Here is a 57,671-nt window from a genome sequence, read left to right as displayed (position 1 = left end):
GGCGCAATCGCATAAAGCAAACATCTGGATTGTGCATGTGGTAGCTCCAGAACCAGATTTTGTGGGGTACGAAGTAGGTCCTCAGTATATTAGAGATATGAGAGCTGCTGAATTAAAAATGGAACATCGTAAATTGATGGATTTAGCCAATGAAGTATCCTATAAAGGTCTCGCTGCCGAAGGAATTATGATACATGGGGCAACCATTGAAATACTTACTGCGGAAATTGAAAAACTAAATATAGACCTGGTAGTGATTGGACATCATAAACACGGTTTTGTACATAAGGCATTTTTCGGACGTACAGATGTGTCGCTCATAGAGCACGTTAATATTCCTGTATTAGTAGTTCCTACAGATGTTTAATGCCAATCTAAAACAATGTTTTACTGTGCTCTTTTGGTACCTATAGCTTTACCGTCTTGTAAAGTAGTAATTGAAATGAGCTTGTTATTCTCGTCGTAATTATATCTTTCACCATTCAGTAAATCACCTTTTACGAAAAAACCTTTCTCATCAATATCACCTCTTAGGTTCATGATAGTGTGAAAACCAGTGCCAGAAAATTTAGCGGACGAACTATCTTGCTTAACAGGAGTTTTAGCTTGTTCAAATTTACCATTGTTAAATAGTTTCTCCTGCACAAGCATACCTTGGTCGTTGTATACTTTTAATACGCCTTCTGTTTTTCCATTCTCCCACTGACCTTCGTACATTTTTTCACCATTTTCATAGAAGTAGCGTTGTTCACCTTGCCTTTTGCCATTACTATTGTAAAACCAATCGTAAGATATTTTGCCACTTTCGAAAAAGTATTTATAGCTTCCTTCCCAATGATCTACTTGCCAGTTGCCTTCTTCTCTTAATTTTCCATTTTCATAAAAGAATTTTGCATGCCCTTTGGCTTCTCCATTAATAAAAGTTATTTCAGTTTTAATGTTACCATTTTCGAAATAGTTTAACCAGACACCTTCTTTTCTGTTGTTTTTGTATTTGCCTTTTTCAAGAATACGACCATCTTTTTTAACAATCCACAAACCTTGTTTTAGTCCACTATTGTCCTCCAGATTAATATTGTTTGTATCGTTTTGAGCATGGATAGGAAGAGCTAAAAAATAGCCAATAAATGCAATGCATATCAATAGTGGGAATATGTGTTGTGTTGTTTTTTTCATGATTAATTCTGCACAATTTTTTTAGCAGGTTTCGGTGAACAAGTATTTATACTAAAATATACGCTCAAGGTTATTGATATTTATATTTTTATTAAACTTATTTGTTCTATGTTAATTCATCTTTTAATTAGTTACTTTGCAGTAATCAATTAAATATTATACCCATGGGTGGTAAAAAGAAGGCTAAAAAGCCAAATAAGAGAAGTAAAGGATTAAAGAAAAATCAGATAATAGCATTAACGCAAGGGGTTTTCACTAACAATCCAAAGAAGACCTATAATTATAAGCAAATTTCCGAAGTATTAGGGTTAAAAAAGATGGCACTCAAACAGACTGTGGTTGAAGTGTTGTACGAATTGCTCGAAAGCGGATTTGTAACAGAAACATCTAAAGGAAAATTTAAACTATTATCACGAGGCGCTTTTATGGTGGGAACCGTGGATGCAACAACTTCAGGAGCTGCCTATATTGTTCCTCAGGATGGAAATGGTGATGATATTTTTGTTGGGCAACAAAACCTGCGGAATGCTTTAAATGGAGACTTGGTGAAAGTTCAGGTATTCGCTAAAAAACGAAGAAAGTCCTTGGAGGGTGAAATTGTTGAGGTGATAGAGAGAAAGCGTGAAACCTTTGTTGGAACCATTGAGATATCAAAAAGCTTTGCATTTTTAGTAACGGATAAAAAGGTCATGTTTAAAGATTTATTTATTCCGATGAATAAATTGAATGGAGCTAAACATGGTCAATTAGCTATTGGTAAAATTACAGATTGGGACGATTACACTAAAAATCCTTTTGGAGAAATTGTTGACGTACTTGGAGATGTTGGAGAAAACAATGCCGAGATTCATGCTATACTAGCAGAGTTTGATTTACCTTATGACTATCCTGCTAACGTAATTGAAGCAGCGGAAAAAATCGATGAAAAAATTCCGCAGGAAGAAATAAATAATAGAAAAGATTTTAGAGAGATAACAACCTTTACAATTGACCCGAAGGATGCGAAGGATTTTGATGATGCATTGTCCTTACAGAAGCTTCCTAATGGTAATTGGCAGGTAGGTGTGCATATTGCTGACGTTACACATTACGTTACTCCAAAATCGGTGATAGATAATGAGGGTTACGAACGTGCTACCTCCGTTTATTTAGTGGATAGAGTAGTGCCTATGTTGCCTGAAAGATTAAGTAATGGTATCTGTTCGTTAAGGCCCAAAGAGGAGAAATTATGTTTTTCGGTGGTATTTGAATTAGATGACGAGGCTAGCTTATTAGATACCTGGTACGGAAAGACTGTTATTTATAGTGATAGGCGTTTTACTTACGAAGAGGCGCAAGATATTATTGAAACTGGAGAAGGAGACTTTAAAGAAGAAGTACTCACGTTAGATAAATTAGCTAAAGGGCTAAGGAAACAACGATTTGCCAATGGTGCAATTTCTTTTGAGCGTGTTGAAGTTAAGTTTGATATTGACAAAAAAGGTAAACCTTTAAGTGTATTCTTTAAAGAATCTAAGGATGCTAATAAGTTAATTGAGGAGTTTATGCTTTTGGCAAATAAGCGCGTGGCCGAATATATAGGTAAAAAGGAAATTAGTAAAGGCAGAGGAGATAAGGCCAAAACATTTGTGTATCGAGTACATGATAATCCTGATCCTGATAAATTTGAAAATTTTGCACGATTTGTCCGTAAGTTTGGATATGAAGCTATGCCATTGGGGGAGGAGCGAATCAGTAGTTCTATCAATAGGCTATTGGGTCAGGTAGAAGGAAAAAAGGAGCAAAATATTATTGAGACCCTAGCTATCAGAACAATGGCTAAGGCTTCTTACTCAACTAAAAATGCAGGGCATTATGGATTAGCATTTAAGCATTATTCGCATTTTACATCTCCAATTCGACGTTATCCTGATATGATTGTTCATCGTTTATTACAATCGTATTTAGAAGGCGGAAGGTCTGCTAATGCAGAAAAAACTGAAGAGCATTGTAAGCATTGTTCTAAGATGGAAATTACAGCATCTGAAGCAGAAAGAGCATCCATAAAGTTCAAACAGGTTGAATTTATGAAAGAACATGTGGGAACTGAGTTTACGGGTGTTATTTCTGGAGTAACCGAATGGGGTTTTTATGTGGAGTTAGACGAGAATAAATGTGAAGGAATGGTGTCCATTAGAAACCTAGATGATGACTTTTATCGTTTTGATGAGGATAACTATTGTATTGTTGGGCGCAAGTTCAATAAAAAGTATCAATTAGGAGACCCTGTTAAAGTATTGGTAGCGAAAGCTAATTTAATTAAAAAGCAATTAGATTTTGAACTGATTTCTGAATAATATTTTTGTCATATGAATTATTGACTTTTTTTGTCGTTGAACATTATATTGCTGTTATTATTGAGGTTTCAATCGAATTTATATAAATAATGTGCTTTAATGAGGTGTATTAAGAGCTTAAAGTCTTTTATCTAAAGCGGTAAATTCATACATTTGTATATGTTATAATCCCAATAAATCATATGACAACAGAAAATCTTAATTACAACGAATCTGTAAAGGTTTCAATACTTGAAGCAGCGCAGAGCTTGTTTGCTAAGTTTGGCTACAAGAAAACAACAATGGAAGACATCGCCCTTGAATTGCATAAGGGTAAAAGTTCATTGTATTACTATTTTAAGAATAAAGAGGAAATATTTCAAGCTGTTATCGATAAGGAACAGGGTGAATTAATTTCAAATCTTAAAATAGTAGTTGAGTCTACTAAAAATCCTCAGGACAAATTAAATGAGTATGTACTGGTAAGGATGAAGACTATTAGCGAGCAAGATAACTACTTTAAAGCTTTAACGGATGAGCGATTCGGAGGGATTGAATTTGTAAAAGCTGTAAAGGAAAGTATGGAGAAAGCGGAGGTTGATATGATTGAAACAATCATTAACGAAGGTGTTTCAGCTGATGTTTTCCAAATAAAAAACATTCACATGGGTGCAGTAGCTATTGCACTTGCATTAAAAGGTTTAGAAATACCAATGTTTCAAGCAGCAAACAAGTTTGAAGGTATGGAAGAACAAGTGCAAAATATCCTGAATATATTGTTTTTTGGTCTGATAAAACGGTAAAATGTCATTGTAAATAAAAAAATAAGGCCGTATTTTTACGGCCTTTGTTATTTTAAAAAGCATCAATATGCCTATAAGAATCCCAGATAAGTTGCCAGCACGTAATGTACTTGAAAGTGAGAATGTATTCGTGATGAACGAATCTCGCGCTAACCATCAGGACATACGACCGCTTAAAATAGTTGTTTTTAATTTAATGCCATTAAAAATCACAACTGAGGCACAAATAATGAGAGTGTTATCCAATACCCCTTTGCAGGTTGAAGTTGATTTGTTAATGACTAGAACGCACTCGCCAAAATGTACGCCTAAAGAGCATCTATTAAATTTTTATAAAACCTTTGAAGAGGTTCAAGCCAAGAAATATGACGGTATGATCATTACAGGAGCTCCTGTTGAGCATCTTGAATTTGATGAAGTTACCTATTGGGAAGAATTGAAGGAAATAATGGAGTGGGGCAGACGTAACGTTACTAGTACATTACATATTTGCTGGGGTGCACAAGCTGGTTTGTATTATCATTACGGTATTCCAAAACATCATCTAAACGAAAAACTATTTGGTGTTTTTAACCATACTGTAACGGATAGAAAGGAACCTTTAATGAGAGGTTTTGATGATAGCTTTTTCGCTCCACATTCTCGCTTTACTGGTGTGCGTGCAAAAGATATTGATAAGGTTTCTGAGCTTAAAATATTGGCTCAATCAGAAGATGCTGGCGTTCATATTGTGATGTCACCTGATAAAAGGTTAATCTTTGTTACAGGTCATTCAGAATACGACCCATTTACATTAAGGGAGGAGTATTTTAGGGATTTAGAAAAAGGGGAAGATATTGCTATTCCTAAGAATTATTTTCCGAATGATGATACTTCGAATGATCCTGTTGTTTTATGGCGAAGTCATGCAAGCTTGATGTTTACTAATTGGTTAAACTATTACGTATATCAAGAAACGCCATATAATTTTGATGAGATACACTAGAAGGTAATGAATGGTGGATGGAGTAGCTTTAAAAGTTATAACATGACATATACCATAATTTGCCAGATGATTTTGTTTTAATTTTGATACACATTAATTAAAAAATAGCATTCAAATGAATATTCCTGAAAATTTAAAGTATACAAAAGATCACGAATGGATTTTAGTAGAGGGAGATGTAGTTACAGTTGGTATTACAGAGTTTGCTCAAGGTGAATTAGGTGATATAGTATTTGTTGAGATAGAAACTGAAGGAGAAGATTTAGATAAAGAAGAAGTATTTGGTACTATTGAGGCTGTTAAAACAGTTTCTGATTTATATATGCCTGTTAAGGGTAAAGTACTTGAAGTAAACGATGATTTAGAGGATCAACCTGAATTAGTGAACAAAGAGCCTTACGAAGGTGGATGGATGGTTAAAATTCAAGCGGAAGATGTTGCTGAGTTTGATGCTTTATTAACTGCCGAACAATATAAAGAGTTAATAGGATAATTTATCTAGAACCATATATAGAGCTCGAAGAATTTTCTTCGGGCTTTTTTTGTGCCTAATAATTAAGCAAAAAAAATCCCTGCTCAATAAATTGAACAGGGATTGTATATCTAAAATCACTAAGCTACATTATAGCTTACGCGATACTTCCACTTCTTCAAATGACTCAATAAAGTCACCTTCCTTAATGTCGTTGTAGTTAGCAATACTTGCACCACACTCATATCCAGAAGCTACTTCTTTAGCATCATCTTTATAACGTTTAAGAGCAGCTAATTCACCAGTGTAAATCACAATACCTTCACGTATTAAACGTACTCTAGAGTTACGCTTGATTTTACCCTCTTTAACCATACAACCTGCAATCGTTCCAACTTTAGTAATTTTAAAGGTTTCACGAACTTCAAGTGTAGAAGTAACTTGCTCCTTAATTTCTGGAGAAAGCATACCTTCCATAGCCGATTTAAGCTCTTCGATTGCATCGTAAATGATAGAGTAAAGACGTATGTCGATTTCCTCTTTCTCTGCAATCTTTCTTGCTGCTAAAGATGGACGAACTTGGAAACCAATAACAATGGCATTGGATGCAGTTGCTAGCATGATATCCGATTCCGAAATCTGACCTACTGCTTTGTGAATCACATTTACTTGAATTTCGTCTGTCGAAAGCTTGATTAATGAATCGGAAAGTGCTTCAATAGATCCATCCACATCACCTTTCACAATAACATTTAACTCTTGGAAGTTTCCAATTGCTATACGACGACCAATTTCGTCAAGTGTAATATGTTTCTTCGTTCTCATACCTTGCTCACGCTGTAGCTGAGTACGCTTGTTAGTAATCTCTTTGGCTTCGCGTTCGCTCTCCATTACGTTGAACTTTTCACCAGCCTGCGCAGCTCCGTTAAAACCAAGTATTAATACAGGTTCTGCTGGGCCAGCAGTAGTTACTTTTTGGTTACGCTCGTTAAACATGGCTTTTACGTGTCCCATGTAACTACCAGCAAGAATAATATCTCCTACTTTAAGTGTACCCGATTGAACAAGCACTGTAGTAACGTAACCACGTCCTTTATCTAATGAAGATTCAATTACTGAGCCAACAGCTCTTTTATCTTTAATGGCTTTAAGCTCTAATAAATCTGCTTCAAGTAATACTTTTTCAAGCAGTTCTTCAATGTTGAGTCCGTTCTTAGCCGAAATTTCTTGACACTGATATTTACCTCCCCAGTCTTCAACTAGGTAGTTCATTTGAGCTAATTCTTCTTTAATTTTATCCGGGTTTGCTCCTGGCTTATCAATTTTGTTGATTGCAAAAACAATTGGTACCCCTGCAGCAGATGCATGGTTGATGGCCTCAATAGTCTGTGGCATCACATTATCATCAGCCGCTACAATAATAATAGCAATATCTGTTACTTGCGCACCACGAGCACGCATCGCAGTAAAGGCCTCGTGACCTGGAGTATCTAAGAAAGTAATTTTTCTTCCAGAATCTAAGGATACAGAGTACGCACCAATATGCTGTGTAATACCCCCAGCTTCACCTTGAATAACGTTCGCTTTACGAATGTGGTCAAGTAAAGATGTTTTACCGTGGTCAACGTGTCCCATTACTGTAACAATAGGAGAACGTTCTTCCATTAACGTTTCATCTTCTTCTTCCTCTTCATCAATTGCGGCTGCAACTTCAACACTAATGAATTCTACTTTATGTTCAAATTCCTCAGCAACTAACGAAATGGTTTCTGCATCTAAACGCTGGTTGATAGAAACAAATAAACCAAGGCTCATACATGATGCAATAATTTGGTTTACCTGAACACTCATCATGGAAGCTAATTCAGCCACAGTAACGAACTCAGTTACCTGAATTACATTCTTTTCTAAGTGAGCTAATTCTTCCTCAGCAATTTGTTTTTGGCTAATCGCTTCACGTTTATCACGACGGTGACGAGACGCTTTCGATTTACCTTTATTAGCTGTTAATCTAGCTAATGTATCTTTAATTTGCTTTTGTACATCTTCTTCGGTAATCTCAGCTTTAACAGGACGTCTGTTTTGTCCAGGCTTACCTCTGCGAGGCCCCTTGTTAGCTTGATTACGATTATCACCAGGTCTTTGTCCGCCTGGTCCACCAGGTCTAGGACCTCTTTGACCGCCAGGACCGTTGTTAGGTCTAGGACCTCTTTGAGCACCTTGTTGATTAGACTTTTCGTTAACGTTTACGCGCTCTTTATCCTTGCGAATTCGTTTACGTTTTTTCTTTTTCTTATCTGCACTGTCTTCCGACTTAGTTGGTTTAGTTGGAAGTACAATTTTGCCTACTACTGTAGGACCAGAAAGTTTTTTAACCTGCGTTGGTTTAAATACATCGCTACCTTCAGCTTTTTCTGTATTTGTTTCCTTCGCTTCTGTTTTTTCCGTTGGTTTACTCTCTGTAACCTTTGGAGTATCTTGTTTTTTCTCAGCCGCAGGAGTTTCTGCTGCAACTGGTTTTGGTGTTTCTTTTTTCTTCACGTTTGCTTTAGGCTGTGCTTTTTTCTCTTGCTTAGGAGTATCAGCTTGCTTTTTAGGCTTTTTGTACGCGTCAACGTCAATTTTTCCTACCACCTTAGGTTCCTCAATATTTTGTTTGGCAGTTGGTATATGAGGAGTTTCTTTAGGCTTTTTAACTTCTTTAGGCTTTTCCTCCTTAGGCTTCTCAGCTACCTTTTCTGCTTTTTCAACAGGAGCTGAAGCTGCAGGTTTAGGTGTTTCAACCTTAGGCTCTTCCTTTTTAGGTTCCTCTTTTTTCGGCTCTTCAACTTTTGCCTTAGCAACAGGCTTTTTGCTGAACTTATCTAAATCAACTTTACCAACTACTTTTGGCTCTTCCGATTTAGGAGCTTCTATTTTTTCAACCTCAGGCTCTTTTTTAGCTTTTTCCTTTTCAGGCTCTGGCGCTAAATCTTTTCTCACATCTTCTATCGAGATGGTTTCTTTTTGAGGCTTTTGCTTGCTAAGCGCCTCTGATTTCTTACGAACGTTAAGGTCGGTGCTGTACTCATTTTCTAAATGCTGGTACATTTGTGCCGATACCTTCGTGTTAGGATTCGTTTCAACTTCGAATCCTTTTTTCTGAAGAAATTCAACAATAGTATGTATCCCTACGTTAAATTCGCGGGCTACTTTACTTAGTCTATTTGTTTTACCAACTGCCATATTGGGAATTAATGATTATCTCTTAAATTCTTTGTGTAACTATTGATTATCGCATACTGTCAGATTTTATTCAAACTCGGCGCTCAATATCTTAATAACTTCATTGATGGTTTCCTCTTCAAGGTCGGTTCTTTTTACTAAATCTTCGATTGTTAAGTCGAGTACTGATTTAGCCGTATCGCAACCAATGGCCTTAATTTCATCTAAAATCCATCCTTCTATTTCATCCGTAAACTCATCTAAGCTTACATCTTCGTCATCTACTTCCATCTCACGATAAACATCAATTTCGTAACCTGCTAATTGACTGGCTAACTTAATGTTTAATCCACCTTTACCAATGGCAAGGCTTACTTCGTCAGGACGTAAATACACCTGGGCTCTTTTATCGTCTTCAAATAACTTAATGCTGTTTATTTTAGCAGGATTAAGCGCTCTTTGAATAAATAACTGTACATTATTGGTGAAGTTAATTACATCGATATTTTCGTTACGCAACTCTCGAACAATACCGTGAATTCTTGAACCTTTCATTCCAACACATGCACCTACCGGATCAATTCTTTCATCATAAGATTCAACCGCTACCTTAGCTCTTTCACCAGGTACACGAACAATCTTTTTAATGGTGATTAATCCGTCAAATATTTCGGGTACTTCTAATTCAAATAATCTTTCTAAGAATACTGGAGAAGTACGTGAAATAATAATAAGCGGGTTATTGTTTCTAATTTCTACTTTAACAACAACAGCTCTTACATTATCTCCTTTACGGAAGAAGTCAGATGGAATTTGTTCTGCTTTTGGCAGAATTAACTCATTACCTTCATCATCTTGTATCAGGATTTCTCTTTTCCATATTTGATATACCTCACCAGTAATGATATCACCAATGCGGTCTTTATATTTATGGTAAATATTATCCTTTTCTAACTCTAAAATACGTGCAGATAAATTTTGGCGAAGGCTTAAAATGGCTCTTCTACCAAAGTCAAGAAAACGAACTTCATCAGTTACCTCTTCTCCAACCTCATAATCATCGTCGATTTTTTTAGCATCAGTCAATGAAATCTGCAGGTTATCATCCTCCAATTCGTCATCGGCTACAATTTCACGATTGCGCCAAATTTCAAAGTCTCCTTTATCGGTGTTAATAATAACATCGAAATTATCGTCTGTTCCAAAGCGTTTAATTAAGACACTCCTAAATGAATCTTCGAGCACTCTGATCATAGTGGCTCTATCAATGCTTTTAAGTTCCTTAAACTCTGAAAAAGTATCTATTAAATTAATGTTCTCCATGACTTTATGTTTGCCGGCTTGTTAAAACGATACAATTACTTTGACTGCTTTAACCTCGTCGAACTTATAGTTATGATTAATTACTTGCAATTCCTTTTTTTTCTTTCCTTCGATTTTAACCTTTTTCATTTCTTCCACTACAAAGTTATCTTCGTTTACCTCTGTCAGCTTTCCTTTAAATGGTGCTGTTTCAAAAGGTGTAACTTCAATATCTTTACCAATATTTTTTTCGTATTGGTTTAATACTTTTAGTGGTTGACCTAATCCTGGTGTAGAAACTTCCAACTCAAAGTCTTCTATATCTCTATCAAATGATCCTTCAATTAAGCGACTAATTTGTATGCAGTAGTCAATTCCTATACCGTTCATACTATCAATAGTAACTATAATCTTATTACTGGCAGAAACTTTAACTTCAACAATAAAACAATCGTCAGCCTCAATCTTTTCCGCTATTATTTCTCGTATCTGTTCCTTTGTAATCATCACTTAATATTAATAAAATAGGGGACATCTGCCCCCTATCCTTAAGATATTTAGTTAAAAACCGCTGCAAAGATAGTTATTATGCTTTTAATATGCAACACACTTTGTGCTGTGTTTATTAATAATGTTTTGCTGCGCATTGGGTAGTTATTTTTAAAACTATCGGCTTAAAGTTCTATATTGCAAAGGTTAAATTATAAATGCGTTTTATAGTGAATAAGAGTAACATAGTAAATAAACTAAAAATAATCAATGACCCAGTTTACGGGTTTGTAAAAATTCCTTTCGATTTTATTTATGATTTGTTGCAACATCCCTACTTTCAGCGCTTAAGAGGAATAAAGCAATTGGGGCTTACTTCTTTGGTGTATCCAGGGGCAACTCATAATAGGTTTCAACATGCGGTGGGAGCTATGCATCTTATGTCTCAGGCGGTAGCTGTACTTCAATCCAAAGGAATAAAAATATCGGAAAAAGAATCAGAAGCAGTTCATATAGCCATTTTATTACATGATATTGGTCACGGCCCATTTTCTCATGTGTTAGAACATGCTGTAGTTGAAGGTATATCGCACGAGGAAATTTCCATTTTATTTATGGAGCGGTTAAATGAAGAGTTTAATGGCAAATTATCTTTGGCTTTAGAAATATTTAAAGATAATTATTCTAAAAAGTTCTTGCATCAGTTAGTCAGCAGTCAATTAGATATGGATAGGCTGGATTATTTGCGAAGAGATAGTTTCTTCAGTGGAGTAACGGAAGGTGTGATTGGTTCTGATAGGATAATAAAAATGCTTCACGTTTCTGGTGATCAGCTGGTGGTTGAATCCAAAGGGATTTATTCAATTGAGAAGTTTTTAATTGCCCGCAGGTTGATGTATTGGCAAGTATACCTTCATAAAACGGCCGTTGTAGCCGAAAATATGTTAGTGAATGTTTTAAGACGAGCTAAATACCTATTAAAAAAGAATGAAGATATTTTTGGAACACCACATCTTTTATTTTTTATGAAGCATGAAATTAGTCTGGATAGCTTTATAAGAGATGAATCGGTATTGCAAAAGTTTGCTATGTTAGATGATTGTGATATTATGTCGGCTATTAAAGTATGGACGCTACATGATGATTTTGTTTTATCAACATTATCAAAGGCAATTATTAATCGTGACTTAATGAAGATTGAATTAAGAAATGATGCTTTTGATGTAGAACGTAGTAGCAAGATAAAGAAAAGGATTCAGGAAGAGTATAGCTTGAAGGAAGATGAAATAGACTTTTTTGTGAATGAAAAGGTTCTTGAAAATCACACTTATACATTAACGGGAGAGAATATAAATATTTTATTTTCAGATGGTACGCTAAAGGATGTGTCTGAGGCTTCTGATATTTTAAATCATGATGTATTGGGGAAAAACGTTAAGAAAAGCGTTCTAATTTACCCCAAGTTTCTTAAGGATTGGGCTCAGAATTTATAATTCAAACCAATTATTCGAATAGTTTTAGTTGTGTTTGAAAGTTAAGTACATCATAAAAATGGGTAGGCTCACTATCTTAAATGAAGATAATATTATTAGATTTGCACCAAATTATACAAAATGAATTTTTCAGCTAAGCAAATTGCAGAATTAATTAACGGGGAGATTGTCGGAGATCAGGATGTTACAGTTAACAATGTTTCAAAAATCGAAGATGGTCAGCCAGGAACGATTACTTTCTTAGCAAACCCCAAATACACTAAATTTATATACGATACTAAAGCTTCTGTTGTTATAGTGAACAATGATTTTGTTCCTGAACGTGAAGTTCAAGCTACCATAGTAAAGGTTGAAAACGCCTATAGTTCGGTAGCTAAGTTAATGCAAATGTATAATGATTCTAAACCCCGAAAAACAGGGGTTGAGCAGCCATCTTTTATTGCAGATACAGCTAAAGTGGGTGAGTTTCCATATATAGGAGCATTTGCTTATTTAGGTGAAAATGTAACAATAGGTAATAACGTGAGCATCTATCCTAACACCTTTATTGGTGACAATGTAACGATTGGTGATAATTGTATATTATATGCAGGGGTAAAGATATATCACGATTGTGTTATAGGTAATAAATGTATACTTCACGCAGGTGCAGTTGTAGGGTCAGATGGTTTTGGTTTTGCACCGGATGAAAACAATGAGTATACAAAGATCCCGCAAGTAGGAAATGTTGTGATAGAAGATAATTGTGAGCTTGGAGCCAATACTGCTTTGGATAGAGCTACAATGGGCTCAACTGTGTTAAAAAAAGGAGTTAAGTTAGATAACTTTGTTCAGATTGCACACAATGCTGAGATAGGTGAAAATACAGTTATTGCGGCTATGTCAGGAGTGGCAGGATCAAGTACTGTAGGTAAAAACTGTATGTTCGGTGGCCACACTGGAGTAATTGGACATTTAAAAGTAGCGGACGGAGTTAAGTTGGGTGCTTATTCAGGTATTGCTGGAAATATTAAAAAAGAAGGTGCAACTTTAAGAGGTACGCCAGCTTTTGATGCTAGCCAGTTTGCCAGATCTTGGGTTAACCTTAAAAAATTACCAGACTTAGTGAACCAAGTACGCGAACTTCAAAAGGAAATTAAAGAATTAAAAGGAGGAGAATAGACTGAAAGCGCAATAGGCGTGTTAGGTCATATACATCTTTGATATGATAGAAAATCAGAATACACTTGCAAAACAAGCAACCTTAAAAGGTACAGGGTTGCATACCGGAGCAATGGTTACTTTAGTGCTTAATCCAGCTCCAGAAAATCACGGGTTTAAGTTTAAAAGAACTGATCTTGAAGATCAACCGATAATTGATGCGTACGCAGAAAACGTAACATATACTCAGCGAGGTACTGTGTTGCAAAAGAAAGAAGCATCAGTAAGTACTATTGAACACTGTTTGGCTGCCTTACGTGGTTTAGGCGTTGATAACTGTTTAATAGAAGTGGATGGACCTGAAGTACCTATTCTTGATGGTAGTTCAAAGTATTTTGTTGAGGCCATTCAGGAAGCGGGAATAGAAGCGCAGGAAGCAGAGCGAAAGTACTTTGTAGTGAAGGAAAAAATGGTTTTCGAAGACAAAGAGAAAGGTATTAAGTTGGTAGCTATGCCTGATGATTCTTTTAGTGTAGATACCATGATTTCTTTTGATAGTTCAGTATTCTTAGGAAGTCAATTTGCTACATTAGATACTTTAGATGATTTTGCGGAAGAGGTTAGTGCTTGTCGCACCTTTGTATTTTTGCACGAAGTAGAAATGTTGATGCAACACAATTTAATTAAAGGTGGCGACCTGGAAAATGCTATTGTAATAATAGATAGAGAAGTTAAACAAGAGGAATTAGATAGATTAGCGGACTTATTTAATCAGCCTAGAGTTGAAGTAAAACCAATTGGTATTTTAAATAATCTTGAATTAGTTCATCATAACGAACCGGCGCGTCATAAATTACTAGATGTTATTGGCGATTTGTGTTTAGCCGGTCTTCCTATAAAAGGGAAGATTATAGCTACACGACCTGGACATCAGTCCAATGTTGAATTTGCTAAAATCATCCGTAAAGAGATTAAAAAGTTAGCTAACAAACCAGTGGTTCCATCTTATGATCCAAATAAGGAGCCGCTTTGTGATATCAACAAAATAAAAACTATGCTTCCGCATAGATACCCATTTTTATTGGTAGATAAGATCATTGATATTCAGCCAAAGTTTATTGTAGGTGTTAAAAACATTACTTTAAACGAACCTTTCTTTCAAGGTCATTTCCCAACAGAACCAGTAATGCCAGGTGTTTTATTGGTTGAAGCCATGGCACAATGTGGAGGTATTTTTGTATTGAATCAAGTTGACGATCCTGAAAATTATTCTACTTATTTTATGAAGTTGGATAATATCAAATTTAGAAAAAAGGTAGTGCCGGGTGATACTGTTATTTTTAAATTAGATTTAGTTACACCTATGCGAAGAGGGGTGGCTAATATGAAAGGAACTGCTTTTGTAGGAGATGCGGTTGTTGCCGAAGGGGAGTTTATGGCTAACATTGCCAGAAATAAGGCGTAATGCAAGAAAACTCCTTGAGTGTGGTGTTGGCCTTTGTTTAAAGATAAAAGGCGAATAATTACGTTAAATTTTTTTTATTGAGATTCTTAGATTATTTTCGCAGCGGAAAAAAAACAGGAGTACAGTAAGAATAATAATAACAAACTCTAGTATAAACGATACTAGAGAGTTAGAGATGAGGAGAAATGCTCACCTTGAGCGAGTGCAGATTGAGAAAGTAAATAAAAACACATGAAACAACCATTGGCATACATCCACCCTGAAGCAAAAATTGCTCCAAATGTGGTAATCGAACCTTTTGTGACCATTGATAAAAACGTAGTGATTGAAGAGGGAACACGAATTGGTTCTAACGTTACAATTTTGGAAGGTGCACGTATTGGCAAAAACTGTAATATATTTCCAGGAGCTGTAATATCAGCCATCCCACAAGATTTAAAATTTGCGGGCGAAGAGTCTTTAGCTATTATTGGCGACAACACCACTATTAGAGAGTGTGTTACAGTAAATAGAGGTACAGTAGCCAAAGGACAAACAGTTGTTGGTAGTAATTGCCTTTTAATGGCTTATGTGCATATAGCTCATGATGCTATTGTTGGAGATAACGTTATTATAGGTAATGCAACACAGGTGGCTGGAGAAGTTATAATTAGCGACTTTGCTATTTTAAGTGGAGCCTGTGCTATTCATCAATTTGTACATATCGGAGCGCATGTTATGATTCAAGGAGGTACCTTGTTAAGTAAAGACGTTCCTCCGTTTGTTAAGGTTAGAAACACATCTACATCCTTTAGTGGTATTAACTCAATTGGGTTACGTCGTAGAAGTTTTACAAATGACCAAATCACAGGAATCCAGAATATTTATCGTGTATTGTATCAGAGTGGATTAAATAACTCAGATGCGATTGATAAAATTGAAGCTGAATTACCAGCCTCAAAAGAGCGTGACGAGATTATCTTATTTATAAAAAATTCACAAAGAGGAATTATAAGAGGGTATTCATCTTCATCTGACAGATAGAAGGTTATATCACAATTAAAATATTTAAAGCCGAGAAAATTAAGTTTTTCTCGGCTTTTTTTATGGAATAATAAGAACGTCTGCATCCTTCATACAGAAACTAACAATTAAAATATACAGTTATGAAGACGATGTTATTAATATTCAGTTTATGTTGCTTGTTCGGAAGTGCTCAGGCATCAAAGGTAATTACCGGTATTGTTTATGATGATAGTGATAAATTACCTATTCCTGGGGTTTCTGTTATAGAAAAAGGAACAAGTAAAGGAGCTATTACCGACATGGATGGGAAATTCTCTATCACAGTGGCAGATGAGAATGCAGTTATAGTTGTATCATTTATTGGATATCAATCGGAAGAAGTAAAAGTGAAGGAGGCAAGTGACTTTAAAATTTATTTAACGCTAGATGTCATTTCTCTTGATGAAGTAGTAGCCATAGGTTACGGGGTACAGAAAAAAAGAATGGTAACAGGTGCTATATCATCAACTAGTCCCAGAAGACCTAGACGAAGAGGAGCTAAATCGAAAAATGCGGAGTCCATTAAAATAAGACGTGTCTCTTCATATAATACACAACAGGCTTACTACGCGCCTCCTCAAGCTATTATCCCAAGTAATGAAGACTACGCAACAGTGAATGAAAATAAGTTTCAGGACCCTAAAGAATCACCCTTGTCCACTTTTTCGGTAGATGTTGATAGAGCCTCATATGCCAATGTGCGTCGTTTTATCAATCAAGGATCATTGCCTCCTGCTGGTGCGGTAAGAATAGAGGAGATGATTAATTACTTCAATTATAATTATGAAGGACCTGCAGATAAGCATCCTTTTGCAATACATCACGAAGTGGCTTACTGTCCTTGGAATACTGAGCATTACTTATTGAAGGTTGCATTGCAGGGTAAAAGAATAGAAAAGGAAAACTTACCAGCCTCTAATTTGGTCTTTTTATTGGATGTTTCGGGATCTATGAATGCTAGCAATAAACTACCTTTGTTAAAGTCGGCTTTAAAGATGTTGGTCAATGAGTTAAGAGAAGAGGATAGGGTATCTATTGTTGTTTATGCAGGAGCTGCAGGAGTGGTTTTAGAACCAACCTCGGGTAAAAATAAAAGTACCATTGTAAATGCATTAGACCAATTGTCTGCTGGTGGCTCAACTGCAGGTGGTGCAGGACTACAGTTAGCCTACAAATTGGCCAATGAAAACCTACTAAAGAATGGTAACAATCGTATTATCTTGGCTACAGATGGCGATTTTAATGTAGGTGTTAGTTCTAATTCAGAAATGGAAAAACTGATAACGTCAGAACGAGATAAAGGTATTTACATTACAGTGGCTGGTTTTGGAATGGGTAATTATAAGGATAGCAAAATGGAGATCATCGCCAACAAAGGAAATGGCAACTATTTTTATATCGATAATATTCAAGAAGCTCGAAAAGCCATGGTTGAGGAATTTGGCGGAACTTTATATACCATTGCCAAGGACGTTAAATTTCAATTAGAGTTTAATCCCATGCATGTGGCGGGCTACCGCTTAATCGGGTACGAAAACCGCCGGTTAAATGATGAGGATTTTAATGATGATAAAAAAGATGCTGGTGAAATAGGTTCTGGGCATACGGTAACTGCGTTATACGAGATTATGCCTGTAGGAGCAAAGGATGTAAGTAGTTATTTACCTAAGGTGGATGAACTAAAATATCAGCAAAAGAAAGAGAAAAAAGTAAAGAAAGTGATCACCACAGAATATTCAGATGAGTTATTAACCCTCAAGTTAAGATACAAACAGCCTGACTCCGATGAAAGCACTTTATTGGTTGAAACAGTTAAAAATAAAATTCTGGCCTCCAATAAAGTAAGCAAGGATTTTAGGTTTGTATCCTCGGTTGCTGCTTGGGGAATGAAGCTGCGAAATTCTGACTTTATCAAGGCCACTGAATACCAAGAGATAGTTAAATGGGCTAAGTCATCCAAAGCAAACGATGAGGAAGGTTATAAGGCAGAAATGATAAGATTAATGGAGTCTGCAGAAATTTTATCGGATGGTTTGAGTGTGAGAGATTAGTTTATACGATAATATATGTAAAGGTCAATAGAAGTGTTACTAAGCTTTTATTGACCTTTTTTTATATGCAAACAACAGTACTGTTAAGCAATGAGTAATTGATTGTGATAATTAAGTAGGCTGGTTATTTTACACGAATTATAGAGGCTATGAGGTTTTAGTAAACTATTAGGAAGTTAATATACTGGAGTATGTTTCTTGGTTTAACTTTTATAATGTAAATAATACTTACGTAGTCATTGGCATATTTTTTGTTTAATGGACAAGCTGTATTGTAAAACCTAAAATTAAATTAAGATGAAAAGATTACTTACCCTTTGTGTATTGTTAATGGCTATTTACAACCCTAATTATGCACAAGAAGCTAGTGTAGAAAAAAGCATGTACGGAGTACAAATGGGAATAAATCCTTTAGCGGTTTATAACGAATAAAATTAACCAATTCGATTGCTTTAAGAAGTGAACTTGGGTTTGGTTTTGCTTGGTATAGTGGTAGTTCTAGTGATTCGTATTGGGCTGCTATACCCGAGTTATGTGTTGAACCACGAATGTATTATAACCTAAATAAGCGACAAGAAAAAGGCAAACGTATTGATGGAAACAGTGGTAACTACGTAAGTATAAGGGTCGGTTATCAACCAGGGCTTGCTGTATCGTCCGATAATAGTGAGTTTTACCCTTCTGTATCTATTTTGCCAATGTGGGGCATAAAACGAAACATTGGAAAAAGTTTTAACTACGAAGTAGGTATGGGCATAGGATATTATTGGGCATTTAAAGAGTATACTCCATTCTATAGTAACGAAATGACTAATTATACCGAGCGTGGTTTAGCGCTTGGCTTACGTCTAGGTATTGGTTACAAATTCTAAAAAATAACACTCGAAGTTTTACCATAACAACCTTAGTCTATTTAAACTTATTGAATAATCAAACAATGTAAAACCGTTCCTTAAGGAGCATTAAAAACAGATTGTTATGAGTGATAATAAAAGAAAAGTAGATGTGTGGTTGTACGACAACCCATTAACCGCAGACCCTAACGACAGCTTTGGCCGTGTACGTTCTGCAGGCATTGTCAATAATCAAGGTATTGCAGAGCGTATTAAAAAAGAAGGAAGTGAATATCAAACCGAGGCAATAGTTGAAATACTCAATAGAGCCGACCGTATTTGCAGTGAAGTAATAAGTGAGGGTTATGCCGTGCATACCGATTTTGTACATGCGCGCTTAGGTATAAGCGGAAGCTTTACCAACGAAGTTTACGACCCTAAACGACACAGTATTAATGTTGTTATGTCACCAAATGCTACGGTTCGTGATAATATTAAGGGCTTACCTGTGCAAATAATGGGTAAGGCCAATGTGGGTCCTGTTATTATTAGGGTTACTGATAGCCTTACTGGCGAAGTAAACGCAACTATAACACCCAATAATGCACTTACCGTTATGGGCGATAAAATTCAAATTGAGGGTGAGAATAAAGATGTAGGAGTATACTTTGTTAGCATAGCCGATAATAGCAGAACCAAAGTCAGTCAAATTATCAGCAATAAAAATAAAGAGTTGATATTGATGATTCCAGCTTTGGCCAAAGGCGATTATCATATTGAAGTAGTTACTCAATATAGCGGAAGTAATGCCATAGTTAAAGATCCCAGAATCGAAAGGTTAGAAGACATATTAAAGGTTGTCTGAAAATTAAGAACGACCTATAATTAAAATTAAGAACGCCCGTACTGATATTTCAGTACGGGCGTTCGGCGTTTTCAGTAGCCCCGTATTAAATTCTCCATAGCCTCGTATTGGAAAACTCGTACGTACATTCGTAATTTTCAGAGAAGGTTATGTGGTCTGATTATTGCTGTAAGAAAGACACACCTAAACGTCAGTTTATAATATAATGATTAAATACCTAACCTCAATTCTAATTTGCCTTAGCTGCAACATGCTTGCTCAAAGCGATACAATTCAGAATACACATCAAGCTTTAATAAAATATGGTGGAATAGCCTATAATAACTCATTCTCAATTCCCTTGGGCATGAGAGGAGCTTCAGTTGGTTTATCATATACCTACAGAAGGGATAACAACATTAAACATCGTCAGTTTTACGCATTTATTAATGGGCGAAAAACCTCTTTGAAGAATAAATATGCTTATCTAAAAGATGAAGTTCTGTACAACTATTTGCAAGGTTCATTAGGCACAGGTTATAATTGGGGTATTGTTAATGGCTCCAAGTTAAATGTACTAATAGGTAGCGGCATCACTCTTGAGGGTGAATTTATTGATCCTACGGATGTTGTGTTTAAAACATTGTATGCTGCAGAACCTTTTGGCAAATGGACAATTAGTGCTCCAATTAATGTAAATGTGTCATATAATATTGGTCGGCTTAGGGTTGAGAATTTAATTACACAACCATTAATTGGCATAGGTCATTTTCCTCAGCCTCCATATATACCCAAAAAAATTCCTTTTAATAACTTAAAATACTATAGCAAACCTAATACTGTGGTTTCGTTTACAAACCATTTATTACTTGTAAATCAGTTAAATATATCCATTCCATTCAAAGGCAAACGCTTGCGCTGTGGGTATGAGTTAAGTTATAGCAAGTATCAGGTGTCGGTAGAATCACAAGAGTATTGTCAACACTTATTTGTATTAGGAATCCAATTATAAAACTATGCGAAGATATATTACCTTTCTAATCTTACTAATTGCAGTAAACTATTCTTGTACCAAAGACATTGTAGATGATCGTGCTACTTATGTTGATGTCTTTGATTCCTTTTGGCATATAATGGATGAGCGATATGTATTTTTTGAAGAGAAGAATGTGGATTGGGATAGTGTATATGAAGATTATAAACCAAAGTTTAAAGAAGTTAAGTATTACCATCAGGCTATAGATCTTTTCGAGGAAATAATTTTAGAACTGAATGATGGGCATATTTCCGTAACTACATATTGGCACCATGTTATTAGTGTTAGTGGTATTGATACTTTAAATGCATTACCTTATTTAAATTATGAAAAGATTTATGAAAGATATCAGCTTAATAATATCCGGGAATATCCTAAAGTTCATATAGGACAATTAAATAATAGTATTACCTACCTAAGACCTTTGTATGGCCTGGATAAGATAAGCAGTGCCGATGTAGGCTTAGCGAACTATGAGCATAAAAATGGGGTTATATTGGATTTACGCGATTGCATGGGTGGCAACAGCGAAGGGCTGGGTTTGTTAGATGGATTCTTTGAAGGGAATAAAGATTTGTATTATCGACAATATAAAAACGGTAAAGAGCATCATAATTTCACTAAAAAGTACTCGGTTAAGCTAGAGGGGTTAGGTACTGTAAGTTCAGAAACGCCTATCGTAGTTTTAATTAATGATAATACTTACAGTATGGGTAATTTTATGGCTTCTGTAATGAAAGATATTACTGCTTGTAAGCTAGTAGGCCAAAAAACAGGTGGAGGAGGTGGGTGTGTAATTAGTGTATATTTAAATGGCGGTTGGAGCCTAACTTATACGTTTGATAGAGTTTACAATTTATCAGGAGAACTAATAGAAGATGGCATATTGCCAGATATAGAAGTTTTAAAGAGTAAGGACTTTTGGGAGAATGATCATCAAGAAACCGGTGAAGATCCTCAACTAGAGAAAGCATTGGAAGTTTTATTATTTTAATTCCTTTATCCTTTAAAAACAAAACTTAAGTATTGAATTTACTTGCTTGAGTTACTTTTTCTGTTAAGAACTTATTTATAGAATATTCTTTTTGTAATTTGCGCTCATTCAAATAAATACAAGACTATGTTTGTATAAAAGATTGAAAATCATTTAAACCCGTATTATGCGTTAAGGCATTGTCATCAGCATTCAAACTGTAGTAAAACAAGTATTTATAAAACACAGCCATAGCATCCTATAGCGAGACTTTTAAATAAGTGTAAGGTCTTGTTTTGAAACAGTTTGATTACGGAATAGATGTTTTAATGCATATTTTGGGTTAAAGCATGCAACTATAAATATATCTTGTTGTCTTTGAAAAAAAACAATGACCAATAACTAAATTCTAATGAACTAAAAAATATGCTCAAAACAAGTAAACCCTTTATTTTACTCTTCATCTCCCTACTGTTTCTTCATCTCCCCAATATATACGGAAATGTATTGTTCGATAAGGACGAAGTTGTATTAAGTGGTCATGTTAAGGATGCTGCCTCTGGCGAGCTACTTATTGGCGCCACCATCTATTTCGAGGAACTTAAGACAGGAACCATTTCCAATTTATATGGCTTTTATTCCTATAGCGTTACCCCAGGAAGTTATCAGGTAAAAGTGGTGTATCTGGGATATCAAACCATTGAAAAAACGGTGGATATTTCAGCCAATACAACTTTAAACTTTGAGCTTTCGGAAGAAACCGAATCTATTAATGAAGTGGTGGTGACATCTGAAAAAATAGATGCACATGTGCGTGATGCGCAAATGAGTGTTCAAAAGTTACAGAGTAAAGATATTAAAGCTATTCCGGCTTTAATGGGCGAAGTAGATGTGATAAAAGTGTTGCAATTAATGCCTGGGGTACAAGCTACTAGTGAAGGTTCGAGTGGGTTTAGTGTGCGTGGAGGTAACCCCGACCAAAACCTTATTTTATTAGATGAGGCTACCGTTTACAATGCAGGCCATATGCTTGGTTTCTTCTCGGTATTTAATAATGACGCGGTAAAAGATGTGAAACTATATAAGGGTGATATTCCTGCAGAATATGGCGGACGGCTTGCATCGTTGGTGGATGTTCGGATGAAAGACGGTAACAAAAAGAAGTTTTCAGGAACAGGTGGTATTGGCCTCATTTCATCGCGATTAACTCTAGAAGGACCGATTATAGAAGATAGGACATCGTTTATTGTGAGTGGACGACGTACCTATGCCGATTTATTTCTGCCGCTTTCCAGCGATGAATCCATACGAGATAATAAACTGTATTTCTATGATATTAATGCCAAACTAAATCATGAGATAAATAATAATAACCGCGTGTACTTAAGTATGTATATGGGGCGCGACGTTTTTAAGGAAGAGTTTTCGAAAATGGATTTTGGTAACAAAACATACACTGCTCGTTGGAATCACGTGTATAACCCAAAGCTATTTTCTAACCTTACCTTTGTGCATAGTAACTACGATTATAGTTTAGGAACCAATGAGGAGTCTTCGGGTTTTAAGTGGGTAAGTAAATTGCAAGATTACAGTTTAAAACTAGATTACAATTATTATTTAAATCCTAATATCACTTTAGATTTTGGAGTACAAAGTATCTTTCATAAAATAAAGCCAGGTACTGCTAATGGTACAGGCGAAGATCCTGTTTATGATAAGGTTGAAGTGCCTGACGCGCATGCCTTAGAGCATGCTGCTTACGTGGGTAATACCCACAAATTAGGTTCGCGAATGACCTTAAAGTATGGTCTGCGATTTACAGCATTTCAAAATATTGGACCAGGTACTTTTTATGAGTTTGACGAAGATTACGAGCCCGTGGAGGAAAAGAAATACGAAAGTGGTGATATCTTTAATACTTATGCAGGCATAGAGCCGAGAGTCGCCATGGCTTATATGCTGAATGAATCCAGTTCGGTAAAAGGTAGTTATTCACGAACTCGTCAGTATATGCATTTAGCCAGTAATTCCACTTCGGGTACACCTTTGGATGTATGGTTTCTTTCTTCACCCAATATAAAGCCACAAATCAGCGACCAGTTTTCGGTGGGCTATTTTAAAAACATGTTTGGCAATAGCATCGAAACATCGGTTGAGTTGTTTTACAAGGATATGCAGAACACCATCGACTTTAAAGACCATCCCCAGTTGTTACTCAATGATAAATTGGAAGGCGAGCTAAGAGTAGGTAAGTCGTGGGCTTATGGAGCAGAGTTTTTGGTCAAGCTAAAGCGTGAGGATTATAGCGGTTGGGTAAGTTACACCTACAGTAAATCGTACCGTAAAATACCAGGTATTGTAAACGGTGAGGCATATTTGTCGCCTTATAATCACGACCACGATATAGCAATAGTTTTAAACCGAAAGTTAGGTAAGCGAGGGCAGTTAAGTATGAATTGGGTTTATACTAGCGGTGCACCTTTTACAAAACCTGTTGGGCGTATGCATGTAGGTGGTGATGTAATTCCAATTTATTCTAGTCGTAACGAAGCCAAAATGCCCGATTATCATCGAATGGATGTATCTTATACCTTAAAAGGTAAAAACAAGAAAATGCGCAGGTGGGAAGGCGAGTGGAACTTCTCCGTTTATAATATTTATGGTAGAAAGAATGCTTGGTCTATTTATTACGACCAGGGTGATGAAAACTCAAATATCATTACACCTAAAAAAACTTATCTATTTCAGTTTATACCATCTGTAACCTACAACTTTAAATTTTAATTGACGATGCAATTATATAAATTCAAATATACATTTTTAGTAAGCTTTGTGCTGATAGTATTTTCTGCATGTACCGAGGATATTGATTTAGATTTTGATACCACCGAACCTCAGTTGGTGGTGGATGCTAGTTTTACGGATGAAGAGAGAAATCACTTTGTTCTCCTGTCGGTTTCTAGTCCTTTTGATAGCAACCAACCTAGTCCACCTGTTGTAGGTGCTACGGTTAGCTTAACGGATGGCTTGAATACCATATCTTTAAAAGAACAGAATGAGTATCCAGGTTCGTACCTTATTCCAGTAACTTACAAGGGGGAAGTAGGTAAAACCTATACTTTAAATATTTCAGGTGTTGATATTAATGAGGATGGAGTACAGGAGGAGTATGAGGGAAGTAATATCATGGCTCCACCTATGGATACGCATTTTATTGAGTTGGAATGGAGTTTAGGTCGTGGCGAAAAGTCATGGCACATTAACCTAACAGCCCAAGAAGAGGAGTCCACAAAAGATTATTACGCTTTTGCAGCCTATTTAAATGATGTACTAATCGATGACCAAATTTCGGAGTTAGAGTATATAGAAGATAAATATATCAATGGAAATTTAATTACGCTGTGGGTGCAAAGCGTAGTGGAGGAGGATGGAGATGGTGAGCCAACGGAGCATATCTTGCAACTAGATGATGTAGTTACGCTAGAGGTGCAGTCGATAAACGAAAATTATTACGACTTTATTGAAGCTGTGAATGAAGAAACAGGCATCAAAGTTCCTTTGTTTAGCGGCCCGCCAGCCAACGTACCAACAAATATAAGCAATGGTGCATTAGGGTTCTTTAGGGTGTACTCAGTTTCCAAAGAATCTATAAAAGTAACGCAGGAAATATTAGACCAGAGAGATTTATAGAAAAAGAGCTTCCTTTTGAGAAGCTCTTGTATGTGTTAGTGTAATTTGTTCGAGATAATATTGAAAAACTCCGATCGTGTAGCCTGATTATTTAAAAAGGCTCCTGTAAAATCAGATGTAGTAGTTTCCGAATGTTGTTTCTGAACACCTCGCATCTGCATACACATATGCTGCGCTTCAATAACTACAGCCACCCCCAACGGATTTAAAGTGTTCTGAATAGCATCTTTAATTTGTGTAGTTAACCTTTCCTGTACTTGCAGTCTGCGGGCAAAAGCTTCAACCACGCGGGCAATTTTACTTAAGCCAGTAATATGGTGACGTGGAATATAGGCCACATGAGCTTTTCCAAAGAAAGGTAACATGTGGTGTTCACACATAGAGTATAGCTCAATATCTTTTACGATGACCATCTGTTGATAATCCTCTTTAAACATGGCCGATTTAATAATCTCCTCAGGATTCATCTGATAACCCTGTGTTAAAAATTGCATGGCTTTAGCTACACGTAATGGCGTTTTTTCTAAACCTTCACGATTTACATCTTCACCTAGCAATCCAATTATCTCGCTGTAGTTGTTAGATAATTTTTCAGTAGTGGTATCATCATAGCTTTCAACTTTGCTGTATCCACCCTCTCCATTTAAAGTAAAATCCATGTACGGTAATGTTTATGCGCTAAATAATAAGAACGCAAAAGTCAGAAAAAAAAACAGGAAATCAGCTGAAATTTATATTTTTTTCAGAGATAAAGGAGGTGGTGATTTAGTAATCACCAAACTTCTTCTTCATCTTTTCCTCATAAGAGGCTATTAAATATTCCCATTCTGATTGTGAGATATACTGCCTACGTGGTTTCTTTAAGTTGTTAATTTTACTGCGATCAATTTGCTGCGAAATAGCCACATTACTAACTCCTAGTACTTGCGATGGCTGAATCATGGTTTTATATTGTACATCCATCGATCTAGCTTCTAAAAAGTTCTTCTGGTTCATCTCAGCATCCCACTCTTTTATAGGTTGCGTTTTGGCCTGATAAGTCGACGTAGCCACATTGTTTTGAGCTACAATATCATCCTGAGAACTCAACATGGGCATATTACGTGCAATGGCATTCGGGTTCATAATCTGTGGTATAATAACAACCTCAGATAACTCAATGGTATCTCTACTTAAAAATACACCCATTAAAAAATTAGCATTGGCCAGCGAATCATTTACCTGAACATAGAGTGGTTTAAAGCCAACGTAAGAGAAATGAACAACGTCACCATTTTGAGCCCAAAACGAAAATTGTCCTTCTTCGCTAGTGGTAAAATTTAATTTATCATTAATAGAGTATTTTGCATATGGAAGCGAAAATAGGCTATCTCCTTCCATAATAACCCCTCTGAACAAAAGAGAGTCTTTTTGCATCTGTGCCGAAGCCACTGAACAAATGGCTAATAGCAATACCGGAAGTATATGTTTTAATTTCATAACAAGTAGGTTTTAGGGAGTTCTATAAGTAAAACACAGATTACATCATTTTGGTTGAAGGTATGGGAAAAAAGAAGGAGAAACAAAATGTAACTCCTTCTTATGGTCAATTATAACTTGATGATTATATCTTTCAGACTGCGCTTAGGTACATGGTGTACCTCTTTAATATCGCGCCAATATTTATGATCCTTATCTAGTTCTTCAACTACTACTTCTTCCTTAGGTACTCCAATAGCAATAACCTGAATGATCTTATATTGCTGAGGAATATCTAGTTCGCGTTGCATTTGAAGTCGCTCTACAGATCCGATAATGCATCCTCCTAGGCCTTTTTCAACCGCTCCTAACAATATACTTTGGGCGGCAATACCATTGTCGCTAAAAAAGTTAGATGATATAGCAGTATCGTTAAGCATAATAATGTAAGCGGCAGGTTTCTCACCATCTTCTGGCCCGTGCCAGTTGGGTAGATATCCAGCCCAAGATAAATACTTAAACACAATACTGTTTTGCTCAGGACTATTGACCAAAAGGTATTTTAAAGGTTGCGCATTTCTAGCCGAAGGTGAAAGTCGAGCTAATTCAACCAATTCAGAAAGAGTCTCCTGACTCACTTCTTGGTCTTGGTGAAAGCGTCTGTAACTTCGGTTTTTTAAAATCAGATCTTTAAGCATAACTAAGGGGATTTATTATAAATAATTAGATTTTTTTCAAGCTTTGTTAGATTCTGGCACTTACAACATCCCAATCAATCAGCTTCCAAAAGCTAGCGATGTAATCAGGGCGTTTATTTTGGTAATCTAAATAATAAGCATGCTCCCAAACATCACATGTTAAAATAGGAGTAAGGTCATCTGTCATCGGATTACCAGCATTACTTGTCTGCACAATCTTTAATTCGCCATTGCTATCTTTAACTAACCAGGCCCATCCCGAACCGAATAAAGTAGCTGCAGCTTTAGCAAACGTTTCTTTAAACGCTTCAAAGCTTCCAAATGTTTTGGCAATAGCATCAGCTAATGCTCCTTTGGGTTCGCCACCTCCATCAGGAGAGAATGAAGTAAAGTAAAAAGTGTGGTTCCAAACTTGAGCTGCATTATTAAAAATACCGCCATCGGCTTTTTTAATGATAGTCTCTAAATCTGCATTCTCGAATTCTGTACCAACAACCAAGTTGTTTAAGTTGTTCACATAGGCTTGGTGATGTTTGCCATAATGAAAGTCAATGGTGTTTTTTGTGATGGTAGGTTCTAATGCATCAGCGGCATAAGGTAATTGTGGTAATTCAAATTTCATGATAATTTGTTTTAAATAATTGTCTGTATTGCTGTGCACTTTAATCATTAAGAATAAAGAGTACACTATTAACAAATTTAGAAAATACAGGATAAAATCCTACATGTTTTAAGTGTTATTGAATTATTAATTCAAAGAGTTAAATAAATAGAGCTGGACTAATAAGCCTAAATACTAGGAATGTACTTGTTTAAATAAGTTGTTACGATAAGAAAACTTCTTTACTGTGGAGAAGTACCTGCTTGTGAAATAGTAGAGGTAAGGCTCAAGAATATAGTTTGCGTTGAAGCGAGAGTGATTTTTTTTAGAAAAAAAACAGTGAAATGTTTGGAAATATATAAGGAATAGTTATCTTTGTATTAACTCATAGTTTAGGGTTAGGTTTGGTTAAAGATTGAAAGTAGCTGTCATAACGTTTGACGGCTACTTTTTTTTTGTGCATACACGTGGTCTATTGCTTTTAAAGTGTTAGAACCTAAATAGAAAAGAAGTGGAATGATACATGTGGTTTAAACCGTTATTAAACTCGGGAGATTGCCAATGTAATTTATAGGCAATAGATATTCCTTTATAAGTAATGACTGATCCGGCTCTAAAACCATAAACAATTCTTTCCACATCTTCGCCATGAATTACATAGCTTTGTGTTGTATTTGATAACATATTACCTTGAAGCGTTGCGTTATAAGCCACAAATCTGGCATTGGGACTAAAAGTTAAATAAGCTTGAAGTTTTTTGTCCTTTAGATATAGGTCTTCTCCAATAGATTCAAAAAATGAATTGGCATAACCTACTCTATAATTAAAGCCTACTTCTAGGTCGTTATACATGGTGCCAATCCTTGTTTTACCGTACGCCAGTATGTGGCTATAATCATTCTCAAACAACCCTTTTTGCAAAGACATGTTGTAGTTAATAATGGGTACTTCTTTTATCTGATTCTTCCAACCATTAGGAACGTGATTGTCTGTTAGTTCATGGAATTTATATTGAGTTATACCAGCTAAACTACTGGGGCCAATCAAACCTAAATCTAACTCGCTTCTAAATAGATATTTCTTTTCCACATTGGCGTATTTCATAAATGACTTGGCGTATAGTAGTCCTGCATACGGTCGATCGCCATAAAGAATTTCTTCAGGTTTGATATCCAGAGGTGTATGCATTTGTTGATGAAAGGAAAGGCCATAAATAATTTTGGATCGATCTTCAGGCTTAAAGAAAATATAGTTGATGGGGTTTTTCTTTAAAAAAGGAGCGATTAATTCCATATACAAGCCTTGTGTATAATAATAATCGGTTTGAAACATCACATCATTATCCATTGAAAATGTAAATGTGGTGTAATCACTTGGGCTTGGCTCATGCCCCTTATTTTGTGCATAAGATATATTGGCTAAACCAATCCATATTAGAAAAGAGAATAATCTTACCATAAACAATCTTTTAATACAACAAAACAAATAGCTCGCCATGTTTAATGAAAATTTATTATTACGCAGTTAAAGATTGTTAATGTGTGTTTCTAAAAAAAGAGATAACACAAATCATGAACAACATAATTTATTGCGAAGTCGATTCTGTTAGTTTAATGTTAAAATAGCATTGAGGAAGATAAAATATTTTGAATGCATAAGGCTTTAAGGTACATTTGTTAGTGTAATGTGCCTGAGTATGGCATTTATTTTAAACCAGACTGAACTAAACAACTGTCCTTTATGTTTTTATTTCAGCTCTACCATTCTACTTTAAAAAGAAATATTATGAAACATGTTTTTATGTTGCTGACTCTATGCTTGGTAGTTGTACTAAGTTATGGTCAGGAAGCAGAAAAAGAACTTACCAGAAAAGAAAAACGTGCTATGGCACGGGAAGAAAAAAAGAAAGAACAAGAGCTTATTGATAATCAATTGAGGTTGATAACAAAGGTGGCTGTGGATAGTGCTCAATGGGTACTTGAAGCGGATCGTTTATCAGGAAGAAAAGGAGGTACGATAAATGTATCGAGCACGTTAAATTTTATTGCTATTGAGGGCGATAAAGCTTTTGTTCAGCTGGGAAGTAATTCGGGGCTTGGTGCCAATGGAGTAGGGGGAGTTTCTGTACGAGGTAATGTTACTAAGTACGAAGTTGAGTTTAATGAGAAACGAGGTACTTATTATATTGTTGTTATGGTAAGTAGTTCTTTGGGAGTATTTGATATTCGAATGAATTCGAATAGTACTGGGCAAATGGTAGATGCTACTGTGAAGGGAAATAGCAGGCATAGTGTTAGATATACTGGTGCTTTGGTACCTGTTGCTCAATCGAGAGTTTATAAAGGAACGCCAATTTTATAATTTAAATATGAGAATAATGAAAAATGTAACACAATTAGTGTGGTTAGCATTAGTACTAGCCATCATGTCTAGTTGTAGTAAGATGGGAGCAGAGTATGTAGACGAATTAGATGTGACTGTAACCAATTTTGATCCTGAGTTTAATTTCGATCGTGAATTAACCTATGCGATGGACGATACGATAGTTCATATCAAAAATGGAGAAGAAAACGATGATGTTGAAAGAAAATTTGATGATGAAATATTAGAGCAACTGGCAGATCAACTAGAGGCTAAGGGCTATACAAGAGTAGAATTAGATCCTAATGATCCAAGCAATAAACCTGATTTTATTGTTTTGGTATCTGCTATAGTAGATGAAAATTACGGATATTACTGGTGGGGTTATCCAGGTTGGGGTTATTACCCAGGTTGGGGTTATCCTAATTGGGGTTATCCGGGCTACCCAGGTTACCCTTGGTGGGGCTATCCAGTTGCATACGATTATACAACGGGTACCTTGTTGGTGGAGTTTGCTGACTTAATGAATCCTTTACCTATGCCTAACGAACCTAGTAAAGAAATTTACCCAGTTTATTTTAGAGGTGCTGTCAATGGCTTATTAAGAGGTTCTGATTCGTATATCAGCAAACGATTAGAGATAGGAATAGACGATATGTTTAGTCAAGCTCCTTACGAAAATTAATTTGAAATCTATAAACATGAATAATATGAGAACTTTATATATTTCCATTTTTTTGATACTAATGGGAGTTTCTGGAATAGCACAAGAAAAGTATTCAATCATTAGTTATCCAATTGGCTTTGCCATGGGGGATACGAAGGATTTTATTGACCAAACAAGTTTTAGAGGACTAGGAATTGAGGTTGGGCGATTTATTGCAGATGATAAGGCAAGTATTGGGTTTCAGACCAATTTTCAAACCTTTTATAAGGAGCTAGCTAAGGATACCTATCCTATAAAGAATGGAGCGATTACAGGTAAGCAATATAGGTATATTTCGAGTATACCTTTATTAGCAAAAGGATTGTATTATCCAACAGGTCAAGAGTCAAAGGTTATTCCACATGTTGGACTTGGTATGGGTACTTATTATATTGAAAAGGAACGTAACATTGGTTTATATGGTACAAAAACTAGTGTTTGGCATTTTGGTTTAACACCACAAGCAGGTGTTAGTATTCCTATAAATTTTAGAACCAACTTTAATATAAATGCTGAGTACAATATGGCTGTTAAAACCCAAAAGCATGATGCCGAAAGCTGGTTGACACTTTCGTTTGGTTTTAAGTATATTTATTAAGGAAAAGATTAAACTTAGATATTAGGAGTTGGGATTTGTCTCAACTCCTTTTTTTTAGCTTATTTTTTAATAAACGCCTTTGCCATAGGATTAGCGCTTATGCCATGTGCAAACACACTCAATAATATGGTAAAAAAGGTTGTGATAACAATAGTGTTGCCATGCGGTAAGTGTTCCTCTAAAACCATAATAGCAAATACTATACTGGCTAATCCTCTAGGGCCAAACCATGCTGTGAATAACTTGGCGTATGAGCTTACTTTTGCATTAAACAATGAGAGTAATACAGGAACTATTCTTATTATGGTCAGGCTTAGTATCGAATATAAAACAATCTCCCAAGTAAGCAGATGAATAATTCTACCTGTAATAACGCTACCGAATATAACCCATACTATCGCATTAAGGATTTTTCCTATGGCTTCGCTGCCTTCTAAATATTCTACTTTATTCGATTTAAATCGGATGTTAAAAACAATTCCACCAATAAAACAAGCAATAAAACCGCTACCTCCTAAAGTTTGAGCCAATAAAAAAGAACTTAAGGACATTAGTATGATGATGGAGGGTTTCCATGATGACTCGATCCATTCTTTCCTGATCCCTCTTTTTATTAAAATATCACCTATAAAAGCAATGGATGCACCAACTAAAACTCCTATCCCTATTTCTTGCGCAAAAAGACTTAATCCATAACTGAATGAAACAGGATCATTACTACTCATTGAGTGAAACGCCAATAATAGCATTAGGATAGGAACACAAATACCATCGTTGAGGCCACTTTCAACGTTAATTCCTTCTCTAATTTTTGAAGGAACAGACTTGTTTGATACAACAGGCTCTCCTAATGCTGCATCTGTTGGAGCTAAGATAGTACTCAGAATAGCCACTTCAATCCACGAAAAGTCAGGGAATATAATCATACCTATGCCAAAGCCAAGTAAAATGGTAATGGGCAAGCCTATCAATAATAGTTTAGATGGTAAGCCTAACTGATGTTTTAATACTTGTAAATTAGCCTTTGAGGCATCGCTAAATAGTACCAAAGCTAAAGCGAATTCAGCTAATAGTTGATAATTCTCTTGCCCTAGTTCTATTTCGAAAACATGAAAAGCCAGAGGTCCTAATATTAATCCTATCATTAAAAATACGATAGGAGCACTGATAGGATATCTTTCAATTTTTCCTGCGGTTAAGCTATATGCCAAGATGATTAAAAACAGGATGGTAAAGTGCAAATACATAGAATGGTTTGGTGTCTGAGTTTAGTTTATCTTACTTAGATCAAGGTTTTTTAATAATTCTAAAATATGCGTGTCGTTATACGATACTTCATCCGTAATCTGCAATAATTGTTCTGCGGTCATGTGAAGGTATTCATCATGATTACTGATTAAGTAAATACCACTCATCTCCAGAACCCCAGGAGCAATGTTCCATTTATTATTTTCGTCGTAGTACTCAGTTGGTTTATAAACTACCCTTGGTATAGCTGCAAGTATAAAATTTCCATCTTCTTTCCATACGATAAGATTAATGTAGGGATGATCATTCTTAGAGAAATCAACTCCAATTTGTTTTTCTAAAGCATAAAAGGTGTCAGTTAAAGTATCAATCGATGAACTTTTAATAATGATAGGGTTTCTTCCATATGTATCTAGTATACCGATTGATAAATCCGCTTTGCTAACTATTTCTTTAAATGAGGATTTGCTGATGTCGGCAGTTAATGGAACATCGTTTTTGTTTGAAATATAGTGGCAATTAAAATGGTAATTCTTTATGGCTGCGTTTTTGGAACCTTCAATGGCAATTGTTGCATCATTGTTTTCATTTATAATATTTAAAACATGCTTAAGATGTATACCTAAAAATTCACCTCCATGTGTATTCGAAACGAATAGTTCATGTCCCTGAAATAAGGAAATATTGGTTTTGATTAAGGATTGGATAGATTCCTTATTGGAAACTACTAAGGTGCAAAAATCACACTCTTTCTTCGGGTATTCCTGTTTGTTATACCAAGTAAGTTCTTGTGAGTTGGCAATATATTTCAAGTTGAATGATAATTCGCTATTCGAAGTAATGGTGCGTGAGTTGATATTGTTATCCTCCATAGTCTTAAAATTTAAGTTCAGAATTAGTTATTATAGTAGAGTTTTATTTTTGACAATAAATATAAGAATAATACTTATTGATAGATGATCTTATTTAAAACAAAAAAGCCGATTCGAATGTTCGAATCGGCTTTGAAATATATAGATGTTTTATCTTACATCATTCCAGGCATACCTCCGCCCATTCCACCCATCGGTGGAGCTGGCATAGCAGCCTCATCTTCTTGCTCATCTACAATTACACACTCAGTAGTTAAGAACATACCAGCGATAGAAGCAGCGTTTTCAAGAGCAATACGAGTTACTTTTGCAGGATCGATTACACCAGTTGAAAGGAAGTTTTGGTACTCGTCAATACGAGCATTGTAACCGTAGTCTCCTTCTCCTTCTTTTACTTTTTGTACTACAACAGCACCTTCTTTTCCAGCATTTGCTACAATCTGACGTAATGGCTCTTCAATTGCTCTTTTAACAATTTCGATACCTGTATTTTCGTCTTCAGTATCGCCGCTAATACCGTCTAATGCAGCGATAGCACGAATAAGTGCAACACCACCTCCAGGAACAATTCCTTCTTCAACAGCAGCACGAGTAGCACTTAATGCATCATCTACGCGGTCTTTTTTCTCCTTCATTTCCATTTCAGAAGCAGCACCAACGTAAAGTACAGCAACACCACCAGCTAATTTAGCTAAACGCTCTTGTAGCTTTTCTTTATCGTAATCAGAAGTTGTGTTAGCAATTTGAGATTTGATTTGCTCAGTTCTCTCCGTAATTACCTCTTTTGCTCCAGCACCGTTTACAATAGTTGTATTTTCTTTATCCAGTGTTGCTTTTTCAGCCTCACCTAACATCTCTAAAGTAGCTTGTTCTAATGAAAGACCAATTTCTTCAGTAATTAAAGTACCGTTAGTTAAGATAGCAAGATCTTGTAACATCTCTTTTCTTCTATCGCCAAAACCAGGTGCTTTAACAGCAGCTACTTTTAATGAACCACGAAGACGGTTTACAACCAAAGTTGCTAACGCTTCTCCGTCGATATCTTCAGCAATAATTAATAAAGGACGACCTGTTTGAGCAGTTGCTTCAAGTACAGGAAGAAGATCCTTCATGGTAGAGATTTTTTTGTCGTGAATTAAGATATATGGATTATCTAATTCAGCAGCCATTTTCTCTGTATTAGTCACAAAGTAAGGAGAAATATATCCTCTGTCGAATTGCATACCTTCTACTACATCAACAGTCGTTTCAATACCTTTTGCTTCTTCAACAGTAATAACACCTTCTTGACCTACTTTTTGCATAGCTTCTGCAATTAAGCTTCCGATGTTAGCATCGTTGTTTGCAGAAATCTTAGCTACTTGCTCAATTTTCTCGATATGATCACCAATTTCTTGAGACTGAGCAGCAATACTTTCTTTAGCTGCTTTTACAGCTTTATCGATACCAGCTTTAAGCTCCATTGGGTTAGCTCCAGCAGTTACGTTCTTTAATCCAACGCTTACGATAGATTGTGCCAATACGGTAGCAGTAGTTGTTCCGTCACCTGCGTTATCAGCAGTTTTAGAAGCTACTTCTTTTACCATTTGAGCTCCCATATTTGCATAAGGGTCTTTTAACTCAATTTCTTTAGCCACAGAAACACCATCTTTAGTGATAGCTGGAGCACCGAATTTTTTGTCGATGATAACGTTTCTTCCCTTAGGTCCTAAGGTTACTTTAACTGCGTTTGCAAGTTGGTCAATCCCGCTTTTTAATAAGTCGCGAGCTTCAATATCGAATTTAATTTCTTTAGCCATCTTTTAAATACTTAATTGTGATGATAATTATTTAATGAATAATACGTCTGATTGAGAAACTAGTAAGTAATCAACTCCGTCGATGTTTAATTCTGTACCAGCATACTTACCGTAAAGAACAACGTCGCCAGCAGCAACTTCCATTTTCTCATCTGCTTTTTCAGCACCTACTAATACAACTTCTCCTTGAAGAGGCTTTTCTTTTGCTGAATCAGGAATAATGATTCCACTAGCTGTTTTTGTTTCTGCCGCTTGAGGCTTAACCAAAATTTTTCCAGCTAAAATCTTTCCTTGTACTTGTGACATATCTTAAATGATTTAAAAGTTAAACAATTTATTATTGTGCCTTTCTTTTTTCATAAACTGTGCCAATCCTAATATCTGTCTTTTTGAGTGTATTGAACTGACATAATTGCATAGAAGGCATGACATAGGATACTTAGTTAGTGACTAAATGAAGAAACTAACTAGGTGACTATTTGTATTATGTTGATTTGATATCTTGTGCGTAGAAACGAAAAGTGCCGATATGATGACATATCGGCACTTAAATATTTTCGTATAAACGTTGTTTATTCTTGCGTTCCTGCGTTTTCGTCAGTTGCATCTCCACCTGCCGCTGGAAAGCTCGGAAGCTCAGTTTGTACAGGAGCAATCTGGTTTAATTTATCATCAAGTTCAGAGTCGCCTGAAGCAACACCTGGCTTTTCAATAACCATTACTGCAACTAAAGATAATGCTAAAAGACTAGCAGCTAAATACCACGTTGCTTTACCTAAAAAGTCGGTAGTTTTTCTAACCCCCATAATTTGGTTTGATGCTGAAAAATTAGAAGCTAATCCTCCGCCTTTAGAATCTTGAACCAAAACTATTAGTATCAAAGCGATACTTACTACTATTACTAGAACAGATACAACTGAATACATATCTTTTATTTATTTTATTGATTTTCTTTTATTTCCTTAATTCGACGTGCAAAGTAAGCACTTTTTTCAGGATATTTCAAGTGTAATTTTTCAAAAATCGAAATAGCCTTGTTTTTGTTGCCTTGTTTGATGTATATCTCGGCCAATGTTTCGGTTAAAATATCATCTTTAGCACTGGTACTATCACTACTTAAATCAAGCTCTTTTGTCTTTTTAGATGGATTGGCAACCATCTGTGGTTTACTATTCAGGAAATTGTCAATTAAGTCCATTCCTTTCTTAACGGGATCTTTAGCCTCCTCTTTTTTAGCGGGCTGTGTATAATGCATAGCATGTAACCAATCCGAAAATGATTTGGTAGAATTCTCATCTGTATCCTCCTCTTCCTTTAATTCAGGAAGTATGTATGAAGAAGATGTGGTCATTTCATAATCCAGCAAATCAGCGGCAGGTAAAACAATATTCTGAACTTCAGGTTCAGCCTCTTCTTTTTCTTCATCAGGCTTTTTTGCAGTAAAGTTAAATACCTGTCCATCTTCATCTATAAAATCATCCGATGCATCGAGATAATTATCCGTAACCGTAATCGAAGCTTCTTCTGTTTCAGCATTCTCTATTCCTGTATCCTCAGTATTTAATACCTCAGGTGTAGTTTTAAGAGCTTCTGAAGTTTCACTTATCTCTTCTGTTTCAATATTACTTTGAGGAACTATATTATTAATGATTTGAAATAACTTAGTTCTATCTGGAATAAAGGCAGCTGAAGTTTTAAGTTCGCTGTTATATCGGATATGGTCGAGCTTATGCAAGTTTTTTAACCACAGCATTCTACCCATCTGAAAAAATGGATACGCTTCTAGTATCTCCTTCATGCCAGATAGCGTTTCTTCCGAAACAGATTCAGGATTCCTTATTATATCAGCAAATTGAGCTTTATTCATTACAATTGACTACCAGTCTGAAAATGCTTTGTTAAAAATATCCTGCGTTATTTGTTCAATGATTAATTCTGTCAGCTCACTTTCAATTTCATTGATGTTTTGCTCGCTAGGGTAATCTTGGTATGCTTTAAAGGATGATTCCCAGCCTTGCTGAGGATCTTTAAAATTACGATAGGTTACTTTAACAGTTACCGTCAATCGCGTTTCTGCCGAAAGTGCATCCGCTTGAATCGCCATCGGACGAATACTGTATCCTGTTATTTGCCCCGAAAAATCGATATCTCCATTTTCCTCTGTTAGTGCTAATCTGGATTCATTGGTGACTCTATCTTTTAGCGCTTCGGTAAATTCCTGACTTAAAGTTGGATTTATTAAAGGAGCTCTATTTTCAAAATATTGTACGGTAAATGTTTTTAAATTATCAGGAACCGAGGCTCCGTTTAAAGTGAAATTAATGGCACAACTAGACAGTCCAATAAGCAGAACCAGATATATAAGTAAATTCCTCATGTTAATTAGTAATGTTATATTCTTTAATTTTTCGATAAAGTGTACGTTCAGATATCCCCAATTCTTGTGCCGCATATTTACGTTTGCCATTATATTTATCTAAGGCTTTTTTAATTAGCTCAATTTCCTTGTCTTCCAACGATAAGGATTCCTCTACAAATTCTTCGGTATCCTCAATGCTACCATGTATATTATTAGGTGGCGCATTGTTTATAATCACAGGGGCTTCTCCTTGTTGTGGCGCATTAGCCGTAAAATCTGTTTCTTGGTTATATAGTTTTTGAATGATATGGGCATGCTCACCTTGTGCATTGATAGAGCCATCTTGCTGAATCATCTCCAATACCAACTTTTTTAAGTCACCCATGTCCTTTTTCATATCAAAAAGAACTTTGTATAATATTTCGCGCTCATTAGCAAAAGAAGCTTCTCCTCCGGGAGGATTCTCCATAACGGCGGGTAAATTATTTCCTGTGTTAAATGGAATATACCCTGTCATTACTTCGCCGCTGATATCTCGATTTTCTTCGATGACTGAAATCTGCTCTGTAATATTTTTTAACTGACGTATGTTTCCAGGCCAGCGATATCGGTTGATGAGTTCGCGTGCTTCTGGCTGCAACTTAATGGCTGGCATACGATATCTATCAGCAAAATCGTTCGAAAACTTTCTAAATAACAAATAAATATCATCGGCTCTTTCGCGTAAAGGAGGAATATTGATAGGTACACTACTTAATCGATAAAATAAGTCTTCTCTAAACTTACCTTCCTGCGTAGCTTTTTCCATCATTACATTGGTTGCAGCAACCACTCTCACATTGGTTTTTAAAACCTTAGATGAACCTACTTTTATAAACTCGCCAGCTTCTAAAACTCTTAAAAGTCTAACCTGCGTAGAAAGCGGAAGTTCACCTATCTCATCTAAAAATATGGTGCCGTTGTTGGCTTCTTCAAAGTACCCTTTTCTGTCGGATAAGGCTCCTGTAAAGGCTCCTTTTTCGTGACCGAAAAGCTCTGAGTCTATAGTCCCTTCTGGTATTGCACCACAGTTAACAGCTATGTATGGGCCATGTTTGCGAGCACTAAATTGATGAATGATTTTAGGAAACACCTCTTTTCCTGTACCACTCTCACCACTTATTAAAACAGATAAATCGGTAGGGGCTACCTGAACTGCAACATCAATAGCCCTGTTTAAACTATATGAATTACCGATAATCCCAAAGCGTTGTTTTATCTGCTGTATATCCATGATTAATATTTTTGATGTTGTTATTTAATGGTTGACTTTACCAAGAGCCTGAAATATTTTCAGTAAAGCCTGACAAAGTTACAATTCTCAAAACAAAAACAGTGCTAATTAAAGGATCAAATTTTCTAAAAAATATAGATAGTTTGCCAAATACAGTTGCTATATTGGGGGTATGGTTATCTATAAAACTAAAACGTTTTTAGTTTAGACGTAATAAACATGAACTAAGCAACAAACAAATCCTAATTTTATTATGGACACACCTGTATTTGTAAAAAACGATCCGTGGTTACAACCTTTTGAAGAAGCAATCAAAGGACGAATTGATCACTATAACAATAAAGTATCATACCTCAACAATATTTTTGGTGATTTATACCAGATGGCGGGAGGCTATGAATATTATGGCCTGCACGAAGAAAACGACTTTTTTCGCTTAAGAGAATGGGCACCCAATGCTACCCAAATATTTTTAATTGGTGAGTTTAGCGAGTGGAAGTGTGATGATAAGTATAAGTTTAATCAGTTAGACCATGGAAACTGGGAAGTTTTTATTCCTAAAACAGTTTTAAAACATGGTAGCTTATTTAAACTACATATGTTTTGGGAAGGTGGAGACGGTTTGCGTTTACCTTCATATATTAACAGAGTTGTTCAGGATGACGAAACTAAAATATTTAGTGCGCAAGTCTGGAAACCCGAAACGGAATTTAAGTGGGAGGATGAAGGCTTCATTCCTCAGGTAAATCCACTTTTAATTTACGAGGGACATGTAGGGATGTCTTCTGAAGAGGAAAAAGTAAATTCCTATACCGAGTTTAAAAACGACATTCTTCCAAAAATTATAAAAGCAGGATATACTACCATTCAGTTAATGGCCATTCAAGAACATCCTTATTACGGTAGTTTTGGTTATCATGTATCCAACTTTTTTGCAGTTTCTTCACGTTTTGGAACACCAGAAGAATTAAAAGATTTGATTAACGAAGCCCATAAAAATGGGATAGCTGTTATCATGGACATTGTGCATTCGCATGCGGTTAAAAACGAGGTGGAAGGAATTGGCCGTTTCGATGGTACTGCATATCAGTATTTTCATGATGGTGGAAAGGGTGACCATCCAGCTTGGGATAGTAAGTGTTTTAACTATGGCAAAACAGAGGTGCTGCAGTTTTTACTCAGTAACTGCCGTTATTGGATTGAGGAATTTCATTTTGATGGATTCCGTTTTGATGGAGTAACAAGTATGTTATATGTACATCATGGTTTGGAGTATGCTTTTTCTTCGTATGCCGACTATTTTAATGGTACAGAAGATACGGATGCCATGACCTATTTAACATTAGCTAATCAGCTTATCCACCAAATTAATCCGCACGCTATGACTGTTGCCGAGGATATGAGCGGGTTACCAGGTTTAGCCGATACGGTTGAAAATGGAGGTTTGGGTTTTGATTACCGCCTATCCATGGGAGTGCCCGATTTTTGGATAAAGATGATTAAGGAGCGTGCAGATGAAAACTGGAATGTAGGTCAGATTTTTCATGAGCTGTCGCAACATCGCTATGGCGAGAAAACTATTTCGTACGCGGAATCACATGATCAGGCCTTGGTGGGAGATAAAACCATCATTTTCCGATTGGTAGATAAGGAGATGTATGATAAGATGGATTTGGCTTCGGAAAGTTTAGTGATTGATAGAGGGTTGGCTTTGCATAAAATGATTCGTTTGGCCACTTTGTCAACGGCCTATGGTGGATACTTAAATTTTATGGGAAATGAGTTTGGGCATCCAGAATGGATTGATTTTCCGCGCGAAGGAAATGGATGGTCGCATAAATATGCCCGCAGACAATGGAGCTTGATGGATAATCCTGATCTGAAGTTTAAATTTTTGGCAGAATTTGATAAGGTAATGATTAAAGAAGCAAAAGGTGGCTTTCTGCAAAATAACGAGCCTTGCTATGCGATGAACATTAACGAAGCGGATCAAATAATGTGCTTTAAAAGAGGCGAGTATTACTTCGTATTTAATTTTTCGCCTACTAACTCTTACACCGATTATGGTATTTTTACCGATGCAGGACGATATAAAATTGTTTTAAGTACAGATAATACTGCATTTGGGGGCTATAGTAACGTGGATGAATCCATATCGTATTATACGCACCGCATGCCATACAACCAAGATCAATACCAACTTAAGCTTTATCTTCCAGCTCGAACAGCCTTTGTTATGAAAAGGATTCCTCCCAAAAGTGTTCATTAATAGCAATATTGAAAATAAAGAGATTAGAAATAAAAAAAATAAGGGCTTCCAATTGGAAGCCCTTATTTTTTCATACAATTTTATTTAAATAATTAATCACGGACGAAAAATCAATGACTAATACTAAATGTCCAATTTAACTTATATCCATCTAACACAGCAGATGTCCGTTTGAGAAATAGAGTCTGGATTAACAGGGAACATGCGAATTCCAAAATTATATACACCTGGAATATTTAATTTATGATTCAGGGAATAATGTAATTTGGAACCTTCTGTTCTTTCTAGTTTAAACTGCTCTAAACTCAACATCTTTGCAGATCCATCGTCATTTACATCGGCGAAAATAGCTTGTACACTCATCTCTGTGCCAATTAATGCTTTTAAATCGATGGATAAATTAATTTGATATGTTTCGCCAATACCTAGCTGGCGAGCATAAATATCTGGCATTTCAACGTTAATTACCTCAACGTCGTTCCAGTTCGATTTAACTTTCCTTTTCCAGTCTGTAATCTCTCTTACTTTTTTGCAATCATCCGCTACTAAGGTTTTAAGATTACTATCCATTTTTAAGTAAAAACGATCAAGGTAGTCATCCATCATACGTTTAGTGGTGTATGTTGGAGCTATCTCAGCAATAGAGTTTTTAATGTATTGAATCCAACCGGTAGAAATGCCCTTTTCGTTTTTGTTATAAAACAAAGGCACTACATCATTCTCGAACATGCTATAAATGGTTGCAGCATCTAACTCATCCTGATAATTCTGGTCGTCGTAGGTTCTTTTGTCGGACAATGCCCAACCTGCACCTTCTCGATAGCCTTCGTACCACCATCCATCAAGTACACTAAAGTTTAATACTCCATTTAACTCAGCCTTTTCTCCACTGGTGCCAGACGCTTCTAAAGGTCGCGTAGGCGTATTAAGCCATATGTCGACACCACTAACTAAGCGCTTGGCCAGTTCCATGTCATAATTCTCTAAAAAGATAATCTTACCTAAGAATTCTGGTTTTTTAGAAATTTCTACAATATGTTTAATCAACGATTGTCCTCCTCCATCAGCAGGGTGTGCTTTACCTGCAAATATAAACTGAACAGGTTTATCAGGATTATTTACAATTTCTGACAATCGCTTTTCATCTGTAAATAGGAGGTGAGCTCTTTTATAAGTAGCAAACCTACGAGCAAAGCCAATGGTTAAGGCTTTATCGTCGATAGCATCAATTACTTCAACAATCTGAGATGGGTCGGAATGGCTGTTGGACATGTTGCCGGCCATTCTGGCTTTTACAAAGTCAATTAATTTGGTACGAAGTCCCGATTTTACAGCCCATATATCTTCGTCTGATACATTTTGAATCTGTCTCCAATAATCTTTATTAGAAAGATCAGATTTAAAATTCTGATCAAATTTGTCCTCATATAACCTTTGCCAATCGCATGATGTCCAGGTTCCGTAATGAACTCCGTTGGTTACATAACCAATAGGTACTTCCTCTGGGAAAAATCCTTTCCAGAGATTTTGGAACATATTTCGAGAAACTTCTCCGTGTAACCAACTAACTCCATTTATCTGCTGAGATGTTTTCACCGCGAGCACACTCATGGAAAATTTCTCATTTTTATCCAGAGGATTTTCTCTACCTAAAGCCATAAAATCATCCCACGAAATTTGCAATTTCTCAGGAATATGGCGGAAGTAAATACGAATTAAATCTTCATCAAATTTATCATGACCTGCAGGTACAGGCGTATGTGTTGTAAATAAAGTGGATGCTCTAACTAATTCTAAAGCTTCAGAGAAAGAATAGTCACCTTGTATATGTTTAATTAATCGAGAAATATTTATTAAAGCTGCATGACCTTCGTTACAATGGAATAGGTTTGTTTTAATACCTAGTGTATCTAGTAGCTGAATACCTCCCATGCCCAGTAAAATCTCTTGCTTCAGTCTGTTTTCCCAATCTCCACCATATAAGCTATGTGTAATGTGGCGGTCGCTTTCACTATTTAATTCGTGATCTGTATCTAAAAGATATAAGGATATTTTACCTACTTCTGCTTTCCAGACTTTAACATGCACGGTTCTTCCTGGAGGCGACATTTGAAGCACCAATGGCGTTCCATCTGTATCCTTAACCTCAGTAATCGGTTGGTTAGAGAATTCTTGTTTATCGAAATTTGCTTGCTGATCTCCATTGATAGTAACCGACTGGCGGAAGTAACCAAATTTGTACAATAAACCAATGGCGGTCATATTTACATTTGAATCACTGGCCTCTTTTAAATAGTCACCAGCAAGTACACCTAAACCACCAGAATATATTTTTAATACATCGCTAATACCGTATTCCATGCTAAAATAAGCGATAGAAGGATCCGATTTACGAGGCCTGTCCATATATGTTCGAAACATATTGTAGATTTTATCTAGCTCCTCAATAAATGTTGGCTTTTCAGCGAGCTCTACCAGATAATCATAACTTACTCTTTCAAGTAATTTAATAGGATCTTTGCCGCTTTCTAACCAAATTTCTTTATCAATAGACTCAAATAATTCAGTAGCCTGATAGTTCCAAGTCCACCAAAGGTTTTGAGAAAGTTCTCTTAAGTTTTTGATTCGCTCGGGTAGTTTAGACTTAACAAATAGCTTTTTCCAAACCGGGAAAGCTGATTTCTCAGGTTTCACGTGAATACGTTTTTCCAGTTTTATCTCGCCAATTTGTTCTTTTCTATTTTCAACAGCTTTGAGCGCTACATCATACGATTTGTAATAGTATTCTATTAATGAATCCCACTCAACGCCATCAGCAATTTTTTTCGCTTTTTCTCTAATAACAGATATTTCCTTAGGTGATTTTCCAGCAAACTCTTCAATGCTGTCTGAGATAGCTGTAGCGGTTTCTTCATTATTATGGTCGTTGCGTTCTATTACTGCAACACCGTCATTAATACCGTTAGAGAATTGCGTAGCCCAAATGCCAAAACCCGCTAGATTAGTGGTGATGGTAGGAATGTAAAAAGCAAGGCTTTCTAATGGAGTATATCCCCATGGTTCGTAATAAGATGGAAATACGGTTAAATCCATTCCTATTAAAATATCATAATAAGGAATGTTGAATATACCATCGTTACCATTTAAATACGAAGGAACAAAGATTAATTTAACGGTATCATCCTCTTCGTTGTTTAAATGAATGTCTTGTAGTTTGTTGATAATTGGGTCATAGCCTAAATCATTTAGGCCATGGGTTAAAAATGGATTTTCTAAATCCTCGTTACTTTCGTTGTTTAATTTGGCTATTAAATCTTTTCGAGCTCCGTAATTATTGGCGGGTATAAGTACAAAAACGATAGTTTCTCTTTTGTAGTCATCATTATCGTTTAAATGTTTTAAGCCATCTAAAAATACATCAATACCTTTATTACGATACTCATATCTGCCACTATTAGCAACAAACAAGGCGTCGTCAGATACTTTATATCCTAATAATGCTTCCGATACTTTTTTAAGCTGAGTTCTGGCATAATCTCTTTTGTTGTCGAAATCGGCTCCCTTAGGAACAAAATCACTTTCGAAACCATTGGGCGTTACCACATCCACTTGGCGTTCCATAAACTGAGCGCACTCTTTTGCGGTAATTTCCGAAACGGTTGTAAAACAATCTACATTGCGTGCACAGTTTTTTTCTAAAGAATGCTTAGCCACTACCCCAATTTTATGTGATTGTTGATCGGCATTAAACGACTCAAGGTAATCGTATAAAGGTTCGCCATTACCTGCTAACGATCGTCCAACTACAGTAGCATGAGTGGTAAACATAGTAGCAATCTGCGGAAGGCCATTTTTAAGGTATAAGGCTCCACTACCAGTCATCCATTCGTTAAAATGAGCAACTACCTTATTGGTTATGTTGAGATAACATTTATAAAAACTTTCAATTACTTTACCTACTGCATATCCAAACAATGAAGATTCGATATAATCCCACTGACCAGAAAGCGAATCGACTTTGTATAATTCCCAAAAACGAGATAGGATGTCATTTTTTTGAGGGATGAATGAGCTAAAGTCAATCAATAAGGCAATAGGTTCACCCACCACTTTCCATTTACCAATTTTTACGCGTAAGCCATCCTTGGGTAAAACTTCTCTCCATTCAGGAAAGAGGCTATCGTCTTCAATAAACTCGGGATTATTTTGACCTGCATGAACATCGGGACCAATAAAAATAATTTTATCGCCAAAATTTTCAACAAGGGTTAATGCTTTTGTGGATAGAACGGTATGGATGCCACCCATTTTATTACAGACTTCCCAACTTGTTTCAAATATATAGTCGGGCTTTAGATAGTTGTCAGTCATTTTAGTAAAAGCTAATAAAGGTAAAATGGTTGTTTCGATTAAAAAATGTAAGCACCTTTAAGCAAAGGTGCTTAGTTAGTAGAATTATGGAATTATAACTGAATAACTCCATTTTTTTCAGCATCACCTAAACCTGCATCAACAAAAGAATCAGCACTTTCGTCGTTCACCCAAAGGGTGTCATTCACCAAGTATCTGAATTGAATATCAGATCCGCTGGATAAATTAATGGTTTGTGTAAAATCACCCGACTTTAAAGCTTTCATCGGTTCGGTGTCTTTGTCCCAATTGTTGAAATTACCAACAACTTTTACCGTTTCAGCAGCTATGTCTGCTGTTTTCTCAAATTTAAAAGTAACCTTACATTCAGGTTTACTTTTTAAAAACTGTTTTTTAATACTCATAATTAGTTTAATTGATAAAAATAAAGGTTCTTAAATGTATTAAAGGCTTTTCTTTTTCTTCTTTTTAGCTCTTAGCTTTTTAACACTGGCTTCTAATTCAGCTATTTTGGCTTCCTTATCTTCTAGTATGCTTGTTAAGTTAGAGATAGTTTCATCTTGTGAATTTTCAGGAACCGCAGCGTTTAGTCTAAGCGTAAAGTCACTCAAAACATTCATGTAATTAATGAACGCTTGATATGGAGATTCGTATGGGTTAAAATATGCATGTACATCTCCATCCGAGAAATACTTAGTACACATATAGTAAAAATGATCACTGGCTTGCATGTAAATCCAGTCGTCTTGTAGCTTGGCATCTTTGCACTTTTCAATTTTTGGCAATAGTGCATACAACTTATTAAATGCCTCTTCTTGCATTTCATTTCCCAACCAAGCCGTTAAGTCACGCTCTTCGTCAGCCCAAGATATAGGGTAGGGCACGTTAACCGCAGAAACAGGTTGAAGATTATCTGCTACCTCAGACGGTGTAGAGAACGAAAATTCAGGATGTTTTAATATCTCTTCAGGTAATTCCTTTAAGAATTTAAAAATACCTGTTTCTTCCCATTGATGTTCTCCAAAGGTTTCGTAATCCATAAAAAGGTTGACCACTTCTGCTTTAGGGTCAAGATCTTTAAGCCATTGTGTATATTTTTGTGGCGTAAGAGGATGTTCACTCCATCCTTGGTTTCCAAACCTAAAAGCAATATCATCACTTAAAACAAAGTTTTTAAGCAATACTTTTAACTTAGGGTTGATGCTATTGCAATAAAGATAGTTAGGGCTCTTCCATCCAAGTACATGTTTGGCACCTTCGGTAAGCATGGCTTTGTAACCCATTTTATATACCATTTCGCCCATTTCGTCGGAGTAAATTAACTCAGTATTCCTAAATACTTTAGGTTCCTGATTAAATAACTCTTTAATAACGTCACCATGCATTTTTACCTGACGCTCAAACTCTGGTTTATTTTTTAGGGCTACTAGCGAGTGACAGTACGTTTCTGCCAAAAACTCAACCTGACCAGTTTTAGCTAAGGTCTGAAAGCTTTCGATTACTTCAGGTGCATATAGTTGAAATTGCTTGATTGCTACACCAGACAAGGAAAAGGCTACTTTAAACTTACCTTTGTTGGCGTTTATTATATCTAAAAGAATTTTATTGGTAGGTAAATAACATTTCTCAGCAATCTTTAATAAGATGCTTTCGTTGCTGTAATCATCGTAATAATAATGATCATTACCAATATCAAAGAATCTATAACGACGAAAGCGGAACGGTTGATGTACTTGAAAATATAAACAAATGGTTTTCATAAAATTGTAGATTTTTGGTTAGTTCACTTTTAGGTTTGCAACAGAATCATATACCTCTTTTACTCTCAAGGCAGAATCTTCCCATTTTAAGGATTCCACTTCGCTTTTTCCATGTTTAATAAACATTTTAGAAAGAGAAGGGTATTTTAATACACCGTACATGGCATCTGCCATTGCATCTATATCCCAAAAGTTAGTTTTAATAGCGTGATTAAGGATTTCTGCCACTCCAGATTGATAAGATATTAACACAGGCACGTTACTTTGCATAGCCTCTAAAGGAGATATGCCAAATGGTTCGGATACTGAAGGCATAACGTATAGGTCGCTCATGCGTAACATGTTAAATACTTCCTCACCTTTTAAGAAACCTGTAAAATGGAACTTATCGGTAATTTGAAGTTCTGCAGCACGACGGATCATCTTCTCCATCATATCGCCACTTCCTGCCATTACGAACCTTACATTTTCCATTTTCTGAAGAACACGATAGGCGGCTTCTATAAAGTATTCAGGGCCTTTTTGCATAGTTATCCTTCCCAAGAAAGTAACAATTTTTTCACCTTTATTCTTCTTAAAAGGGAGCGCTTCCATTTCTTTAGGTTCAACTGCATTGTATACAGTTACTACTTTATCAGGATGTATTCCATACTTCTCAATAATGATGTTACGTGTAAGATTACTTACTGTAATTACTTTATCAGCAGCATCAAGCCCGCGTTTTTCAATCTCAAATACCGTAGGGTTTACACTACCTCCGCTTCGGTCGAAATCGGTGGCATGAACATGAACAACCAATGGCTTTCCTGAAGCTTCTTTGGCTGCTATACCTGCAGGGTAGGCTAACCAGTCGTGCGCATGTATCACATCAAATTCGTTATCTTGAGCAATAACGTTTGAAACAAGTGCGTAATTAGATATTTCGTGTAAAAGATCGGCACCATACTTACCCGAGAAATCTATTTTCCCTTCTTCGTTGGTCTGTACTATTTTCTTTTCACCTTCAACTTTAACTTTAGTTAGTTTCCAATATTCTTCAGGATCTACATAAGGTATGATGTGTGTGTCTACCTCAATGTACTCCATCTCTTTTTTAAATTTGTTAATATCAACCTTACGTTGACGAATGGACACATTGTTAGCGCCCATCAGTTTTATGGAGCTTTGATCTTCATCTCCGTAGGCTTTAGGAACCACAAATAGTACATCTAAATCTTCAACGTGCGATAAACCCCTGGTTAATCCATAGCATGCTGTTCCAAGTCCCCCAGTAATATGAGGAGGAAACTCCCAGCCAAACATTAATACCCTCATATTAGTTATATTTTTCAATTAGTTTTAAAACCTTAAGAACTCCTGCTACATTCCAAGCCATGCTAACGGCTCCTTTACCCATGTGAGGTGGGTTTCCGTCGTAATATTCAGAAAGTGTTCCTATGCAATGTTGAACCATTTCTTCTTCAAAATTATCAGCTAAACGTTTGATGTGACTGATGCCACTCTGCTTATGCAGTTTTAAATATCCTTCGGCATAAAACGAAGCTAACCATGGCCATACTGCTCCTTGGTGAATGCCCAGTTCTCTAAGATTAGCTACTCCTTCGGTGATTCCTTTGTATTGCTGATCTTGCGGAGATAAAGTTCTTAAACCTTTAGGGGTAACAAGTTCTTTTTTCGCAACATCAATAACACTTTTCTTCATTTCTCTAGTTAATGGAGAATATTCAAAAGCAGTTGTAAACACCTGATTTGGCCTAACGGAAGCATCTTTTACTTCTCCGTCTACAACGTCGTATAAATAATTGTCGTTACTATTCCAAAAAGTATCGATAAATGCGCTTTTAAGTTTTTTAGTCAGTGGTTCAATTTCTTTTACAAATGCCTGATCTTTATTTTTCTTTGCCAATTCAAGACACATGCAGAGCGCATTGTACCATAGGGCATTTACTTCAACGCAAGCTCCGTTTCTTGGTGTAACTGCTTTTCCGTCACAAATACCATTCATCCAAGTTAAAGGCGTGGTTTCATCAGAGGAATAAATTAGGCCATTCTCCAGTAAGGTGACATTTTCAAATCGATCATCGGTATACGCGCGGATGACTTGTTTTAAAAATGGGCTATATTCCTCCCAAAGTTTATCAATACAGGCATCGCCCCAGCACTGTTGCATACTCCAAAAAAACCATAAAGGAGTATCTACTTCTTTCATATGTGTTTGGGCTTTGTTATTAAGGTTTGTTTTTATTTCCTTAACAGCAGAAGCTAAAACTTTAGAAAGTAACTCCGGTTCGTGCAGTGCCTCAGTTAAAAGAGGTGCCGATATTAAAGTGTCGCGTAGGCGTTGTTTATACCAGTGGTATCCTGCCACCATTGTGGTACTCTTACCTTTATCCACAAAAAACTGGAATGCGGCATTTAATAGGTTGTTGTAAAAGCCATCTCTGGCAATTCGTTTATCAACCTCTTTATTAAATTTTGTTTTTAGTCCACTTGCCTTTTGTTCTTTTGTAGATGCTGAAACAATGATGCTTTCTCCTTTTTTGATAGGCATCTCAAAGTAACCTGGCACATATAAGTCTTCCTTATAATCATAGCCACGTCTTTCTTCTTTAATGTATTCAATTCCTCTATACCAGTCGGGTATAGCTACAAATTCATTTTCCTTCGAGAATTGAATGGATAGCTTAGGCAAATTAGGATACATTTTTACGCTAATACCATTCGGTATCTTGTCGAATTTTGTATTAGCCGATAAATTTTGCGCAGTCAAATCATGAACACTTCTATTGGCTAAAAAAGGTTTGAGCTTAATAGTTGTGTCGGAGTGCGCTTCAAGTAAAGTGTACTTCAATAAAACTTGCTCCTCTTTTTCTACCAAAATTTGTTCTACCGATAATACAACTCCTCCAACCCTGTATACCTTACGGGGGATTACATCGAAATCGATTTCCCGAATGTATTTATGACCTTTAGGTTCGTAATGGTTGCCATTGTATTTGTGTATACCTAGGTTAAATTCTTTTTCGTGCTGCACCACCGTGATATCCAGAGAACTTAAAAGAACGTATCTGGTCATATCAAAATCGGGAATAGGACAAACTAGTAGTCCATGGTATTTTCTGGTATTACAGCCAATGATGCTGGAACTAGAGTAAGAACCAGCTCTATTGGTTCGCAGTATCTCTTTGAAGAGAGATTGCTCTAGGTTGATTAATTTGGATTTTTCAAATGCTAAATAGGACATTAGTTGTTTTGGTTTATTGCATTAAAAAATATATTAATTAAATAGGTGAAATATATATCAACAATATAGGTTTGGTTATTGTTAAGTATATTTTCTTTTAAATATATAAACAATAGTGATAAAAGTCGAGGGTTTTGAGTTTGAAACCCTTCTTTTTCACATACATTAAGTGCTTATTAAATAATTTTAAATAATTTCAGTACTTAAGAAGGCCAAATCTTTGGAAAAATCGATCTCTGGGTATTTATTAATGAGATGCTTTAGTTTTTCATATTGATTCTTAAGAAACTTCTGGTGTGATTCTGTTTTGGAATTAAAGGGTTTATGGTTTAAAGCCTTTTCTAAATTAGTCATCTCCTTTTTATATTCCAAGGTTCGAGTTGAAAAAAAACAATTTTCAAATTTACTCCATACATAGTCGATGGCAGTTGAGTTTGGGTGTATCATGTCACTTGAATAAAAACGATAATCCCGTAAATCATCCATAAGAATTTCGTATGCAGGAAAATAGGAGCAACTTTCAAACATTTCACATATCTTATCAATAGCCATAAGTAATGTAGCTTTGCTTAGCATATTCCCATGAGCACCATCTTTCCAATGGCGAACGGGACTTACCGTAAAAACAATCTTAACCTCAGGATTGAATACCAGTAACTCGATTAGTGCCGACTTATACAAGTCCACTATTTCATCCATATTAAGCATGTATCGATTGAAAAGTTTGGCAGCATATTTATGGCAGTTGGATACAATCTGACTGGTTTCATTTAATTGATATACCCAAGCGGTCCCAAAAGTGATAAATAAATACTTACTCTTTTTTAATTGAATATGAGCATTGTTGCAGCTTGTATTAATCTTTTGTAAACATTGCTCTTTGTTTGGGTCAGAAAATGAACCGTGATGTTCGAAGCTTAACCAAAGGTCGTTGTGAAATCGTAAATCTGATTCGGTATACTCTTTTTTATGAATAATAGAGCTTAAGGTATTGGCAACACTAATGGGGTTATACATTACCCCAAATGGGTTTATCATGGAAGGTAATCTACATTGCGTAAATTTACCTCCTATATTGTCGGCAAAACATGAGCCAATAAATAGAGTAGGGTCGTTATATTCTATTTTATTGTTCGAATCTTCTATATGTATCTCAGTCCTGAAATTTTCCATAGTTAGATAGTAGTTTATCAATGAACTTTTCTACTTCAATACTTACTTTGTTATCCTCTTCAAAAGGAACCTCGTGAGTAAATAAGTCTAATGTTATTAACTGGGTTGTAAGTTCATGTTTTTTGCAAAGTTGTTCGCTCGCTTTGTAGGCTGTAACAGGGTCGTTGGTGCTATGAAGTATTAAAGTCGGAGTAAAGCAGTCTATTTGATGTAATATATGCTTCCCTAAACGATCAATAATCATAAATAAACGGGATGAAATAATTTTATGAATTAGTTCATCCTCCTCGTAGTCGGCAGGTTTTTCATTGTCCTCTAATGTTTGTGGAGGTCTTACCTTTGATGAAAATGTAAAGCGCGGCATAATTTTGCTTAAAATAGCCATGGTGCTATATTTTAACCAGCCAATAGGTTTGGTTAATTGTAGCCAAGGGGCTGCCATAATTATTCCAATAAATGGGGTACTACTAGATAAAGCGTAGTTTAGCGCCACAGCACCACCCATGCTGTTTCCCATTATTATTTTAGGAATATCCGGCGAAATAAAACGATGACTATATTCTATGCAGGCATCAATGTCCTCCATGTATTCGCTTAATACATTAATATGACCTCTTTGTCCTTCGGATAGGCCATTGCCACGTAAATCAATACCTATAGAAGCTATGTTTTTATCAGCAAACAAGCAAGTAGATTGCAGAAATCTCCCAGAATGACTTCCCAAACCATGTACAAAATACAATATAGCTACAGGCGATTCGCTAGGTTTTAGATAATTGCCGTGTAGTTTGGTTCCGTCTTTAGATGTTATTTTAAAAGGGGTAAAGGAATTTTTAGTCATACTTTATTTAGTGTGCTGAGCCATTAATATTAGCTTGAACTCAGTTTACTAAAAATAGTATATTATAGTCAATATTGTATGCCTATTCCTTCTTTTTTGACATGATAAAATCAATGTTTCTTTTAAGTCCTGAGAATTTAGCTCTTTTAACGGCTGATTTTCTGAATACTTCGCTAAATTCCTCTTGTGTTAAATGATGCCATTTTTCTTTACTAAGCGATAGGATTCTGTCATTAGGCTTTAATTCTTCTATGCGATGAGGTCTAGATTTCCAGGTCCACGGACATACTTCCTGGCAAATGTCACATCCAAAAACGCGATTTTCCATTTGGCTTTTGAATTCTTCGGGAATAGCTTCCTTATTTTCGATAGTTAGATAAGAAATGCATTTACGTGCATCCAATGTTCTTTCAGAGATTAGTGCATCTGTAGGGCAAGCGTCAATACAGCGCGTACAGCCACCGCAAGCTTCTTTTATAGGAGAGGAACTGGGTAATTCAAGGTTTATAATCAATTCGGATATAAAAACGTAACTGCCTAGCTTTTTATGAATTAAGTGCGTGTTTTTTCCTATCCAACCTAGTCCAGCTTTAACAGCCAAACTTCGCTCTAACACAGGAGCTGAGTCAACAAAGCATCTACCTTCAAGATCTGGATAAATATCTTCTTTAATAAATTCAAAAAGCAGTTTTAATCTGTCTTTAATGACGTGATGGTAATCCTGTCCGTAAGCATAGCGGGCAATAATAGGGGCTTCGGGGTCAGACTGCTTTTCTTTGGGAGTGTAGTTGGTGAGCAGTACAATAACTGATTTTGCTCCTTCAACTAATTGGGCAGGATTGATTCTTTTTTCGAAGTGGTTGGCCATATAATGCATATTGCCATACATTTTCTGGTCCAACCAATTCTTTAATATCTCTTTTTCTTCAGATAACTCTTCGGCCTTTGTGAAACCGCAAGCATCAAAGCCCAATTCTTTAGCTTTGTTTTCAATACGTTCGGTATATGATGCTTTGAGTATATCCAAGGAAATATGTTTGTCTATAATAAGCCAAGCTCAAGCATAGCCTCTTCCGAAAGCATATCCTTTGTCCAAGGTGGGTCAAATGTTAGGTTAACATCCACATGTGTAATTCCATCTACTTCGCTCACCTTTTCAAATACCTCTTCAGGCATTGATTCTGCCACAGGACAGTTGGGCGAAGTTAAAGTCATCACAACGTTGGCTTTCCCTTCTGCGTTTACATTCACTTCATATATTAAACCTAAGTCGTAAATATTTACAGGTATCTCAGGGTCAAATATTGTTTTTAGTGTGTTAACGATTTCTTCTTCTTTAGATAAAAATTCGTTTGTCATAATTGAAAAATATCTTGATGACTGTTTTGTTTTTTATTTAATAACAGTTACTGCCTAGTTATGTTTAGGCTTGCTTTGCTTTAAATGCGATAGCAAATAGACGCATTTGTTTTATCATGGCAACAAGACCATTAGAGCGAGTAGGGGATAAGTGGTCTTTTAATCCTACTTCATCAATAAATGATAAGTCACTATCTAGAATGTCATTAGGGCTTTGGCCAGATAAGGCTCTAATCATTAAGGCAACAATCCCCTTTACAATAATAGCATCGCTATCGCCCATATAAAATACCTTTCCATCTTCCATCCATGCATGTAACCACACTTTAGACTGGCAGCCTTCAAGAATGTTCTGCTCCACTCTATAGTCATCATTGTATGGTTCAAGGTCGTTACCTAATTCAATTAGGTAGGCATACTTGTCCATCCATTCGTCAAATGCGCTAAATTCTTCTACTATTTCGTCTTGTATTTCCTTAATCGTCATTGTATAAAGTGTATGTTGCTATACTATTTTTTGAGAGGGCAAATATGCAAATTTTAAAAAGTTTACCCAAACAACATGGCTACCTTAGAAATGCCTTCAACCAATCGGTCAACTTCTTCTTTGGTATTATAAACCGCAAAGGAAGCACGCAAGGTTCCTGGAATCTTATAAAAATCCATCACAGGCTGTGCACAGTGGTGACCTGTTCTAACGGCCAATCCCAATTTATCTAACATGGTACCCATATCAAAAGGATGAATATCACCCACTAAAAATGAAATTACACTGGCTTTCTTTTTAGCGGTGCCAATAATTCGCATGCCTGGTATTTTTAAGAATTGCTCTGTGGCATACTTCAAAACTTCATCTTCGTAAGCATGAATATTCTCAACGCCTAATTCCGAAACAAAATCAATCGCTTCTCCTAAACCAATGGCTCCAGCAATGTTGGGCGTTCCTGCTTCAAATTTAAAAGGTAACTCGTTGTATGTTGTTTCTTCAAAACTAACCGACTTTATCATTTCGCCACCACCTTGCCAAGGCTCCATTTCGTTCAGGTATTTTTCCTTTCCGTAAAGAGCACCTGTTCCTGTTGGTCCATAAATTTTATGTCCAGAAAAAACCAAGAAATCACAATCTAAAGCTTGCACATCCACTTTAAAGTGATGAACAGCCTGAGAGGCATCAATCATAATTAAAGAATTATTGGCATGAGTTTTACGAATAATATCTTCAATAGGATTAATGGTGCCTAAAGCATTTGAGACATAAGCAACGGCAACTAATTTCGTTTTAGGAGACAAAAGATTATCCAACTCCTCTATTATTAAATCTCCATTTTCATCGATGGGAATAACCTTAAGTACCGCTTTCTTTCTTTTGCAAATCATTTGCCATGGAACAATGTTAGAGTGATGCTCCATGGTAGAAATGATAATTTCATCACCTTCTTCAATATACGTATCGCCAAAAGAATTAGCCAGCATATTTATAGATGCAGTTGCTCCAGAAGTAAATATGACTTCGTGAGAATGGGCTGCATTAATAAATTTCTGAACCTTAATTCGAGCTTCCTCGTGTGCTACAGTGGCAAGGTTACTCAGATGATGTACGCCACGATGAATATTACTATTCAGTGTTTCGTAAACCTCTTTTACCTTATTTACTACCCTGTTAGGTTTGTGCGTTGTGGCAGCATTATCAAAATATGCTAAAGGCTTACCGTGTATTACACTATCTAAAATGGGAAACTGTTTGCGTATGTCTTGAATGTCTAACTTAGTCATTAGTCAATGGTTGATTCGTCATTAGTTATTGTTTGTTAAGGCACTAGCCATCTGTTAGTAGTATGTTTGAAACTAAAAACCAATGTCCAATGCCTATTGACTGATGTTTACATGCAAGAATTACCTTCTGTACCATCTTGATTGCATAAAACGCAAGAATTACATTTGTTAAGTTCCCCTCTAAATACATTCTCCACTAATTCTCTAATTTGCTCGCGAACAGCTTCTACTCTAATTTTTTCAACCGCTTCGTAGGCAAATGCATACATCAGTAATATTCTAGACTCCTCTTTGCTGATTCCTCTAGAGCGCAAATAAAACATTGCTTTTTCATCTAGCTGACCTACTGTTGCACCGTGAGAACACTTCACATCGTCGGCATAAATCTCCAACATAGGTTTGGTGTTCATTTTGGCAGTATCGGTCAATAGCAAATTATCATTACGCTGAAAAGCATTTGTTTTTTGCGCATCGGGGCGAACCATTATTTTACCTGCAAAAGTAGCTGTGGCAGCATCGTCAAGTACACCTTTGAATAACTCTTCGCTGTAACAGTTTGGTTTTGCATGGTCGATAAACGAGAAGTTATCTACATGTTGGTTTTTATCAGAAATAAATAAACCGTACACATGTGATTCGCAATGTTCATCATCCATATCCACATAAATGTTATTTCTGGTAACACCTGTATGCAGCGTAAGATTATGTGTTAATATACTAGAGTGCTGTTTCTGTTTTACAAAGAAAGAAGACACATTAGTTGTTAAATTGTGCTGATTTTGAATGTTATAAATATCAAAAACAGCATTCTTGTCAACAAAAGCCTCGGTAACACCAGAAAGCAAATACTTTTGATCCGCTAAAGTGTGTTCGCAAAACAAAATCTTAGCTTGTGCATTTTCCTCAATCACCACAAGGTTTCTAGGAAAGGCCATCAAGTCTTTTTGCGAATGCATGATGTTCACAATCTGAATAGGTTTTTCAATCACGACACCTTTGGGAATGTAAATGAAAAATCCATCTTGTGCATACGCCGTGTTTAAAGCAACCAGACTATCTTCGTCATTCTTGGCGTATTGGTTATAATGCTTTTCGAATATCTCAGGGTGCGATTTTGAATGCTCCGCTAAGCTACCAATTAAAACACCCTCAGGCAGACTGGTAGTAATTTCATTTTTGCGGTAATACCATCCGTTAATTAAATAAATGGTAGTAGCTTCTAACTCATGCACATTGCAATTAAATACCTCAGAAAGGTCTTGTTTAAATACTTCGTGCTCAAAATCATAACCATATTCCTCCTCGAAAAGAGGAACCATATTGGTATACTTATAGTTTTCAACCTTTTTGGTAGGAATGCCCTTTGCCTCAAATTGTTGAATAGCTTCAGCTCTTTGTGCAGCAATATGTCCCGAAACAGATTTGTTTAGGATTTCTTCCTGTTCCGCAAAAAGCGAAATATATTTTTGTTCTATTTTAATATCTGTACCTGTAATGCTCATTTTACATTGGTTTTAAAAGGTTCAACGATTAGTCTTCGAATTGTTTTTTAATCCAGTCGTAACCTTTTTCTTCCAATTCATGCGCTAGCTC

51 protein-coding genes (2 of these 51 cut by a window edge) are annotated in these 57,671 nt (G+C 36.0%); 21 read left to right on the top strand and 30 right to left on the bottom strand.

Annotation, left to right across the window (positions count from 1 at the left end):
• Window positions 1-367, top strand: the 3' portion of a protein-coding gene (locus A8L32_RS18100; RefSeq protein ID WP_066632404.1) for a universal stress protein. Its footprint begins 71 nt before the window's first position; only the last 367 of its 438 coding nucleotides appear in the window; its start codon lies off the left edge, out of view; its stop codon occupies window positions 365-367.
• Window positions 368-387: 20 nt separating this feature from the next.
• Here the strand turns inward: A8L32_RS18100 and A8L32_RS18095 are convergent, their stop codons facing one another.
• On the bottom strand, window positions 388-1,176 hold the full coding sequence (locus tag A8L32_RS18095) for a toxin-antitoxin system YwqK family antitoxin (RefSeq protein WP_066632402.1): 789 nt from the start codon (window positions 1,174-1,176) through the stop codon (window positions 388-390).
• Between the two features lie 164 nt (window positions 1,177-1,340).
• Between A8L32_RS18095 and rnr the strand changes: the two genes are divergently transcribed.
• The 4 genes from rnr to gcvH all read left to right on the top strand — a co-directional run bounded on the left by rnr (window position 1,341) and on the right by gcvH (window position 5,772).
• A complete protein-coding gene (gene rnr, locus A8L32_RS18090) occupies window positions 1,341-3,512 on the top strand; it encodes a ribonuclease R (protein ID WP_066632397.1) in 2,172 nt (723 codons plus the stop codon).
• 182 nt (window positions 3,513-3,694) lie between these two features.
• Complete coding sequence (locus A8L32_RS18085; protein ID WP_233145504.1) at window positions 3,695-4,294, top strand: TetR/AcrR family transcriptional regulator; 600 nt, start codon at window positions 3,695-3,697, stop codon at window positions 4,292-4,294.
• Window positions 4,295-4,361: 67 nt separating this feature from the next.
• Window positions 4,362-5,279, top strand: coding sequence for a homoserine O-acetyltransferase MetA (gene metA, locus A8L32_RS18080; RefSeq protein WP_066632391.1), 918 nt, complete (start codon window positions 4,362-4,364; stop codon window positions 5,277-5,279).
• Window positions 5,280-5,394: 115 nt separating this feature from the next.
• Window positions 5,395-5,772 carry a glycine cleavage system protein GcvH gene (gene gcvH / locus A8L32_RS18075; RefSeq protein ID WP_066632389.1) on the top strand — a complete coding sequence of 126 codons (378 nt, stop codon included), beginning with the start codon at window positions 5,395-5,397 and terminating at the stop codon, window positions 5,770-5,772.
• A gap of 129 nt (window positions 5,773-5,901) precedes the next feature.
• Here gcvH and infB read toward each other — a convergent pair whose 3' ends face one another.
• The 3 genes from infB to rimP all read right to left on the bottom strand — a co-directional run bounded on the left by infB (window position 5,902) and on the right by rimP (window position 10,764).
• Complete coding sequence (infB, locus tag A8L32_RS18070; RefSeq protein ID WP_066632388.1) at window positions 5,902-8,976, bottom strand: translation initiation factor IF-2; 3,075 nt, start codon at window positions 8,974-8,976, stop codon at window positions 5,902-5,904.
• A 66-nt stretch (window positions 8,977-9,042) separates the two neighbouring features.
• The gene (gene nusA, locus A8L32_RS18065; RefSeq protein WP_066632387.1) at window positions 9,043-10,278 is read right to left on the bottom strand and encodes a transcription termination factor NusA; all 1,236 of its coding nucleotides are present in this window, start codon (window positions 10,276-10,278) and stop codon (window positions 9,043-9,045) included.
• 21 nt (window positions 10,279-10,299) lie between these two features.
• Window positions 10,300-10,764 (bottom strand): ribosome assembly cofactor RimP, encoded by a 465-nt coding sequence (rimP, locus tag A8L32_RS18060; protein ID WP_066632386.1) that lies wholly within the window; start codon window positions 10,762-10,764, stop codon window positions 10,300-10,302.
• A 212-nt stretch (window positions 10,765-10,976) separates the two neighbouring features.
• Between rimP and A8L32_RS18055 the strand changes: the two genes are divergently transcribed.
• The 12 genes from A8L32_RS18055 to A8L32_RS18005 all read left to right on the top strand — a co-directional run bounded on the left by A8L32_RS18055 (window position 10,977) and on the right by A8L32_RS18005 (window position 25,315).
• Window positions 10,977-12,239: an HD domain-containing protein gene (locus A8L32_RS18055; protein WP_233145503.1), complete on the top strand. Its 1,263-nt coding sequence runs from the start codon at window positions 10,977-10,979 to the stop codon at window positions 12,237-12,239.
• Window positions 12,240-12,359: 120 nt separating this feature from the next.
• A complete protein-coding gene (gene lpxD, locus A8L32_RS18050) occupies window positions 12,360-13,400 on the top strand; it encodes a UDP-3-O-(3-hydroxymyristoyl)glucosamine N-acyltransferase (RefSeq protein ID WP_066632383.1) in 1,041 nt (346 codons plus the stop codon).
• A gap of 43 nt (window positions 13,401-13,443) precedes the next feature.
• Window positions 13,444-14,844 (top strand): bifunctional UDP-3-O-[3-hydroxymyristoyl] N-acetylglucosamine deacetylase/3-hydroxyacyl-ACP dehydratase, encoded by a 1,401-nt coding sequence (locus A8L32_RS18045; protein ID WP_066632382.1) that lies wholly within the window; start codon window positions 13,444-13,446, stop codon window positions 14,842-14,844.
• Window positions 14,845-15,075: 231 nt separating this feature from the next.
• Window positions 15,076-15,867 carry an acyl-ACP--UDP-N-acetylglucosamine O-acyltransferase gene (gene lpxA, locus A8L32_RS18040; protein ID WP_066632380.1) on the top strand — a complete coding sequence of 264 codons (792 nt, stop codon included), beginning with the start codon at window positions 15,076-15,078 and terminating at the stop codon, window positions 15,865-15,867.
• A gap of 122 nt (window positions 15,868-15,989) precedes the next feature.
• The gene (locus A8L32_RS18035) at window positions 15,990-17,939 is read left to right on the top strand and encodes a vWA domain-containing protein (RefSeq protein WP_066632378.1); all 1,950 of its coding nucleotides are present in this window, start codon (window positions 15,990-15,992) and stop codon (window positions 17,937-17,939) included.
• 297 nt (window positions 17,940-18,236) lie between these two features.
• Window positions 18,237-18,371: a hypothetical protein gene (locus A8L32_RS23795; protein ID WP_262495127.1), complete on the top strand. Its 135-nt coding sequence runs from the start codon at window positions 18,237-18,239 to the stop codon at window positions 18,369-18,371.
• 116 nt (window positions 18,372-18,487) lie between these two features.
• Window positions 18,488-18,811 carry a hypothetical protein gene (locus A8L32_RS23325; RefSeq protein WP_083631398.1) on the top strand — a complete coding sequence of 108 codons (324 nt, stop codon included), beginning with the start codon at window positions 18,488-18,490 and terminating at the stop codon, window positions 18,809-18,811.
• 106 nt (window positions 18,812-18,917) lie between these two features.
• Window positions 18,918-19,637 (top strand): DNA-binding domain-containing protein, encoded by a 720-nt coding sequence (locus A8L32_RS18025; RefSeq protein WP_066632376.1) that lies wholly within the window; start codon window positions 18,918-18,920, stop codon window positions 19,635-19,637.
• A gap of 205 nt (window positions 19,638-19,842) precedes the next feature.
• The gene (locus A8L32_RS18020; RefSeq protein ID WP_158027262.1) at window positions 19,843-20,628 is read left to right on the top strand and encodes a hypothetical protein; all 786 of its coding nucleotides are present in this window, start codon (window positions 19,843-19,845) and stop codon (window positions 20,626-20,628) included.
• A 4-nt stretch (window positions 20,629-20,632) separates the two neighbouring features.
• On the top strand, window positions 20,633-21,646 hold the full coding sequence (locus A8L32_RS18015; RefSeq protein ID WP_066632372.1) for a S41 family peptidase: 1,014 nt from the start codon (window positions 20,633-20,635) through the stop codon (window positions 21,644-21,646).
• Between the two features lie 405 nt (window positions 21,647-22,051).
• Window positions 22,052-24,409, top strand: a complete 2,358-nt coding sequence (locus tag A8L32_RS18010) for a TonB-dependent receptor (RefSeq protein ID WP_066632370.1) — start codon at window positions 22,052-22,054, stop codon at window positions 24,407-24,409.
• Window positions 24,410-24,415: 6 nt separating this feature from the next.
• Window positions 24,416-25,315, top strand: a complete 900-nt coding sequence (locus tag A8L32_RS18005; RefSeq protein ID WP_066632368.1) for a DUF4249 family protein — start codon at window positions 24,416-24,418, stop codon at window positions 25,313-25,315.
• 35 nt (window positions 25,316-25,350) lie between these two features.
• Here A8L32_RS18005 and folE read toward each other — a convergent pair whose 3' ends face one another.
• The 5 genes from folE to A8L32_RS17980 form a co-directional block, all read right to left on the bottom strand.
• Window positions 25,351-25,974 carry a GTP cyclohydrolase I FolE gene (gene folE, locus A8L32_RS18000; protein WP_066632366.1) on the bottom strand — a complete coding sequence of 208 codons (624 nt, stop codon included), beginning with the start codon at window positions 25,972-25,974 and terminating at the stop codon, window positions 25,351-25,353.
• Window positions 25,975-26,080: 106 nt separating this feature from the next.
• On the bottom strand, window positions 26,081-26,794 hold the full coding sequence (locus A8L32_RS17995; RefSeq protein WP_066632364.1) for a peptidase associated/transthyretin-like domain-containing protein: 714 nt from the start codon (window positions 26,792-26,794) through the stop codon (window positions 26,081-26,083).
• A 110-nt stretch (window positions 26,795-26,904) separates the two neighbouring features.
• Complete coding sequence (locus A8L32_RS17990; protein WP_066632360.1) at window positions 26,905-27,471, bottom strand: nitroreductase family protein; 567 nt, start codon at window positions 27,469-27,471, stop codon at window positions 26,905-26,907.
• Window positions 27,472-27,517: 46 nt separating this feature from the next.
• Window positions 27,518-28,093, bottom strand: coding sequence for a superoxide dismutase (locus A8L32_RS17985; protein ID WP_066632464.1), 576 nt, complete (start codon window positions 28,091-28,093; stop codon window positions 27,518-27,520).
• Between the two features lie 468 nt (window positions 28,094-28,561).
• Window positions 28,562-29,530, bottom strand: coding sequence for a lipid A deacylase LpxR family protein (locus A8L32_RS17980; protein WP_066632359.1), 969 nt, complete (start codon window positions 29,528-29,530; stop codon window positions 28,562-28,564).
• A 327-nt stretch (window positions 29,531-29,857) separates the two neighbouring features.
• Here A8L32_RS17980 and A8L32_RS17975 point away from each other — a divergent pair, with 327 nt between their 5' ends.
• From A8L32_RS17975 to A8L32_RS17965, 3 genes are read left to right on the top strand one after another with little or no spacing between them, the layout of a single operon-like run.
• Window positions 29,858-30,433, top strand: a complete 576-nt coding sequence (locus A8L32_RS17975) for a DUF4251 domain-containing protein (protein ID WP_075591126.1) — start codon at window positions 29,858-29,860, stop codon at window positions 30,431-30,433.
• 16 nt (window positions 30,434-30,449) lie between these two features.
• Window positions 30,450-31,118 (top strand): DUF4136 domain-containing protein, encoded by a 669-nt coding sequence (locus tag A8L32_RS17970; protein ID WP_066632356.1) that lies wholly within the window; start codon window positions 30,450-30,452, stop codon window positions 31,116-31,118.
• A 25-nt stretch (window positions 31,119-31,143) separates the two neighbouring features.
• Window positions 31,144-31,737, top strand: a complete 594-nt coding sequence (locus tag A8L32_RS17965; protein WP_075591125.1) for a porin family protein — start codon at window positions 31,144-31,146, stop codon at window positions 31,735-31,737.
• Window positions 31,738-31,796: 59 nt separating this feature from the next.
• On the opposite strand, the gene A8L32_RS17960 is transcribed toward A8L32_RS17965, so the two are convergent.
• The 8 genes from A8L32_RS17960 to A8L32_RS17925 all read right to left on the bottom strand — a co-directional run bounded on the left by A8L32_RS17960 (window position 31,797) and on the right by A8L32_RS17925 (window position 39,291).
• Window positions 31,797-32,984 (bottom strand): cation:proton antiporter, encoded by a 1,188-nt coding sequence (locus A8L32_RS17960; RefSeq protein ID WP_066632352.1) that lies wholly within the window; start codon window positions 32,982-32,984, stop codon window positions 31,797-31,799.
• Between the two features lie 21 nt (window positions 32,985-33,005).
• The gene (locus tag A8L32_RS17955) at window positions 33,006-33,857 is read right to left on the bottom strand and encodes a DUF4922 domain-containing protein (RefSeq protein ID WP_066632350.1); all 852 of its coding nucleotides are present in this window, start codon (window positions 33,855-33,857) and stop codon (window positions 33,006-33,008) included.
• Window positions 33,858-34,012: 155 nt separating this feature from the next.
• Window positions 34,013-35,656 (bottom strand): chaperonin GroEL, encoded by a 1,644-nt coding sequence (groL, locus tag A8L32_RS17950; protein ID WP_066632343.1) that lies wholly within the window; start codon window positions 35,654-35,656, stop codon window positions 34,013-34,015.
• A 27-nt stretch (window positions 35,657-35,683) separates the two neighbouring features.
• Complete coding sequence (locus A8L32_RS17945) at window positions 35,684-35,962, bottom strand: co-chaperone GroES (protein ID WP_066632342.1); 279 nt, start codon at window positions 35,960-35,962, stop codon at window positions 35,684-35,686.
• Between the two features lie 266 nt (window positions 35,963-36,228).
• Window positions 36,229-36,582: a preprotein translocase subunit SecG gene (gene secG, locus A8L32_RS17940; RefSeq protein WP_066632341.1), complete on the bottom strand. Its 354-nt coding sequence runs from the start codon at window positions 36,580-36,582 to the stop codon at window positions 36,229-36,231.
• 14 nt (window positions 36,583-36,596) lie between these two features.
• On the bottom strand, window positions 36,597-37,523 hold the full coding sequence (locus A8L32_RS17935) for a tetratricopeptide repeat protein (RefSeq protein WP_066632340.1): 927 nt from the start codon (window positions 37,521-37,523) through the stop codon (window positions 36,597-36,599).
• Between the two features lie 9 nt (window positions 37,524-37,532).
• Entirely contained in the window at window positions 37,533-38,033 is a 501-nt protein-coding gene (locus A8L32_RS17930; RefSeq protein WP_066632337.1) for an LptE family protein, read from the bottom strand.
• Between the two features lies 1 nt (window position 38,034).
• Window positions 38,035-39,291 (bottom strand): sigma-54 interaction domain-containing protein, encoded by a 1,257-nt coding sequence (locus A8L32_RS17925; protein WP_066632334.1) that lies wholly within the window; start codon window positions 39,289-39,291, stop codon window positions 38,035-38,037.
• 250 nt (window positions 39,292-39,541) lie between these two features.
• On the opposite strand from A8L32_RS17925, the gene A8L32_RS17920 reads away from it, so the two are divergent.
• Window positions 39,542-41,557: an alpha-amylase family glycosyl hydrolase gene (locus A8L32_RS17920; protein ID WP_066632332.1), complete on the top strand. Its 2,016-nt coding sequence runs from the start codon at window positions 39,542-39,544 to the stop codon at window positions 41,555-41,557.
• A gap of 141 nt (window positions 41,558-41,698) precedes the next feature.
• Here the strand turns inward: A8L32_RS17920 and glgP are convergent, their stop codons facing one another.
• The 13 genes from glgP to sufC form a co-directional block, all read right to left on the bottom strand.
• On the bottom strand, window positions 41,699-45,928 hold the full coding sequence (gene glgP / locus A8L32_RS17915) for an alpha-glucan family phosphorylase (protein ID WP_066632330.1): 4,230 nt from the start codon (window positions 45,926-45,928) through the stop codon (window positions 41,699-41,701).
• A gap of 92 nt (window positions 45,929-46,020) precedes the next feature.
• Entirely contained in the window at window positions 46,021-46,332 is a 312-nt protein-coding gene (locus A8L32_RS17910; protein WP_066632328.1) for an isoamylase early set domain-containing protein, read from the bottom strand.
• Window positions 46,333-46,371: 39 nt separating this feature from the next.
• Window positions 46,372-47,688, bottom strand: coding sequence for a glycoside hydrolase family 57 protein (locus A8L32_RS17905; protein WP_066632327.1), 1,317 nt, complete (start codon window positions 47,686-47,688; stop codon window positions 46,372-46,374).
• 18 nt (window positions 47,689-47,706) lie between these two features.
• A complete protein-coding gene (locus A8L32_RS17900) occupies window positions 47,707-49,002 on the bottom strand; it encodes a glycosyltransferase family 4 protein (RefSeq protein WP_066632325.1) in 1,296 nt (431 codons plus the stop codon).
• Between the two features lies 1 nt (window position 49,003).
• Entirely contained in the window at window positions 49,004-50,932 is a 1,929-nt protein-coding gene (locus tag A8L32_RS17895) for a glycogen debranching enzyme N-terminal domain-containing protein (RefSeq protein WP_066632323.1), read from the bottom strand.
• A 186-nt stretch (window positions 50,933-51,118) separates the two neighbouring features.
• Window positions 51,119-52,105, bottom strand: a complete 987-nt coding sequence (locus A8L32_RS17890) for a GSCFA domain-containing protein (protein ID WP_066632321.1) — start codon at window positions 52,103-52,105, stop codon at window positions 51,119-51,121.
• Window positions 52,086-52,946, bottom strand: coding sequence for an alpha/beta fold hydrolase (locus tag A8L32_RS17885; protein WP_066632320.1), 861 nt, complete (start codon window positions 52,944-52,946; stop codon window positions 52,086-52,088). Before A8L32_RS17885 ends, A8L32_RS17890 begins: the two co-directional genes overlap by 20 nt.
• Window positions 52,947-53,028: 82 nt before the next feature.
• A complete protein-coding gene (gene queG / locus A8L32_RS17880) occupies window positions 53,029-53,973 on the bottom strand; it encodes a tRNA epoxyqueuosine(34) reductase QueG (RefSeq protein WP_066632319.1) in 945 nt (314 codons plus the stop codon).
• Between the two features lie 14 nt (window positions 53,974-53,987).
• Window positions 53,988-54,305 carry an SUF system Fe-S cluster assembly protein gene (locus A8L32_RS17875; protein WP_066632313.1) on the bottom strand — a complete coding sequence of 106 codons (318 nt, stop codon included), beginning with the start codon at window positions 54,303-54,305 and terminating at the stop codon, window positions 53,988-53,990.
• 64 nt (window positions 54,306-54,369) lie between these two features.
• Complete coding sequence (locus A8L32_RS17870; RefSeq protein ID WP_066632308.1) at window positions 54,370-54,792, bottom strand: SufE family protein; 423 nt, start codon at window positions 54,790-54,792, stop codon at window positions 54,370-54,372.
• Window positions 54,793-54,854: 62 nt separating this feature from the next.
• The gene (locus A8L32_RS17865) at window positions 54,855-56,078 is read right to left on the bottom strand and encodes an aminotransferase class V-fold PLP-dependent enzyme (RefSeq protein WP_066632306.1); all 1,224 of its coding nucleotides are present in this window, start codon (window positions 56,076-56,078) and stop codon (window positions 54,855-54,857) included.
• A gap of 107 nt (window positions 56,079-56,185) precedes the next feature.
• Complete coding sequence (sufD, locus tag A8L32_RS17860; protein WP_083631395.1) at window positions 56,186-57,580, bottom strand: Fe-S cluster assembly protein SufD; 1,395 nt, start codon at window positions 57,578-57,580, stop codon at window positions 56,186-56,188.
• A 28-nt stretch (window positions 57,581-57,608) separates the two neighbouring features.
• Window positions 57,609-57,671: the final stretch of a Fe-S cluster assembly ATPase SufC gene (gene sufC / locus A8L32_RS17855; protein WP_066632304.1), read on the bottom strand. Its footprint extends 690 nt past the window's final position; only the last 63 of its 753 coding nucleotides appear in the window; its start codon lies beyond the right edge, outside the window; its stop codon occupies window positions 57,609-57,611.

Origin of the sequence: Labilibacter marinus (assembly GCF_001659685.2) — a bacterium.
GTDB classification, from domain to species: Bacteria; Bacteroidota; Bacteroidia; order Bacteroidales; family Marinilabiliaceae; genus Saccharicrinis; species Saccharicrinis marinus.
This window is presented reverse-complemented; position numbering and strand designations above follow the sequence as displayed.

Excerpts from the sequence above, each read along its gene's own strand:
- A8L32_RS17885 (WP_066632320.1), bottom strand. The coding sequence starts at position 52,946 with ATGACTAAAAATTCCTTTACCCCTTTTAAAATAACATCTAAAGACGGA.
- A8L32_RS17970 (WP_066632356.1), top strand. The coding sequence starts at position 30,450 with ATGAAAAATGTAACACAATTAGTGTGGTTAGCATTAGTACTAGCCATC.
- sufD (WP_083631395.1), bottom strand. The coding sequence starts at position 57,580 with ATGAGCATTACAGGTACAGATATTAAAATAGAACAAAAATATATTTCG.
- secG (WP_066632341.1), bottom strand. The coding sequence starts at position 36,582 with ATGTATTCAGTTGTATCTGTTCTAGTAATAGTAGTAAGTATCGCTTTG.
- A8L32_RS23325 (WP_083631398.1), top strand. The coding sequence starts at position 18,488 with ATGTATTATAACCTAAATAAGCGACAAGAAAAAGGCAAACGTATTGAT.
- A8L32_RS17955 (WP_066632350.1), bottom strand. The coding sequence starts at position 33,857 with ATGGAGGATAACAATATCAACTCACGCACCATTACTTCGAATAGCGAA.
- A8L32_RS17945 (WP_066632342.1), bottom strand. The coding sequence starts at position 35,962 with ATGTCACAAGTACAAGGAAAGATTTTAGCTGGAAAAATTTTGGTTAAG.
- A8L32_RS17980 (WP_066632359.1), bottom strand. The coding sequence starts at position 29,530 with ATGGTAAGATTATTCTCTTTTCTAATATGGATTGGTTTAGCCAATATA.
- A8L32_RS17910 (WP_066632328.1), bottom strand. The coding sequence starts at position 46,332 with ATGAGTATTAAAAAACAGTTTTTAAAAAGTAAACCTGAATGTAAGGTT.
- gcvH (WP_066632389.1), top strand. The coding sequence starts at position 5,395 with ATGAATATTCCTGAAAATTTAAAGTATACAAAAGATCACGAATGGATT.
- A8L32_RS18015 (WP_066632372.1), top strand. The coding sequence starts at position 20,633 with ATGCGAAGATATATTACCTTTCTAATCTTACTAATTGCAGTAAACTAT.
- A8L32_RS17965 (WP_075591125.1), top strand. The coding sequence starts at position 31,144 with ATGAGAACTTTATATATTTCCATTTTTTTGATACTAATGGGAGTTTCT.
- A8L32_RS17930 (WP_066632337.1), bottom strand. The coding sequence starts at position 38,033 with ATGAGGAATTTACTTATATATCTGGTTCTGCTTATTGGACTGTCTAGT.
- glgP (WP_066632330.1), bottom strand. The coding sequence starts at position 45,928 with ATGACTGACAACTATCTAAAGCCCGACTATATATTTGAAACAAGTTGG.
- A8L32_RS18085 (WP_233145504.1), top strand. The coding sequence starts at position 3,695 with ATGACAACAGAAAATCTTAATTACAACGAATCTGTAAAGGTTTCAATA.
- A8L32_RS23795 (WP_262495127.1), top strand. The coding sequence starts at position 18,237 with ATGAAAAGATTACTTACCCTTTGTGTATTGTTAATGGCTATTTACAAC.
- A8L32_RS17905 (WP_066632327.1), bottom strand. The coding sequence starts at position 47,688 with ATGAAAACCATTTGTTTATATTTTCAAGTACATCAACCGTTCCGCTTT.
- A8L32_RS17995 (WP_066632364.1), bottom strand. The coding sequence starts at position 26,794 with ATGAAATTAAAACATATACTTCCGGTATTGCTATTAGCCATTTGTTCA.
- A8L32_RS17935 (WP_066632340.1), bottom strand. The coding sequence starts at position 37,523 with ATGAATAAAGCTCAATTTGCTGATATAATAAGGAATCCTGAATCTGTT.
- rnr (WP_066632397.1), top strand. The coding sequence starts at position 1,341 with ATGGGTGGTAAAAAGAAGGCTAAAAAGCCAAATAAGAGAAGTAAAGGA.
- A8L32_RS18035 (WP_066632378.1), top strand. The coding sequence starts at position 15,990 with ATGAAGACGATGTTATTAATATTCAGTTTATGTTGCTTGTTCGGAAGT.
- infB (WP_066632388.1), bottom strand. The coding sequence starts at position 8,976 with ATGGCAGTTGGTAAAACAAATAGACTAAGTAAAGTAGCCCGCGAATTT.
- A8L32_RS17875 (WP_066632313.1), bottom strand. The coding sequence starts at position 54,305 with ATGACAAACGAATTTTTATCTAAAGAAGAAGAAATCGTTAACACACTA.
- metA (WP_066632391.1), top strand. The coding sequence starts at position 4,362 with ATGCCTATAAGAATCCCAGATAAGTTGCCAGCACGTAATGTACTTGAA.
- A8L32_RS17975 (WP_075591126.1), top strand. The coding sequence starts at position 29,858 with ATGAAACATGTTTTTATGTTGCTGACTCTATGCTTGGTAGTTGTACTA.
- nusA (WP_066632387.1), bottom strand. The coding sequence starts at position 10,278 with ATGGAGAACATTAATTTAATAGATACTTTTTCAGAGTTTAAGGAACTT.
- lpxD (WP_066632383.1), top strand. The coding sequence starts at position 12,360 with ATGAATTTTTCAGCTAAGCAAATTGCAGAATTAATTAACGGGGAGATT.
- A8L32_RS17890 (WP_066632321.1), bottom strand. The coding sequence starts at position 52,105 with ATGGAAAATTTCAGGACTGAGATACATATAGAAGATTCGAACAATAAA.
- A8L32_RS17900 (WP_066632325.1), bottom strand. The coding sequence starts at position 49,002 with ATGAGGGTATTAATGTTTGGCTGGGAGTTTCCTCCTCATATTACTGGG.
- rimP (WP_066632386.1), bottom strand. The coding sequence starts at position 10,764 with ATGATTACAAAGGAACAGATACGAGAAATAATAGCGGAAAAGATTGAG.
- A8L32_RS17990 (WP_066632360.1), bottom strand. The coding sequence starts at position 27,471 with ATGCTTAAAGATCTGATTTTAAAAAACCGAAGTTACAGACGCTTTCAC.
- A8L32_RS18020 (WP_158027262.1), top strand. The coding sequence starts at position 19,843 with ATGATTAAATACCTAACCTCAATTCTAATTTGCCTTAGCTGCAACATG.
- A8L32_RS17920 (WP_066632332.1), top strand. The coding sequence starts at position 39,542 with ATGGACACACCTGTATTTGTAAAAAACGATCCGTGGTTACAACCTTTT.
- A8L32_RS18010 (WP_066632370.1), top strand. The coding sequence starts at position 22,052 with ATGCTCAAAACAAGTAAACCCTTTATTTTACTCTTCATCTCCCTACTG.
- A8L32_RS17960 (WP_066632352.1), bottom strand. The coding sequence starts at position 32,984 with ATGTATTTGCACTTTACCATCCTGTTTTTAATCATCTTGGCATATAGC.
- folE (WP_066632366.1), bottom strand. The coding sequence starts at position 25,974 with ATGGATTTTACTTTAAATGGAGAGGGTGGATACAGCAAAGTTGAAAGC.
- lpxA (WP_066632380.1), top strand. The coding sequence starts at position 15,076 with ATGAAACAACCATTGGCATACATCCACCCTGAAGCAAAAATTGCTCCA.
- A8L32_RS17895 (WP_066632323.1), bottom strand. The coding sequence starts at position 50,932 with ATGTCCTATTTAGCATTTGAAAAATCCAAATTAATCAACCTAGAGCAA.
- A8L32_RS17985 (WP_066632464.1), bottom strand. The coding sequence starts at position 28,093 with ATGAAATTTGAATTACCACAATTACCTTATGCCGCTGATGCATTAGAA.
- A8L32_RS18005 (WP_066632368.1), top strand. The coding sequence starts at position 24,416 with ATGCAATTATATAAATTCAAATATACATTTTTAGTAAGCTTTGTGCTG.
- A8L32_RS17865 (WP_066632306.1), bottom strand. The coding sequence starts at position 56,078 with ATGACTAAGTTAGACATTCAAGACATACGCAAACAGTTTCCCATTTTA.
- A8L32_RS17870 (WP_066632308.1), bottom strand. The coding sequence starts at position 54,792 with ATGACGATTAAGGAAATACAAGACGAAATAGTAGAAGAATTTAGCGCA.
- A8L32_RS18025 (WP_066632376.1), top strand. The coding sequence starts at position 18,918 with ATGAGTGATAATAAAAGAAAAGTAGATGTGTGGTTGTACGACAACCCA.
- A8L32_RS18095 (WP_066632402.1), bottom strand. The coding sequence starts at position 1,176 with ATGAAAAAAACAACACAACACATATTCCCACTATTGATATGCATTGCA.
- A8L32_RS18045 (WP_066632382.1), top strand. The coding sequence starts at position 13,444 with ATGATAGAAAATCAGAATACACTTGCAAAACAAGCAACCTTAAAAGGT.
- groL (WP_066632343.1), bottom strand. The coding sequence starts at position 35,656 with ATGGCTAAAGAAATTAAATTCGATATTGAAGCTCGCGACTTATTAAAA.